Here is a 57671-nt window from a genome sequence, read left to right as displayed (position 1 = left end):
CATCGCCTTCGTTAGCGGTGGCGAAGTAGGTTTTGCCACCCGCAGTGAACGCGCCGATGGAGTCCGGCATGGACAGGCCCTTGACTGGGACTGTGCGCAGCTCAGCTTTGTCGTCCTTGTTGGAGGTGTCGAGCGGAGTCTTGCTGTGGTCAGCAACGTGGGCCGGGACAATTTTTTCGACGGTGGCGGACTCGATATCGACGATGGCAATAGCATTGGCCTCCTGCAAGGTCACGAATGCCTTGCCGTCCTGGGAGGAGATGTACTCAGGCTCGAAGTCGATGGAAGGCTTGGACTCGTGCGCGGACGGGCCAAAGACGCGTACGCCCTCCGGGAGATCCTGGCCGTCAAAGGCCTTAAAGTCAGCAACGCGGGCATCAGCCTCGGTCGGGGCTTCGACGCCCTCTGGCAGCTTGATAACGGACACGGAGCCCTCTGGATCCTTGACGTAGTCAGTGCCCTCAGCGTTGAGCTCGTTGGAGGGCTCACCCTCGTTGGCCACGAGGGCGTAGCCGCCATCGGCAGTGATATGAACGTTATCCGGAAGAGCGCCGACGGTCACGCGGCCCAACTCTGCGGACTCCAGGTTCTCAGCCGCGACGTTGAAGAACAGCGCTTCGCCTTCCTCGGTCTTATCGGCCTGCTGAACGGCGGCGACAGCCAGACCATCAGGGCGAACAGCAACAGAGTTGATCTCTTTGCCTTCGCCTGCGGAAATCGAGCCGATGCGGGTGAGGGTTGTCGGGTCGGAAGCATCAAGAACATCAATCTCACCGGCATGAGCATTGACGGTGAGGATGCGCTTGGTTGCTGGGTGGAAGGCCACGATTTCGGCAGCGGACTCCTTGTATACCCCCGACTCGTAAGTGCCAATCGGGGACACCTTGAGGCTGGCGTTGGCAACAGAGTGCTCGATCACGCTATCCACAATCTTGGCGGAAGCTGCTGGGACAGCCAGGCTGACGGTGGTAGCGGTTGCAACGCACAGGGCAAGGGCGCGGCGGGAGACAGAGCGAGACATAGTGGGAGGCTCCTTGTGATGAGACGGAAAGATTCCGAACTACGGTACGTGCCGCTGTGTACCGCTTTGAGGAACAGAACATGACGTCCGGGCAAGATCTGGGTGAACCTTCGGTGAACCGGTCGAACGTTAGGTAATGCACGCCGCGCGCAGAGCAGCGCGTAGAATGAGCCACCATGACACGCACCCCGGAAGACTTCGAGCCAGTCCACGCCTCGGATATCCAGCTGGCCCAATCACGCATTAGCTCGGAGATCGCCCCGACCCCTCTGCAATACTGCCCGCGTCTGTCCCAAGAAACCGGGTATGAGGTCTACCTCAAACGTGAGGACCTGCAGGACGTTCGCTCCTACAAGATTCGCGGAGCCATCTACGGAATGTCCAACCTTGGTGAGAAGCAGCGCGCGCAGGGCATCGTCACGGCGTCGGCAGGCAACCATGCCCAAGGCGTGGCTTACGCCTGCCGGACCATGGGGATCCAAGGCAAGATTTACGTCCCGGAACCCACTCCGAAGCAGAAGCGCGACCGCATCCTCGTTCATGGTGGGGACTTCGTGGAGCTCGTCGTCACTGGCGCTAACTTTGATGAGGCAGCAGCTGCAGCACACGCAGATGCCGCGGAGCGTGGTGCCTTTTTCATCGAGCCTTTTGACTCCCGCGATACCGTCACCGGCCAGGGCACGGTAGCAGCTGAGATCGTGGCGCAGCTATCATCTTTGGGCAAGTCCCTCGACACCGTCGTGGTACCCGTCGGCGGTGGCGGTCTGATCTCCGGCATCACGTCGTATCTAGCGGACATGGCCCCTCGCACGGCAGTGGTGGGGATTGAGCCGGCCGGGGCGGCGTCACTCAGCGCAGCCTTTGCAGCGGGCGAACCGGTGACGCTGGAAACCGTGGACCCATTTGTGGATGGTGCCGCTGTCAAACGCATAGGGGAGTTACCTTTTAAGGTTCTGGAAGCCAACCAGGGCCGCCTGCATTGGGATACCGTCTCCGAAGGTGCCGTGTGCACGGAGCAGCTCGCGCTGTACCAAAACGAGGGCATCATTGCCGAGCCCGCCGGCGCACTGAGCGTCACCGGCTTGCGCACGCTCAACCTGCAACCAGGATCAACGGTGGTCTGCGTGATTTCCGGCGGCAACAATGACGTGCTGCGCTACGCCGAAATCATGGAGCGCTCCCTGGTGCACCGCGGGCTCAAGCACTACTTCCTCGTGAACTTCCCACAGGAGCCGGGGCAGCTGCGCCACTTCCTGCAGGATGTCCTTGGTCCGGAGGATGACATCACGTTGTTCGAGTATCTCAAGCGCAATAACCGCGAGACTGGTGCTGCGCTCGTGGGCGTCGAGTTGGGAACCGCGGCAGGTATTGATGGTTTGTTGGAGCGCATGGAAGAATCGAAGCTGAACTGCCAGCAGCTGAAGCCAGGCACCCCCGAGTACGACTTCCTCGTCGCCTAATGCTGGAGAAATACCAACGTCCAGTCGCAGGGAAGACTGTCGAGCACGAGATTGAGATTAAGCGTTCTCGATTCATCACCCTTATCGGGCGGGTGACGGATGAGGACGAAGCGCGGGCGTTCATCGATTCCGCCCGGGACCGGTTCCCCGATGCCCGCCACCACTGTTCGGCGTACATCTATCACGTTGATGCGGCGAATCCGGTTGAGCGCTCCTCCGATGATGGCGAGCCCTCCGGCACCGCAGGAAAACCCATGCTTGATGTGCTGAAAGGCTCCGGTCTGCTCGATATTTGTGCGGTGGTGGTGCGCTATTTCGGCGGCATCAAGCTGGGTGCAGGAGGGCTTGTCCATGCGTATGGCGGTGCAGTAAGCGAGACCATGGAACAAGTAACGGCCGTCACTCGGGCCCTTCGCGAGCTGTACACTCTTGAGGTTTCTCACGCCGATGCTGGGCGCCTCGAGGCGGACCTACGCAACCGCGGGGTGGACATCGTCGACACTGCCTACGGCCAGGCGGTGATGTTTACCGTGTCCGTCGCACCCGGTGGGGAAGAAGAACTCACCGCCACCCTGGCTGCCCTGACCCAGGGGGAGGTGGCCCCGAACGAAGCGGGCACAGCCTGGGTGGAACTCAGCGGTTAACTCGTAGTGCTACGAGCCCGAGTCCACGCCGCATAGAGGGCAGAGGGATTGTAGAATAAGCGCCATGACTATGCAGCGACGCCCCAATAACCCTATTGAGAAGCGCAAGCAAGCCGTGCGTACCCACGCACGGAACGGCGCTATTGCCGTTGTGGGTGGCGTCGGCGGAGGTATCCTCCTGGGATTGACTGTGGGGAGTTTTTCCACGTGGATGGTGCTAGGTCTCGTCATCGCCGTGGTGGGTGGCGCCTATAACTGGCTAAAGATCCAGAAGATCGTCAACGAAAACCACAACCTTTAGGCCGCCCTATGGCTATTCAGCCAGACGGCCGCCCAGTTCGTATCGATGCCTGGGTCTGGTCTGTTCGCATGTTCAAGACCCGTTCCGAGGCTGCCACCGCAGTGCGCGCCGGGCACGTCAAACTCAACGGCAACGCCACCAAGCCAGCGCAGCAGGTCGTCCCTGGTGACCGCGTCCGCGTGTGGCGCAACCATCACGAGCATGACCTGGAAGTTCTTGCCACCGTGTCCAAGCGCGTGGGGGCTCCCGTCGCGCGCACCTGCTACATCGACCACGCCCCGCCACCTCCACCGAAGGAATTCCTTCCGTCAGTTCCGGTTCGCCCACGTGGCGCCGGACGCCCCACCAAGAAGGAACGCCGGCAGATGGATAAGTTCCGCGGTGGTTTCAGGTGACTACCTAGCGGGTGCTACGCAAAGCCTTAAGCCGGGCGTTCAAGCGGCGCTTGCGGTCGGAACGGTCGCCCGCTTCCGACGTAGCCTCAATGTGCTGGGGTCCGAACTTGTCGAGCAATAAATCGTCGATAAGCCTGACCTGCCCCGGGCGGAAACGGTAGCGCATAGCGTCGTGCACGTGGGCGATGGCGTCCTCATCCAGTAACTCCCTGAGTTGGCTCAAGCGGGTGATGCCATTGCTCTCTAGGAGTTCAGCGAGGAAGCGGTAGTGCTCTGAGCGGGAGCGTGGGAAACGATTGCCCAAGATGATGGCGAGCACGCCAGGCAACGTTTCCGCAGTGAGAACAATGTCCTTGTCAGTTTCGGTTCGCGGAGCCTTGAGCGCTGCGATTTCATCAAACTGTTGGTCGGCGAGCTCGATGAGACCAGCGGCGAGGGTAAAGAGGCGATCGACCTGTGGAGACGGCGGGTTCGGGCCTTGTTTATACCGGATATCGTGCTCAAACTCGGCCCACGCATGCTGCAGGACGGTGCGGATCTGAACCTCGAAGGTCCAGCCGACATAGGGCACAAGCTCTTCGAGGGCAGCGGTGCTATCTTCAGTGACTGTGAGGACTAGGTGGTGGGAACCATAACCAAAACCACCGGAAATACGGGTTTCCGCAGCCTTATCGACGGAACGCCTGACGTCAAACGTTTCCCCAAGGACAGCGAGAGCTTCGGGAATTACCGTGGAATGAAAAACATTGATGCGTACACCGAGGACATCATGGATGTCTTCCCACGGCGAGGGGTACATGAGTTCACCGTTCTCACGCTTTTTCTTAGCCTTGGCCTTGAGTGAGGGCCACTGTTTCACGCGGGTGGCTACGCGGTCGAAGATAATGCCGGCGTCGTTGAGCAGTTCTTCAATGGTGTATCGGAAGTCTTGTGCCGCGGTGGGGTGGGCATGAATCCAGGAGTGGTATTGGTTGCTTAGGCGAGACATGGGTGATTCAGCCATTGATATGAACACGACTCCTTTCGGCAACGGCGGGGAATTCAGTGGAGGTGCTTTATACCTCCAGTGGAAAGCCGTTAGCCAATACTAGTGGTTGTGGGCTGAGAGTGGGTCTATGGCGCGGGCGCAGTTCACACGCGCGGTCAGCGAGTTCAGTGGCCGCGTGATGAGAAACATCAACCAAGGCGTAGACCGTCTGGGAATCAGGAACCAGGTAGGTGATGCGCTGAGCTTGGGTCAGCCGCCGAAGGTGATTGTCCACAATAACGAACGTTTGTGGATGAGCGAGCCAGGCAGACATTGTGCAGTGTTGGGTGCGCACTTCCAGGCCGCCGTGCGCGCCGGGTAGGCTGTGCTCGGCCGGGCGGGTAAAGAAGCGCAGGCCCCGGTCGGTGAGTGCTCGGCGCTGCAAGTTCAGTGCGGCGGCATCCCATGCTTGGCGCACTGTAAGTCCCATGTCATCAAGTGCGCGCTGGCTCACTCGCTTAACTGTTGTGCCCGCGCCATGCTGTATGGCCATAGACAGTGTTCGAGAGAGCTGGATGCTGGCAGGGGAGTCACTGAAACCGTCATCACACAACTTCACGCCGTTGAGGTCCGCACTGGGGCACAAGGCGGGAAGGAGGTGGTCGACATGCAGGGACGTGGGCAGTGCAACGGTCATGGTGGGCTCCGATAAAGGTAGAACTAAGAATTTCTTACCCTTATTGGACTGGCGTTCACCGCCCTAGGTTCCCAACAGCCTTGAAAAATTTTTTCTGGGCGAGTTGTCCTCGTGCTAACGGTTTAGAAAGGAGGAGCTTCGTCCAGCTGGAGCTCTTCGAGCAGCGTGTCAGCGGGCCAGATCGCAATGTCTTGGCCTTTGGCTTGCAGTTCCTCCGCACGTTTTTCCTTGGAGGTCTTGGTGGCCCATTGTCCGGCCACAAGAATGGTGGTCTTTTTCGTTACGTTCTTGCCCACCTGGCCACCGCGTTCGGCAATCTTTGACCACAGCACCCCTTTGTCGAAGGGTTCGAAGTCACCGGTGAGAGTCACGTGCTGGCCGAACAGAGCGCCATCGGGATCGGCGTCGGGGTTTGGTTCTGGAATCGTGTCTGGGGTGGACACGGATTGCCAGGGTGCTGGGCCACGGCGGTCCTTAGGCTCGGAGCTCTTCTTCTTTTTGGCAGAAGCGGCTCCAGCCATGCGGGTGTTATCACGGAAATCAGTGCCTGCGCCCACATCGGCAGCGGACAGTGGTGCGGTGTTAGCGCGCAGGACGGGGATGATGGATTCTTCGCTCATGGTGCCTAGAGCGAACTCGCGGGTAGAGAACAGATCCTCAATAGAGCCGGAGTGGCCGAATAGGCGAGCAAGCGCACTGACAATTTCGCCAGCTGCGCGGGCGTCCGCGGTGGCCTCATGGTGGTGGAACTCGGTCGAACCGATGCATGAGGCAACGGTCGGTAGCTTGTGATTTGCCACGTCGATGATGCCGGTTCGGGACGCATCGCGTGCCAGAGCCAGGGAGCAGGCTAAGCGGATTTTTGGAATGGTGGCCTCGGCCTTTTTCAGTCCACTGCGCAGGGCAGTGGAATCGAACTGTGCGTTGTGGGCCACCAACGTGTCCGAGCCGAGGAATTCGAAAAGCTCGGCGGCAGCATCCGCGAAGGACGAGGCATCGGCCACGTCCTCGGCAGTGATGCCGTGGATACCCACGTTGACCTCATCGAAGTGTTCTAAGCCCGGAGGGGGCGTGCACAGCCACGTGCGAGATTCAGTTTCTTCACCGTCACGGAAGCGAACGGCTCCAATCTGGCATACCGATCCCCAGTTGTCGTTGGCCGTCTCCACGTCGACGGCAGTGAAATCCAATCCAGGAATTCTTGCACTGCTGGCGGGCGCCTCACCACGCAGTGCAGCCTCGACTGCACGTGTGAAAGCCTGCGCATCCTGACCAGGGGCGAAACGAATGATAGCGAGGTCAGTGTCTCCTGCATCACGTATCACGACCTGCCCAAAGCCCGTCGCCGTTGGTGCCGTGCACTCCACGCTCGTGGCATCCGCCAGCGACATTTCCTCGCGGGATGCAGCACCAAGTGACGCCGCAAGCTGCGAGCGGTGGAAAGTAAGGGCATCGGCGGTGACGTCGATGACGGCACCGTGGGCGGTGTAGGACACGAATTCCTTTCAGGATGTGGGTTTGACGGCATGCAGCGCCAGTTTAGCTCTCAGCAGAATCGTCAGAGCCAACAGTCTCCGCAGCCTCATCGGTTTCATCAAAGACGGGTGGCTCGGTTTGGCGCAGGATGAGCGTCGAGCGCGGCTGGACCATGATGGTTCCTTCGGCGTCGATAAGCTTCTCCTCGTCTGGGTAACCACCGGAGTCGGACGTGTCCACGATGAGACGCCAGCTGGCGCCCAAATCCTTGGTGGGAAGGGTGAACTCGATGTCTTCGTGGTGAGCATTGAAGATCATGATGAAAGAATCATCCGTGATGCGCTCGCCGCGAGCAGTGGTTTCCGTAATAGCATTGCCGTTGAGGTAGACCATGAGGGCCTTGCCAAACTCGAAGTCCCAGTCGCCCGGGGTCATAAGCTTGCCGGACGGCACGAGCCACGCAATATCACGATCCTTCACATCGGAACCGAAGGGGCCACCGGCCAGGAAGCGCTGGCGGCGGAAGACTGGGTGGTTCTTGCGGATATTGATCAGACGCTTGGTGAAGCCGTGCATGGCGGCATTCTTTTCCTGGTCCAGCATCGACCAGTCAATCCAGGAAATCTCGTTGTCCTGGCAGTACACGTTATTGTTGCCACCTTGCGTGCGGCCCAGCTCATCACCGTGGCACAGCATGGGGGTGCCTTGGGATAGGAGCAGGGTCGTAAGGAAGTTACGAATCTGACGGCGACGAAGCTGCTTGATCTCCTCGTCATCCGTGGGGCCCTCCACACCGTGGTTCCATGACCTGTTGTGGGACTCACCATCACGGTTGTCTTCCCCGTTCGCGTCATTGTGCTTCTCGTTATAGGTCACCAAGTCACGCAGAGTGAAGCCATCGTGCGCGGTGATGAAGTTGATAGACGCGGTGGGACGGCGACCATTGTTGGCGTAAAGATCCGAGGAACCAGTCAGGCGGGAGGCGAATTCACCCATGGTGGATGGCTCACCGCGCCAGAAATCGCGGACGGTGTCGCGGTACTTTCCGTTCCACTCGCTCCAGATCGGCGGGAAGTTACCAACCTGGTAACCATTGTGGCCGACATCCCACGGCTCAGCGATGAGCTTGACCTTGGAGACCACGGGATCTTGCTGAACCAAGTCGAAGAAGGTGGCCAGCTTGTCAACGTCATCAAGCTCACGCGCCAGGGTGGAGGCCAAGTCGAAGCGGAAACCGTCTACGCGCATCTCCTCCACCCAGTAGCGCAGGGAATCCATGATGAGCTGCAACGAGTGCGGGTGACGCACGTTGAGAGAGTTACCGGTGCCGGTGTAATCCATGTAGTGCTCGGGGTTGTCATCCACCAAGCGGTAATAGGCATGGTTGTCGATGCCGCGGAAGGCAATGGTGGGGCCCATGTGGTTACCCTCAGCAGTGTGGTTGTACACCACGTCAAGGATGACTTCGATGCCGGCCTCGTGGAAGGCGCGGACCATGGCCTTGAATTCTGCGACGACCTCACCGGGCTTCTTGGCGTAGGCATAGTCTGCGTGCGGGGCAAAGAAGCCGAATGTGTTGTACCCCCAGTAGTTGCGCAGGTCTAGTTGGCGCAGACGGTCATCCTGGAGGAATTGGTGAACCGGCAGAAGCTCTACCGCGGTGACACCGAGGTCTTTGAAGTAGTTGATGATGGCTGGGTGTGCCATGCCGGCGTAGGTTCCACGCAGTTCTTCGGGGACGTCTGGGTGGGACATCGTCATGCCCTTGACGTGGGCTTCGTAGATGATGGTCTCATTATCCGGGGTGTGCGGGCGGTTGTCGCCGTGCCACTCGAAGAAGGGATTGATGACCACCGAGAGCATGGTGTGGCCGAGCGAGTCCTCCTCGTTGCGGCCGGTGCCGGGCTCAGAGGCGTAGATATCGTAGGAGTACAGGGAGGCATCCCCGTCGAAGTCTCCGTCGAATGCGCGGGCGTAGGGGTCCACGAGGAGCTTGGAGGGGTCACAGCGCAGACCGCGCTCAGGCTCGTAGGGTCCGTGGACGCGGTACCCATAGCGCTGGCCGGGGGTGACATTGGGGAGGTAAGCGTGCCAGACGTGCGCGGTGATCTCGGTGAGTTCAACGCGCTCCTCGGTGCCATCTTGATCGATGAGGCACAGCTCGACCTTTTCTGCTGCTTCGGAAAAGATTGCAAAGTTGGTTCCGGCTCCATCGAAGGTGGAACCGAGGGGTGATGGGGAGCCAGGCCACACCTGGCGAGAATGTAGCGCTTCAGCACGGGTGTCAGTCATGGCGTTCAGCTTAGTCATATTTGACGAAAGGGATCGTCACGCGCGGGGAACACAGCGAACTCACAGGGCGCGTAAACCAGCGATGACGAGTTCCGTGGCGCGCACGGCAGCATCATCGGTGAGTGACTCTGTGGAAGCGCCACCGAGCTGGGCGTGGGACTGTTCCATGAACGAGGCGCCGAGGACATAATGAATCAACGTGCGTGCGGCGACGCCGATGCTTTCCGACGCCCCCTCCGGCACCTCCTTCTGCAGGGCTTCGCAAAAAAGCTCCTCAAGGTCGGCGCGTGTGGTTGACTCCGGAAAGGCGGCTCCGGCGATCGCTACTTCGGCGCCGTCCCGCCATCGCGAGAGTTCGCGGTGGAGGGAGCTTGCTAAATCGACCGGGGTATCGCCGGTAACCGGTGAGAGGATTTCCGCGGCCATGGCAGCGATAAGGGCCTGCTTGTTGGCCACATGCCAATACAAGGCGCCGGGAGCAACGCCGAGGGTCGTGGCGACGCGGCGCATGGTGACGTCGGCAAGCCCATAGCTAGTTAAGAGCTCTAGGGCCGTGGATACGATAGCGTCGCGAGAAAGGTGCACAAAGGTCTACTTTACGGGTCGGGCGGAGATGGTGGGGCAATAAAGAGTAGTGAGACTCACAGGAAGCTTCAAGGTGTGGGTCATGATTTCTTCAACGACGCCTTGTTAGGGTTGTGTGAAATGCACAAGAGCATGCGTTATGTCCGCTACGCATCGAGCGCAGTGGACGTGGCGAAATCTGTCGCTCTCTTTATAGAAATTTAGGAGTTAACCCTTGTCTTTTTTGACCCCTGCCAAGAAGTCCCTCGTTGCAGTTGCACTCGTTGCGCCGCTGACCCTGGCTGCCTGCGGTGGTGACGGCGAGGACGTTGCGGAGACCGCCTCCTCCGCGGTCAAGACCACCACGACCACCAAGTCCAAGGAGGAGACCTCCGAGGAAAAGGATAAGGACAAGGAGTCCGAGAAGAAGGACGAGGGCGCGGAGAAGAAGGACGGCGAAGAGCAGGCCCCGAAGCCGGAAGGCGAAGAGGCGCCGGCTGAGGGTGAAGGCGCTGAACAGACTCTTGCTAACCCGTTCGAGAACGGTGTGGACCCCTTCCAGAGCATGCCGAAGGTCGATCCGATCCAGGGCCAGGCCGCAAGCCAGGAAGACATCGACGGAATCAACGGCCTCGTTCGCGGTATGTACGACCAGCAGACCATGCGTAGCTTCGTGAAGTACCTGCCGGATCACACCTGTGAAGCAGTGCGTAATGACCCGAACTCCGGCCTGAGCGAGTTGGACTACAACCAGATTCCGGATGTTCCGATGAACCAGCTCAAGGACATGATGGCAACAGCCGGTGCTGACACCTCCCAGATGGAAGGCTTCGATTGGAACCAGACTGGCGTTGAGTCCATCAACGACGTCGTGGTCGATGGTGACTCTGCGTCCGCAACCGTGAACGTCAACACCAGCAAGGGCTTGGATAGCTCCACCATGCGTTTCAAGCGTGAGAACGGTAACTGGACCTTCTGCAACTAAGCGCAGCTCGTGTCTGTACTGCGTACTCCGCACCTTCGTATACCCCGCGCCATCGGCTTTGGCGCGGGGTTGCTCGCGTTGGCGCTCCTTCTTTTCTCTGGGGTTGGGGCTGTGTGGGGTCTGTGGCGGCCCACGCTGGAGGGGCATCGAGTGGAGGGCGGTGGGTATGCGCTGACTAACTCCGCGAACGTGCAGTTTCTATCCTTTGTCACATTCGTCATGATTACCGGCCTTCTTGGGGTGGTGATCGGCACGGTGGCTTATCTTCGAGGGGAGCGCTTTCGGGGTGTTGGGGTGCTTGTGTGGTCAGGCGTGGTGTGCTTGGCGGGTGCGGCGGCCTTTTATGTCTTCGGCGGGGCTACTGCCACGGCCGTGCCGGAGAACCCCGGAGAGTTTGTCGAGTTTGTGCCGAAATTTTCTCCTGCCATTGGATGGCTCGTGGCCCCGTTTATGTCCATGTTTGCCTACTGGTCTGCTGTTTTTATTAATCCTGATAGTGGTTATGGGATGACGACTGGCAATGATCCGAGCAATAAAACACAGAAAAGTCTAGAATCCGCAGATTAAATGAGGAAAGATGGGTGTTAAATCTGCCGAAGGCCAGCTTCTCTATCTCTAGGAGTCACCTCTATGGACTTCGTTCTCGCTTTAGGCGAAAACCCTGACTATCCTCTCTGGCTGCGTGCGAGCCACCTCATCAACTTCATCTTGATGGGTATGTTGCTTCGTTCCGGCTGGGAGATGCTATCTTCCATGCCACGTCTGTGGTGGCGCAATGACTGTGCGCCTGGTACCGAGTGGTTGAAGTTCACTAAGCGTGAGCTCCCGAAGGAGGAGGGCGTGTACACCTCCCTCATGGATGAGCTCTCAGCCTCACCATTGCTGACATTACCGGGACGTGAAAACATCGGTCTGGGACGCCACTGGCATGGTGTGTCGGTCATGCTCTGGGTGCTCAACGGACTCGTTTATGTCACGTTGCTCTTCGCCACCGGCTTGTGGCGGCGCATCGTTCCGACTTCCTGGGACATCATCCCCGAGGCGTGGGATAGCTTGCTTACCTACATGAGTCTGCAAACACCGGCTCTTGAGCATTTCGATCCCTACGATGCCTTGCAGCAATTGGCCTACTTTGGAGTCATTTTCATCCTTGCACCATTCATGATGCTGACGGGTGTGGCCATGGCTCCAGCGGTGCGCGTCCGCTTCCCGTGGTACGTCAAGTTGTGGGGCGGCCACCAAGGTGCACGTTCCCTGCACTTCATCGGCATGGTCTTCATGTGTGTGTTCATCATCATCCACGTCTTCCTAGTGTTCTTCGTCCACCGCGAATACAACATGGTGCATATGGTCTTCGGTGATGTCACTCCGGAGCGCTATGCCCAAGCCTTCACCACAATCGTCATCACCATCGGTCTTGTCATCGCCTTCTGGATTGGCCTGTCCTACTGGTCCTTGGCGGACCGCGCACGTGCGCACCGCCTTACTACAGGAATTTCGGAGATTGGTCGCAAGCTCTTCCTCAACTGGATGCGTCCCCAGGGTGCCAGCAAGAGCGCGTACACGGACAAGGACATCTCTGAGTTTCACTGGACCAACGGCTTGCCGCCGACCCCGGAAGAGTCGCAGGAATGGACTGCCTTCCACGACAACGATTGGGCTGGCTACGAAATTACTGTTGCGGATGACGTGACTGGTGCCTCTCGCGTGGTGACACTAGAGGAACTCCGCGCACTGCCACAGCGCTCGTACATTGCAACCCACACCTGCATGCAGGGCTGGTCGGCGACCTCCCGGTGGGAAGGTCCTGCCATCAGGGATGTTCTGGCCTTGCTGGGGCCGAAGCCCGACGGTGCGAACTATGTGATGGTGGAATCTTATGGCCTGGCCCAAAAGATGTATGACAACCGTCCGCGTGAGCCCTTCTACGCTTGTTTTGACATCGAGACGGCTTCGGAAGAGCAGTCAATTCTGGCGATTACACGAAATGACAAGCCGCTCGAGGTTCATCTTGGTGCTCCCGTCCGTGCCCGTGTGGAATCCAATCATGGCTATAAGGCCGTGAAATGGGTAAGCAAAGTCGCGTGGATTCGTGACTACGCTGACTATGGAGACGGCCGTGGCGGTACTCGTGAGGACTCGGCATTGCAGGCCTTCAATGGCCGTATTTAAGTAGGGGCGTACACTCTCCTCCATGTCGATTGTTTCCAGTTATTTTCAGGTCAGCGGCGTCAAAGACGATAATGATGTTCGTAAGGCGCTGCAGGCTTTATATGACATCTTTGCGGAAAATGGGCTTGGTCAGGCGACCTTCGAGATTACCGATTCGGATCACGCGCAGCTTGTGGTGAAGCACAAAGAGAACGTGGAACCGTCCATCGACGTGATGAATAAGGCGTTGGCGAAAGCGGGCGAGTACCGCATCATCGCTTAACGCCGAAGGGGGCAAGAGGCGTCTAGCAACCTAAGGCCAGACGACGGGGGAGGAGCCCATGGCATCGTGGGAAATGTCATCGATGCCGTGGAGTACATGTTTGATGCCGCGGCCGAGGGCGGTGACCAGTTGGGCGTCGGAAAGCCCAGCTCCTGTCATGACGGCGTAATCCACCCGGATCTGCAGGCCATCCATGTTGGAGTGGCAAAATGCGGACGCCGAATGGTTGGCCCGGTTCCAGTCATTGCAGATGAGGAACATCTTGGAAAACTCGCCGCCGGGAAGGTTTGGATCCCAGTGGCCCTTAATGATGAGGCTAGGTCCAGAATCTATGGCAAAGGCGAAGAGAACATCGTTGATCCACGCGTAGATGGCGTCCCCGGAATCCGATTGAAAGCGTGTGATTCCGAGCGAGGGCAGCATTTCCTCTAGACGGGAAATATCGACGGTGGACACTGGGCCATCGAGCTCGGAAGGCTCATCCGGCGCCGCGGGACGGGGAAGCATCAGTGCAGGAAAACGCGTTGCGAGCTCCTCGAGACACGCCCCTGCATTGAACAGCGCCGGCAGGACGGATGCAGCGAGCTGTGCTGTGGTGGGTGCTTGGTGGACGACGAGGAAAGAATGACCCCACACTTCGACCTCGGTGGGGGTGGTGTAATTGAGCACCAAATGGGGTGACAGGCAGTCGTGATTCCAGTCGTTGACGAACTCGCTGAGCTCAGGGATTTCACCAAACCCAAGGGCCCCATTATGAGTGGTGTAGAGGCGCAAGATGGGCTCACCGTCGGTGTCCATGTACACGCGAGTTTCCCCTAAAGGGGAGTGGGGAAAGAGGAGCTCGTCGGCGTTGACGCGGATGCAATCCAGCTCTTCGCAGTGTGCGAGCTTCTCCATTCGAGTGAGTAGCTCGGAGTGGTCCTGGCCGTCGTGCTCGTCGGCGTCGTTACTCATGTCGCCGCCTCTCTTCACCAGTGGTGGTGCGTCAATGTATTAGTAGTGACACATTCTATAACCTGCACCTTGGGGCCCGCTGGCTTTTGGCACGGGTATAGTAAAGGGAAGGTATAGAAACCACTGCATATTATAAAAAGGGGCTGCGCCATGCTAAGAACCATTGACCTGCGTGGAGAGAAACTCACTACCTCCCGCCTGCGCCGAGTCCTGCCGCGTGGAGGCACGGATGTGTCCTCCGTGATGGACACAGTGATCCCCATGGTGGAGTCAGTACGCGATGGTGGCGCGGCCGCAGCCCTCGATTTTGGTGAGCGTTTTGATGGTGTGCGCCCAGAAGCTGTGCGTGTGCGCACCGAAGAGCTCGAGAAGGCCGCAGCCGAACTCGATCCTCACGTGCGAGCCGCAATCGAGGAATCCATTAACCGTGTGCGCGCCGTGCATGCGGATCAGAAGCCTTCCCCGCACACCACAACCCTGGCTCCTGGCGCTACGGTCACAGAGGTGTTCCAGCCGATTGAGCGTGTGGGGCTCTACGTGCCCGGCGGTAAGGCGGTTTATCCTTCCTCGGTCATCATGAACGTCATCCCGGCTCAGGAAGCAGGCGCTGAAGCCATGGTTGTGGCCTCCCCACCACAGAAGGACTTCGGTGGCCTGCCACACCCGACGGTTCTGGCGACCTGCCACATGCTGGGCGTGGACGAGGTCTGGGCGGTTGGTGGTGGCCAAGCTATCGCGCTGTTGGCCTATGGTGACGATGAGCCAGCTACGGGAGAGGCAGCGCTTGAACCAGTCGATATTATTACCGGCCCAGGCAACGTATTCGTGGCTGCAGCTAAGCGGGCGGTACGGGGAGTAGTAGGGATCGACGCTGAGGCAGGACCGACCGAAATCGCCATTTTGGCTGATGAAACGGCGAACCCCGTCTACGTTGCCTATGACCTCATTTCCCAAGCGGAGCACGACCCAATGGCAGCATCCGTCCTCATTACTGACTCCGAAGAGCTAGCGGAGGCCGTGGGCGCAGAAGTAGCTCGGCGTTACACTGCGACGGCGAATGCCGAGCGGGCTGCCGCGGCGTTGCGCGGCGAGCAGTCCGGCATCGTGCTTGTCAGTGACCTTGAGGCGGGCATCGCCGTGGCTGATGCGTATGCCGCCGAGCACGTGGAGATTCATACCGCGAGCGCCCGTGAGGTGGCGGAGCGCATCCGGCATGCAGGCGCCATCTTTGTGGGTGACTACTCGCCGGTACCGCTGGGTGATTACACGGCAGGCTCCAACCACGTCTTGCCAACCTCCGGCACAGCGCGATTCAGCGCGGGGTTGTCCACCCACACTTTCCTGCGCCCAGTCAATCTTGTGGAATATGACCGTGCAGCACTGGGGGAGGTGGCCGAGAAGGTCATTGCCTTCGCCACAGCCGAGGAACTTCCAGCACACGGCGAGGCAATTGCCGCCCGCTTCGATGCCCCGAACACACCCGAGAACTAGCGAGAGCTAGCGACACCTGAGGAGGCCAACACCATGGCTGAGTTGAAGGATCTTCCCCTGCGCGAAGAACTGCGTGGATCTAGCGCCTACGGCGCGCCGCAGCTGACAGTGACGAATCAGCTCAACACCAACGAAAACCCCTATCCGCCGTCGGAGGCTTTGGTCCGAGACATGGTCATGGCCGTCGAAAAGCACGCAGCCCAGCTCAACCGCTACCCCGAACGTGACGCCGTGGAGCTGCGCACCGCGCTGGCGGGCTACGTGAGCGGGCAGACCGGCGTGACCGTTAGCGTGGACAATGTGTGGGCCGCTAACGGTTCGAATGAGGTGCTGCAGCAGTTGCTGCAGGCCTTCGGCGGTCCTGGTCGCAGCGCCCTCGGTTTCACTCCCAGTTACTCCATGCACCCGATTCTTTGCGCCGGCACGCAGACGGAATTCATCTCTTGCCCGCGTACCGAGGATTTCCGGATTGATGAAGAGGCGGCCTTGGAGGCCGTTGAGAAGCACCGCCCTGATGTTATCTTTATCACCACCCCGAATAACCCCACCGGTGATGTTACGCCCATCGAGGTGGTGGAGAAGATTATCCAGGCAGCGCCCGGAATCGTCATCGTGGACGAAGCCTACATGGAGTTTTCTCCCTCGCCTTCGGCCACCACTCTCCTGGAGAACTACCCCACGAAGCTCGTGGTCTCCCGCACCATGTCGAAGGCCTTCGACTTCGCCGGTGGACGCCTAGGGTATTTCGTTGCTGACCCCGCTTTCGTCGAGGCCGTGATGCTCGTGCGTTTGCCGTACCACCTCTCAGTGCTCTCCCAGATTGCGGCCATCGTGGCGATCAAACACAAAGAAGAAACATTGAGCACCGTGGCCACACTATCGGCGGAACGCGATCGCGTCGTGGCCCGCCTCAAGGAGCTCGGCTACTACGTAGTACCGAGCGAATCCAACTTCGTATCCTTTGGGCGCTTTTCCGACCAACACGCAGTGTGGCAAGGATTCCTTGACCGCGATGTTCTCATCCGTGACAACGGCGTCCCGGGACTATTGCGCGCCACCATTGGCCTGCCGCAGGAAAATGACGCCTTCCTTTCGGCCGCAGCGGACCTGGCAGATACAGTAGAGATGGTTGAGAAATAACACCATGAACACGATGTGAAGGAGGAGCGTGAGACTATGAGTACCGACGTAGTTGAGAGCCAAGAGCGCGGTCACCGTATTGGTCGCGCTGAGCGCGCCACAGGGGAGACAAGAATCTCCGTCGAAATCAATCTCGACGGTACTGGGAAGGCGGATATTTCCACAGGTCTGCCGTTCTTCGATCACATGCTCACCGCCGTGTCTACTCACGGCGCCTTCGACCTCACTGTTCACGCTGAAGGCGACATTGAGATCGACGCGCACCACACTGTCGAAGACACGGCCATTGTCCTCGGCCGCGCATTTCTTGAAGCCCTGGGGGACAAGTCCGGCATCCGCCGCTTTGGTTCCCAGCTTCTGCCTATGGATGAGACCCTCGTTGAGGCTGTCGTGGACATTTCTGGCCGCCCCTACTTCGTCATGAACGGCGAGCCCGAGAGCTTGGAATGGCAGATCATCGGCGGGCATTATGCCACGGTGATTAACCGGCACTTCTTCGAGACCTTCGCTATCCATTCTGCGACGACCCTGCATGTCAATGTTCGCTACGGGCGCGATCCGCACCACATCACGGAGGCGGAGTACAAGGCGGTGGCCCGTGCTCTGCGCCAGGCTACCGAACGTGATCCGCGGGTCAGCGGCGTTCCATCGACGAAGGGAGCGCTCTAACCTATTATGAACATCTTTGTTCTTTTCTTGTTTCTCGTCGCTGGGTTGCTTATCGGCGGTGCATGGTCGGCCTACCAGAATGACTCCAAACTCATGACTGTGGTTGCGGGCGTCTTGGCAGCGATAACGATCGCGGCCGCAGTGGCATGGCTGCTGGATATTTTCTCGGAAGGGGTGTCGGCGAAATGACTGGATCGACTCCTACGAGCGTATGGAAGGTTGCCGGCTTTAAAGAGACCATGATCGCGGTGGTCTCCGCGTTCGGTGCCTGGTCAGTGCTGCTGCCCGTTGTGCCCTTGGCGGTGCTTGATGCCGGCGGTTCGGCGACATTGGCTGGCGCTACCACGGGTGTCTTTATGTTGGCTACCGTCCTCACCCAGATGATGACCCCGATGCTGTTGCGTATCTTTGGCTACCGTCCTGTGATGGCGGCCTCAGCTTTGCTCCTGGGAGTGCCAGCGTTGGGGCACATGCTTGGTGACGCCGCTCCCATTGCCCTTGGCTTTTCTGCCCTACGCGGTATTGGCTTTGGTGCTCTGACTGTGGGCGAAAACGCCTTGATCGCGGAAATTACACCGCGACGCCTTCTGGGTAAGGCCACAGGCATTTTCGGATTGTTTATCGGTGCAGCACAAATGGCCTTCTTGCCGGTTGGTCTCGCAGTTGCAGCGGCCTTCAACTACAACATCGTCTACCTGCTGGCGGCGGGACTTGGTCTGCTGGGATTCTTCACCTGCATCCTCGTCCCCAAGATCAAGGCAGCCCCCGTCGGAACCCCGGATCCGTCGGATACCACCCCGCGTGCGCCGATGTGGAAACTCGTGTTGGTTCCGGCGCTGGCGCTGACCAGCTTCTCCGTGAGCTACGGTGTGGCCTCAAACTTCATCTCCCCAGCAGTGCGTGAGCTAGATCCAGAGCGCGGCGCCGTCCTTGGTGGCCTCATGCTGTCCGTTATCGGCGGTGCGGCCATGATCTTCCGCTATGTGGCGGGTGTCGTGGCGGACCGAGCCGGAAGGCCGGGAACGCTCATGATTCCGGCGCAGATTTTCTCTGTCTTTGGTGTGGGACTTATCGCGGTGGTGCTGTGGCAGGAGTGGTCGGTCTGGCTGCTCGTATTCGGAACCACGATTTATGGCGCAGGCTTCGGCGTTGTTCAGAATGAGGCGTTGCTGTCGATGTTCGACCGACTGCCTCGTGAGCGCCTTTCAGAAGGCTCTGCCGTGTGGAATATCTTCTACGACGGTGGCACCGGTCTTGGTTCCACGGCCCTCGGTGCGGTGGTGGCGATGTCCGGTTATGACGGGGCCTTTGCCACGGGTTCCGCCATTATCGCGGTGGGTCTTCTCATGACCTTGGCGGATAGCGCACTGGGCAAGACGCGCGTGAGTGAAATCAATGACATCAAAACCCGACTCCGGATGATTAGGTGGCCGAGGAGGCCTGGAAAGGAACAACGATGAGTTCCCGGAACGTCGCCGTCCTCGATTATGGGGCGGGTAATCTGCGCTCTGCCGTCCGCGCGCTTGAGCGCGTCGGTGCAGAGGTCACCGTCACAGCAGACTCCAAGCGTGCGGTTGAGGCGGATGGTTTGCTCGTGCCCGGTGTGGGCGCCTTCGCCGCCTGCATGAAGGGGCTGCGTGACGCCCAGGGCCCGCGCATCATCGGTCAGCGACTTGCCGGTGGACGTCCGGTTCTTGGCATCTGTGTGGGTATGCAGGTGCTCTTTGAATCCGGCACCGAACATGGCATTCACACAGAGGGCTGCGGGGAATGGCCGGGCGATGTGAGCAAGCTGTACGCTGACGTCTTGCCTCACATGGGATGGAACACCGTGGAAATCCCTCAGGGCAGCGATATGTTCGACGGTATCGGCCCGGAGGATCGCTTCTACTTCGTCCATTCCTACGCTGCCCGTAGCTGGGAGCTGCAGACCGAAATCACCGAGCCACCAAAAGTTGCGTGGTCAGAGTACGGCGGGGACCGCTTTGTGGCCGCGGTGGACAATGGTGCGCTGTGGGCTACGCAGTTCCATCCGGAGAAGTCCGGGGATGCGGGCTCGCAGCTGTTAAAGAACTGGATCGGAACGCTTTAAAGAGCTCGTCCGGAAGGTAGACTACCCACCATGAGCTTTACACTGTTGCCCGCGGTTGACGTTGTTGATGGCCAGGCCGTGCGCCTAGATCAAGGCGAAGCCGGAACCGAAAAGTCCTACGGATCCCCGTGCGAGGCCGCCCTCAAGTGGCAAGCCCAAGGCGCGCAGTGGCTGCATGCAGTGGACTTGGACGCTGCCTTTGGCCGCGGTTCCAACCACGAATTACTGGCAGAGATCACCACGAGTGTGGACCTTGAGGTGGAGCTCACCGGTGGAATCAGGGATGATGAGTCCCTCGCCCGAGCACTGGCCACAGGGGCACGTCGAGTCAACATTGGCACTGCAGCCCTGGAGCAGCCTGAGTGGATAGCTAAGGTGCTGGCTGAACACGGAGATCGTATCGCGGTGGACTTGGCCGTACGGCTCGTTGACGGTGAATGGCGCACCCGTGGCCATGGCTGGGTCTCCGATGGTGGGGACCTCTGGGAGGTTCTCGAGCGCCTCGATTCCGCTGGATGCACTCGTTTCGTAGTCACCGACGTGTCCAAGGACGGTACGCTGCAGGGCCCGAACATCGAGCTCCTGCGCGACGTGGCTGCAGCCACCGATGCTGCAGTGACTGCCTCGGGCGGTATTTCGAGTCTGGATGATCTGCGCGAGCTGGCACTCTACGAGAATGAAGGCATCGATTCTGCCATCATCGGCAAGGCGCTGTATGAAGAGCGCTTCACGTTGGAAGAAGCACTTGCCGCCGTTGCAGAGGTCACTCCGCTGCCGGCTGAGGAGTACATCGATCCTATTGAGGAGGCCTAAGCGTATGGCAGCCATGTCAGGACTTTCTGCCTCAGATCCTCGCGAACTTGTTGCTTTTGCGGAAGCTGCCGTGGACCAGGTCGATGACCTCTTCCGCGCTGGTTTGGGAGCGGCCCCTGCCCGTTTTAAGGGGGAGGGTGACTTTGCCACCGAAGTCGACCTGCAGATTGAGCAGCAGCTGCGGGTGACGCTGAGCCAACTTACCGGCATACCTGTCTTTGGCGAGGAGTCCGGTGGCAGCCTCGAGGACACCGTGTGGGTCGTTGACCCAGTCGATGGCACCGCTAACTACTCCGCGGGTAATCCATGCTGCGGAATCTTGGTCACTCTCCTTCATGAGGCGAAGCCGGTTGTTGCGGTGGCGGACTTCCCGCTCTTGGGCCGCCGCGTCGTGGCCGCAGAAGGAATGCCGCTGCGCACCAGCGGTGGTCCCTCCACCGGGTTTGGTGGCGGAGAAGGCGCTCTCGGCTTTGATGAAGCCCGTGGCCATATTGGCTGCTCGTCGCACCTGCCCACGGCACTGTTCAACGATCTTCGTGAGACTGGCTTGCGCCCGCGCATGACCGGCTCGGTGGGCCTAGATAATGCTTTCGTGGCGCAAGGAGTCTTTGATGGCGCGGTGAATTTCTCACCGCACCCGTGGGATAACGCTGCAGGTGCGCTCATGATCAAGGCAGCTGGAGGACGCGTCAGTGATCCCGAAGGCAACGAGTGGACGGCGACCTCGAAAGGTTTTGTGGGCGGCACCCCACAGGTCCATGCCACCATGTTGGATGCCATTGCTCGCAACCCGCGAGGCCAGCGCTAGAGCGCTTTCTATTATCCCGTTTACCTTCAAACCCCCATCCCTTGAGGAGGACAATCACCATGGCGCTTGCCGTGCGCGTGATCCCGTGCCTAGACGTTGACAATGGCCGTGTGGTCAAGGGCGTCAATTTTGAAAACCTGCGTGATGCCGGTGACCCAGTGGAGCTTGCCGCCCGCTATGACCAGCTGGGAGCAGACGAGTTGACCTTTTTGGACGTATCCGCATCTAAGGATGGTCGCGGCACCATGCTTGATGTCGTGCGGCGTACTGCGGATCAGGTATTCATCCCGCTCACGGTGGGAGGAGGAGTGCGGTCGGTTGAGGATGTACGCGAGCTCCTCCGCGCTGGCGCGGACAAGGTTTCTGTGAACTCGTCTGCACTTGCTCGCCCTGAACTGCTGCGTGAACTTGCTGATGTTTTTGGCTCGCAGTGCATTGTGCTTTCTGTCGATGCGCGCCGTTCGCCTGAATATCCCAGCGGTTTTGAAGTCACCACGCATGGCGGCACCAAGCCTGCTGGTCTTGATGCGGTGGAGTGGGCTCGCCGCGGCGAGGAGCTGGGCGTGGGTGAAATCTTGCTCAATTCTATGGATGGTGATGGCACCAAGGAGGGCTTCGACATCGAGCTCCTCCAGGCGGTTCGTGCAGCGGTATCCGTCCCCATCATCGCCTCGGGTGGTGCCGGTGAGGCCGAGCACTTCCCGCCGGCCGTTGAGGCTGGGGCGGATGCCGTTCTAGCAGCGAGTATCTTCCACTTCGGTGAGATCGACATCGCTGAGGTTAAGCAGGCGCTGGCGGCTTCGGGGTATGAGGTGCGCCTGTGAGCACAGCGGGAAACACAACAGGTCGCACTGTTGAAGACTATGAACTGGCAGGAGACATCGCCCAGCAGCTCAAGCGCAACGAGGCCGGACTTGTTCCCGCCATTGTGCAGTCGGAGCGCGGCGAGGTACTCATGATGGCGTGGATGGATGACCACGCGTTGGCGTACACGCTGGCTACGCGTCGTGGTACCTACTATTCGCGTTCCCGCCAGGAGTATTGGATCAAAGGCTTGACGTCCGGGCATACCCAAGAGGTGCTCGGCGCCCGCCTGGATTGTGACGGAGACACTATCTTGCTCACCGTGCGCCAAGAGGGCGGTGCCTGCCACACGGGGGATCGCACGTGCTTCGATGCGCATAATCTCTTGGCTAAGGCGGGGGAAACAACCGAAGAGGCAAAGACTGTAACCAAGGCTGGGGAGATAACTCATGGCTAGACGCATCGGACTGGTTCTTATGTTCGTGGGAACCATTGCGCTGTGGTTGTCCTCGCGCATGACCTGGGTTAAAGCCGCTGTGGAAGACGATAAGGCTGGCTCGAGCGTCATGGAGCTGTCCGGTTCGCTGTGGTCACTCGAGCTCATAGCGTTGACTGTGGTCATTCTTGCTGGCAGTGTGGCTGCCCTGGCGCTGCGTCGTACCGCTCGACGCATCGTCGCCATTCTGAGTGCAGTGGCGGCAGCTGGCGCGGCGTGGCGCCCTATCGCGTTGCTGACTGCGGGGCCTGAAGTTGAACGCGCCCAGGAACTGTTGCAGGGCGGCACGAACGATACCTCGGTGGGAGCCACGAGCATTTCTGACTGGGCTGTGGTCCTTGCCGCGGACGCGGCGTCGGCAGGCCCAGTTCTTGCGCTCATCGGCGCAGCTTTGGCGCTGTTTGGCGCGGTTATGGTGGCCAGCAATCCCGGCGCAGACAAGCCGCGCACGTCGAAGTATGAGACTCCAGCTGTGCGCCAGGAGCGTCTCCAGGACGATTTGGAGACATCCCAGGATTCGGGCCGTGTGATGTGGGATGCTCTCGACGCAGATATTGATCCCACAGATTCCACGCCGCGTGAATGACAGGTCGGGTGTACCGGATTTCCGGTTAGGGGCGTGGGCGCGCTAGCCTAAGTGTGATCTCAATCGCCCCGGTTCGTCTTTGAGTCTCCTCACGGAGGGAGGTGCTGATGCCTACCCCGATCGCTGTCGATCACCTCGTCGCCGGCGTGCTTGCCGACGTCTCCGCGCGCGAGGCCCGCGTCCCCTTCAAGGAAGTCAAAGCGCGCTCCCGTGATATGGATGCCCCGCGCGATGCAGCCCGGGCCCTGCTGCGCCCAGGGTGCTCAATCATCACCGAAATCAAACGTGCCGTGCCTTATGCCGGTGAGATCGCGAACCTCGAAAGCCCACAGTCGGTTGCGACGCTAGCTCATGACCTTGAAGCGGCGGGGGTCCACGTCATGGCCTGCCAGACGGATCGGCGCCGCTTTCACGGTTCGCTTGAAGATATGCGCGTGGCCCGCGATGCCGTGGACATACCCATTGTGTGCCGCGACATCATTGTGGATCCGTATCAAATTCACGAGGCACGCTGCTACGGCGCCGATGCGATCCCGTTGCAGGTGGAGCTTCTCGAGCAAGCCCGTCTTGAGTCTCTTCTGGACCGCGTTGAGTCCTTAGGGATGACCGCCATTCTTGAGGTACGCACGAGCGCTGAAGTGGATCGTGTCATCAAAGCTGGTGGCTCTGTCGTGGCGATCAATGCGTGGTCTTTGGCCTCCGATGCTATTAATCGGGAGGCCTTTTCTACTATCTCGCCCGGTCTTCCGGAGTCCATTACCCGCATTGCCGTCGGCGGCGTCAACGGACCCCGCAATGTTTTGTCTTATGCCTCCCACGGCGCAGACGCTATCTTGGTCGGCGAGTCCATCATGGCGGCTCAGGATCCCATGGCCTTGGCGCGCTCGCTGGTGGCGGCCGGGCAACACCCGGCTTGTCCCTCCCGAAAAAGCTAGTCACAGACGCAGTATCGAGCGCGGTAGGAAACCCCCGTGCCGCTGAAGCGTTGTAGAGACAGCACTTTTCAGGCACACTATCTCCCGTGCAAATTTACAACCTCGCCAACATTCCGTCCCCGCCGCAGGGCGTGTGGCACCTGGGCCCGATCCCTATTCGCGCTTACGCCATGTGCATCATCCTCGGCATTCTCGTGGCCATGTGGATGACGCTGCGCCGCTATACCGCGCGTGGTGGCAACCCGGACGTGGTCTGGGACGCTGCCATAGTGGTCATTCCTGCTGGTATTATCGGCGGACGCCTCTACCACGTAATGACGGATTATGATAAGTACTTCTGCTCTACGTGTGACCCCATCGACGCTCTGAAGATCACCAACGGTGGCCTGGGTATTTGGGGAGCCGTGGCGCTGGGCGCAGTGGCGTTGTGGGGCATGTTCAAGATCAAGCGCATTCCGCTGGGCCCCTTCGCGGATGCCGTCGCTCCCGGCCTCATCTTGGCCCAAGCCATTGGGCGCTTGGGCAACTGGTTCAACCAAGAGCTCTACGGCCGCGAGACAAGCGTGCCGTGGGCGCTCGATATCTACTATCGCGTCAATGAAAACGGCGAGTACGCGCCGATCAGCGGCCGGTCCACCGGCGAGGTTATGACTTCAGTGCACCCGACTTTCCTCTACGAGCTTGTGTGGAACGTCATTATCTGTATCTTCCTGCTCTGGGCTCACAAAGCTTGGAAGTTGGGGCATGGTCGCGTGTTCGCGCTCTACGTTGCCGGTTACACGGCGGGCCGCTTTATTGTGGAGAATATGCGTGCGGATGAGGCCACGCACGTCTTTGGCCTGCGCATCAACATCATTGTGTCCGTTGTCTGTTTCATTATCGCTCTCATCGTGTTTTTCCGATTGCCCCGAGGACAGGAGACTCCTGATGAGGTTGATCCAACTCACGCTCAGGGCGATGATACGCCCGGCGGGAGTCATGGTTCCGCCGCGTACCCGGCCATCTAGGTCCGCGGAAGCGGTGGTGCAGTAGTAGGGATCACAGAACTTTTCTGGTGGCGACGGCACGGGAGGTGGGGCGGCTCCACACAGTGCTCCATAAGTCCGATTGTGCCCGGTCACGTCCGTATGAGACTGCGGGTACTGGCGAAATATGGGTTTCGCCGTGAAGAAGGGACTCTGGGTGGCGTGGGATGTGAGCAGCGTTCACAGTGGCCGAGACACACCAACGGGGGTAGTTTGGGAATCGTTAGAGAATCCCCGATGCGAATAAGGCACTCCATGTTGGATAGAAGAACCAAAATCGTTTGTACGTTGGGTCCCGCCGTGGCAAGCAAGGAGGGAATCCTTGGCTTGGTGAATGCGGGCATGAACGTCGCGCGCCTTAACATGTCCCACGGCGAGCATGCAGACCACGAAGCAAATTACCGCTGGGTCCGCGAGGCCACTGATGAAAGTGGCAAAGCTGTTGGCGTCCTCGCTGACCTCCAGGGCCCCAAGATCCGTTTGGGTCGATTTATTAATGGCGAGGAAATGTGGGCGGAAGGTGAAACTGTCCGCATCACCGTGGAGGATGTTGAGGGAACCCACGACCGCGTATCCACGACTTATAAGAACCTGGCACAGGATGCGAAGCCGGGAGACCGCCTGCTGATTGATGACGGCAAGGTTGCCGTCGTATGTCGGGAAGTAGACGGCAACGACGTTGTCTGCGAGGTCACCGAAGGTGGTCCCGTGTCTAACAACAAGGGCGTTTCCCTGCCAGGCATGGATATTTCCGTGCCGGCTCTGTCGGAAAAGGACATCGCGGACCTTCGTTTCGCGCTGAACCTTGGTGTGGACATGATTGCTCTGTCCTTCGTCCGCTCCCCAGCAGACGTGGACAAGGTCCACGAGATTATGGATGAGGAAGGCCGCCGCGTTCCGGTCATTGCCAAGTTGGAAAAGCCCGAGGCTGTCGACGCCCTTGAATCCATCGTGCTGGCATTCGACGCCATTATGATTGCTCGCGGTGACCTTGGTGTTGAGGTGCCGCTGGAGCAGGTTCCGCTCTTCCAGAAGCGCGCTATCCAGATTGCGCGTGAGAACGCCAAGCCGGTCATCGTGGCCACCCAGATGTTGGATTCCATGATCTCCAACCTGCGTCCGACTCGTGCGGAGGCGTCCGACGTTGCTAACGCCGTGCTCGATGGCGCTGACGCCGTCATGCTCTCCGGTGAGACCTCCGTGGGTATCGACCCACAGAACGTCGTGCGCACCATGTCCAAGATCGTCACGAACGCTGAGGAAGGCGGCAAGGTTCCGCCGCTGACCCACGTGCCACGAACCAAGCGCGGTGTGGTGTCTTACTCCGCACGCGACATTGCTGAGCGTCTTAACGCTAAAGCAATCGTGGCCTTCACCACCTCCGGTGACACCGCGAAGCGCGTGGCTCGTCTGCACTCCTCGCTGCCGCTGCTGGCGTTTACCCCGCACCCGGCGGTACGTTCGCAGCTGGCCCTGACTTGGGGCGCAGAGACCTTCTTGAGCTCCGAGGTGAAGTCCACCGATGACATGATGGAAGCCATCGATCAGTCTCTGCTGGGGATGGACAAGTACAAGGAAGGCGACATGATCGTCGTCATCGCTGGTACTCCTCCGGGAATCTCCGGCAATACCAACATGATCCAGGTTCACCAGCTGGGTCAGACTCTCCGCGAGCAGTAAGCACACTTTCTTACGCAGCAGAGAAAAGCACCACCGTCGCGCCCTAGAACTGGGACGACGGTGGTGCTTTTATATGTCCACCCGGGAGCCATCAGTGGGATTGCTGTGTTTGTAGCATCCTTGATGTTCCGGGTGGTGGTGCAGAACTAGAGGCTGGCGATAGGGGTCGGTGCCAGCTTCCATACCTCGTTGGCGTAGTCCGCGATGGTGCGGTCAGAGGAGAAACGACCGGAGTAACAGATGTTCAGCCAGGCCTTCTTGGCCCACGCCATCTCGTCCGCGTCGTAGTCTGCGGCCATACGGTCACGGGTCTCGCGGTAGTCGGCGAAGTCACCGAGGACGTAGTACGTGTCCTGGGCATGCTCACCGAAGCCATCGAGGAGCGAGGAGCGAAGGTCACCGAACATGCCGTTGTTCTCGGGGCCCAGGGTGCCGTCGATAAGCGCATCCAACACGCGCGACAGGCCCGGTACTGAGTTGTAGAGCTCGCCAGGGTTGTACTCGGCGCGCAGCTGCGGGATGTCCTCGTTGCGGGCACCGAAAATGTAGGCGTTTTCTTCTCCCACGGCTTCGACGATCTCCACGTTGGCGCCGTCCATGGTGCCCAGCGTCAGTGCACCGTTCATCATGAACTTCATGTTGGAGGTGCCGGATGCTTCCTTACCGGCCACGGAAATCTGCTCGGAGACATCGGCAGCCGGGATAATGTGCTCGGCAGGGGAGACATTGTAGTTCTCCACGAAGACAACATTGAGGATGTCCTTAGTCGCCGGGTCATTGTTGACTAGGTCACCGATGGTGTTGATGAGCTTAATGATGGCTTTTGCGCGTACATAACCCGGAGCTGCCTTGGCGCCAAAAATGAAGGTGCGCTTCGGCACGGTCTCGCCATCGATCTTGATGCGGAAGTAGAGGTCCAGGATGTACAGGGCGTTCATGAGCTGGCGCTTGTACTCGTGGAGGCGCTTAATCTGAACATCGAAAATGGAATCCGGATCCACGGTGGAACCTTGGTGGTCTTCAATCCAGGCGGCGAAGTCCTGCTTGTTCGCGCGCTTGACGTTGATGAGCTGGCGCAGAACCTTTTCATCCTCTGCTAGCGGGGCGAGCTTAGCCAGTTCTGTGAGGTCAGTGACCCAGGCATCGGAGCCTGCCTGTTCAGTGAGCAGGTTCGCCAGACGCGGGTTGCACATGCGCAGCCAGCGGCGAGGGGTAACACCGTTGGTCTTGTTGTTGAACTTTTCGGGCCACAGTTCGTGCCACTCGGAAAGCGTGTCAGCCTTAATGATTTCGGTGTGCAGGGCTGCAACACCGTTGATGGAGTAGGCCGCGTAGCAGGCAATCCATGCCATGTGAACGTGGCCGTTCGACACGGGCGCCATGTAATCAATGCGGCCCTGGTCCAGGCCGCGCTCGGCCATGTCAAGGCGGAAACGGCGGTCGATCTCCTCCACGAGCTCCCAAATGCGCCAGAAGAGCTTCTGGAAGATGGATACTTCCCAGCTCTCCAGAGCCTCTGCCAGAACGGTGTGGTTGGTGTAGGCGAAGGTCTCAGTAACGACCTTCCAGGCCTCATCCCAGCCCATGCCGTGTTCATCAAGAAGCAGGCGCAGCAGCTCCGGGATAGCGAGAACCGGGTGGGTGTCATTGAGCTGAATGCAGTTGAATTTGGCAAATCCAGTGAGGTCCTCGCCGTGGTGCTCGATGTAATTGTCGATCATCTGCTGCAGCGAAGCGGAGACGAAGAAGTACTGCTGACGAACGCGCAGAACCTTGCCCTCGTAGGTGGTGTCATTGGGGTAGAGCACGCGGCAAATGTCCATCACGCGCTCGCGTTCAACGATGGCCTCGGTGAAACGCTGGGAGTTGAAGGCATCATAGTCGAACTCGTTGATCGGCTCGGACTTCCACAGGCGCAGGGTGCCGACGTTATCGGTGCCGTAGCCGGTAATCGGCATGTCATAGGGAATTGCACGCACGTCCATGTCATCGAAGTGGATGCGGCGCTGCTCGGACGCGCGGCGGATGATGAAGTCGTAGCCATTCTCCATCCATGCGTCCGGCTCTTCGCGCTGGTAGCCATTCTCGAAAGACTGACGGAACAGGCCGTAGCGATACAGCAGACCGTAGCCGGTCACCGGGTAGTCCTGGGTGACGGCGGAGTCGAGGAAGCAGGCTGCCAAGCGGCCGAGACCACCGTTGCCAAGGGCTGCGTCGTGTTCAGCTTCGAGGACATCAGCCAGCTCGTGGCCGGCTGCCTTCGAGGCGGCGCGGGCCTCATCAACGAGGCCCACGTTTGTCAGGTTGTTGAGCAGCGCACGGCCCTGCAGAAACTCAGCGGAGAAATAGTGCTGCTGGCGGGCGGCGGCGTAGGCGCTTCGGGTAGCTTCCCAGTTATCGGCAATCTGCTCCATCACTGCGGACGATAGGCCGGACCAGAATTTACGGTTGGTAGCGGTCGGCGGCGTCACGCCGGCGGCGGCGCGGACGTGCCCGGGAACCGTTGTCTGAAATTCGGAGTGCTGGCTCATGGGTTTCCTTAAAGTTTCGCTCAAAAATGCGGAAAAAGATCACTTTCAAGCTTAACTAGTTCCGATTGGGCGCGCAGACCTCCAGCGCGTGTTGCTGCGGTCCATCTTTCAGGTGGCTTTATCGAGCAAGGAAAGAGAGCACTGCGGCCGCAGCGGCGCGGGTTGCGGACTCCATGGTCGGGGCGTAGTCCGGCAGAAAGGTGGACTGGTGGTTGACTGGAGGGTTGTCTAGGAGCTCGTCCGGGGTAGAGCCGACAAACCAGAAGTAGTAGGGCACGCCCCAGGCCTGGGGGAGGTAGCAGAAATCCTCTGAGACCGTGGCTGGTTGGGCGGTGACGGAGAGCTCGCCAAAGACCTCATCAAAGGACTTGCGCACCGTCTCGTGGGCGCCAGGATCATTATCGGTGACTTCGCCATGGGCGTAGTACTCGAAGGTTGGCTCAGCCGGGCAGCCGGAGGCTTCGCATTCGGCACGCACCATGCGCTCGAGGGAGGCGTAGACACGTTCGGCCAACTCCGGCTTGTAGTAGCGGGTGTTGAGAACTAGCTCGGCGCTGCCGGGGATGATGTTGTTTTTATCGCCGGCATGCAGCTCGCCGACGGAAATGACGAAGAAGTCGTGGGGCGGCACTTCGCGTCCGACGATGGCTTGGAGGCGCGTGACCACCATGGCGGCGACATAGGACGGATCGACGGACTCGTGGGGCATTGAAGCATGGGCAGAGCGACCGGTGATGTGGATCCGCAGGGAATCACAGCCGGCGAGGATAGGGCCGGCGGTGGACTGCACCTGGCCGGCCGGGCCAGGCATGACGTGCTGGCCTAGGCACACATCCGGCGTGGGCACACGCTCGGTGAGTCCATCCGCAATCATGTACTTCGCGCCCATGGAAGATTCCTCGGCCGGTTGGAACAGGGCTAGGAAGGTGCCCTGCCAGGCGTCGCGGTGGACGTCGAGAAGCGCACAGGCTCCCAACAGTGCCGTGGTGTGGACGTCGTGGCCGCACGCATGCATCGTGCCATTGGTGGCAGCGAAGTCCACGCCGGTTTCCTCCGTCACGGGCAGTGCATCAAAGTCGGCGCGCATAAGTGCAGTCGGCCCCACACCATTGCGGAAAATGGCGACAATACCGTGGCCACCAATGCCGGTCACAACCTCACAATCACAATCGTCCAACTTCTCCAGAATGCGTCCCGCGGTGCGCTCTTCTTCGTGGGACAGCTCCGGGTGGGCATGGAGATCCTCGTAGAAGGCGCGCTGCCATGAAAGGTCAACGGCGCTGGAGCTGAAAAGTGTCGCGAGTGTGGGATCTGCCATAATTACTGTCCTTTAAGTTAGGGTAGGGTTGCCTTCATGCCAATGATTCAGTTTGATGTTCTGGTGCCGGATGACCAAGCCGAGCGCGTTGCCGAGATCTTCACCACTGCCACCCAGAAACTGGTGGATAACAACTCGCTGACCGCAGCCGAGGTTACCCGTGTGCCTTCCCCACCGTGTGTGGAGGGCCTGGAGGAGCAGCTGCGCCAGACCTACCGTGACGAGCACGAGGACCGCGATCTTGAGGGTGCGAATGTGCACCGCTACGAGATTGCGGTGGAGGGGGTCACGGGGTCAGTGAACCAGCTGACAATGGTCCTTGCGCGTCTGCTGACTCCGCATTCGGTGCTGCCCAAGGATCACGTCTTGCTTGAAGATGAGGCTGCGCACGAGCGCCCAGCTATCTTCCCATGGTCGGTGCAGGTTAACCCTTAGTGCTCTGAATAAATTCCGTCACGAGTCTCTCAGTGGCGGCACTGATCTGCGCAGCGACTTCACTGTGGCTGTCACTGTCCAATTCTTGAAGTAGGGCTCCCTCTGGGGGCGCAACCGTGGCGGAGCCCGTAATGACGCCGAGGGTGGGGGAGCCCGCAGTTCCCTCCGCCGTTAACTCCGCCAGAGTGCCCACCACTTTGCCGGTAAGGGATTGCTCATCGAAGCAGCCTTCACCGGTGATGAGCAGATCGGTCTCGGTCAGACGCGCGGGGAGTCCAAGTTTATCGGCCACGTAGTGCCCGCCCGGCACGATCGAGCAGTGCTCATCCGTGCCCCACAATGTCCGTGAGAGCCAGCTCAGCGCGATGGGGATGCCGCCGGCAGCGCCCATGAATTCTGCGTGCGCATCCGTCCCAGTTACCTCGCACAGTTGCAGCATTGCGCCGGCAAGGAGGGCTACCTGCTCGCCCTCGGCGCCCTTTTGTGGGCCATACATGGTGGCTGCCTGAATGGGGACTGCGCGGGTATCCGCCACCAAGGTGTAATCCAGTAGGGCGGCTTTCATATTGAGTTGTGCCGTGTCGATGGTGTCCAGGTTCACCAGCGGGGCGCCGCCCTTGGGGAGCGCATAGCCGCGAGAGTCGTGTGCGGCGGCTCCCAGTGCTGCGAGGATTCCCAGGCCCCCGTCAATGCTGGCGCTTCCGCCGAGGCCCAGCACGATGTGCGTGGCACCGCGTGCCTCCGCATCGGCGATGAGCACTCCGGTGCCGTAGGAATCTGCGTGGAGTGGGTCGAGAGCGTCGGCCACGGCTGGAAGGCCGGTAGCCGCAGCAACATCGATAAAAGCTTCCTCACCCACCAGTTGATAGCTTGCCTCCGTCAAGCGCCCCACTGCATCGGTGGTGGGCAGCGTGATGGTCTGGCCTGGGGTGCCGTGGCGCGCGACGGCGGCGCTAGCAAGGACTTCTGCAGTACCTTCACCGCCATCCGCCATGGGAAGCGTCGTCACAGTGGCCTCGGCGGCGATGTCGCAGGCTGTCAACGCGCGGCGGGCGCCAAGGGCCATCGCCGCAGCAGCTTCTGAGGCGGAGGCGGTGCCTTTGAAAGAGTCGGGGGCAACGAGAATGTGCATACCCACGAGTATATGAGCCCTAGTGTGACGAACTTTTTTCAGGTCGCTGACCTGCGCGTGAAGGATGTCTCGGCATTTTCGTGTTGCAATTTAGGTCGAATGATAGAAAACTAACGGCTGTTCATTAGATGAAGTGCTAACCGTTCAGGTCGGCACCCTATGGAAGGATTGCCATGTCCATTGATCAGCAAATCTCTGACTATTACAGCAAGCTCCTCAAGCGCAACGCGGGCGAACCCGAGTTTCACCAGGCGCTTGCTGAAGTCCTTGATTCCCTCAAGATCGTCCTCAATAAGGACCCACACTACGCTGACTACGGTCTGGTTGAGCGCCTGTGCGAACCGGAGCGCCAGCTTATCTTCCGTGTCCCGTGGGTCGATGACAATGGCGAAATCCAGGTCAACCGCGGCTTCCGCGTCCAGTTCAACTCTGCTCTTGGCCCCTACAAGGGCGGCCTGCGCTTCCACCCCAGTGTCAACCTGGGCATCATTAAGTTCCTCGGTTTCGAGCAGATCTTTAAGAACTCTCTGACCGGCCTGCCCATCGGCGGCGGTAAGGGCGGCTCGGACTTTGACCCGAAAGGCAAATCAGACGCTGAGGTCATGCGCTTCTGCCAGTCCTTCATGACGGAATTGCACAATCACATCGGCGAGTACCGCGATGTTCCGGCAGGTGACATTGGCGTTGGTGGCCGCGAAATTGGCTACCTCTTTGGCCAGTATCGCCGCTTGGAGAATAAGCACGAGTCCGGCGTCTTGACGGGTAAAGGCTTGACCTGGGGTGGCTCGCTCGTGCGCACTGAGGCTACCGGCTACGGTCTGGTCTACCTCACCGCAGAGATGATGAAGGCTCATGGCGAATCCTTCGACGGCGCCAAGGTTATCGTGTCCGGTTCGGGCAACGTGGCCATTTACGCTGCGGAGAAGGTTCAGCAACTTGGCGGAACGGTTGTGGCTATGTCGGATTCCTCCGGCTACATCACCACCCCGAATGGTGTGGACCTGGAGCTGCTCAAGGACATTAAGGAAGTGCGTCGTGAGCGTATCTCCACCTATGCGGGGGAAGCCGGCCAGGGCGTGGAGTTCCACGAGGGCGGCAATGTCTGGGAGGTTCAGGCCGATGTTGCGCTGCCGTGTGCTACCCAAAACGAACTCGATGGTGATGACGCTAAATTGCTGGTGGACAACAAGGTGCGTTACGTTGCCGAGGGTGCGAATATGCCGTGCACTCCGGAGGCGGTTCACTACTTCCTGGAGGAGAAGATCGCCTTCGCGCCGGGCAAGGCTGCCAACGCCGGTGGTGTGGCCACCTCCGCGTTGGAGATGCAGCAGAACGCATCCCGTGACTCGTGGACCTTCGAGTACACCGATAAGCGTCTCCACGAGATCATGTCGAGCATCTTCCGCAACATTGACAAGACCGCGAAGGAGTACGGTCTTGAAGGTGACTACGTGGCGGGTGCCAACATTGCTGGATTCAAGAAGGTAGCGGACGCCATGCTGGCACAGGGTGTTATCTAGCCCTTCTTGTAGCCCTTCTTGTTTGGCTGCCTCCCCAGGGTGCGACGTTGCGCTGGGGAGGTTTTCGCTGTCAACACCCGCGTGGGATACAACGCGCTGCGTAACGGCTTGGTTAGGCTGGTGCCATGTACCGCGTTTTTGAGTCCCTCGATGAACTTGTTCGCAACTTGGAACAGGCCTATGCCGTTCCCATGACTTCTAATTGCATGGTTCCGCGTCACGAGATGCTTGCGCTTCTCGACGACCTTCGTAACGCCCTTCCCGTTGAAATGGATGACGCCCAGGACGTCTTGGATAAGCAGGACGAAATCCTTCACGGCGCAGAGGAGCGCGCAGACCAGATCATTTCCGAGGCTAACGCTGAGGCCGATGACACCGTCACGCGTGCGCGTGAGGACTCAGACGCCATGCTTGCTGACGCTCAACATCGCGCCACCACCATGGTTGCCCAGGCTGAAGATGAAGCGACCACGTTGGTCGACAACGCCCGCGCCGATGCAGAACGCACGCGTGCCCAGGCGGATGAGGAATATCAGCGCGCGGTTGCTGCCGGTCAGGCAGAGCAGGAGCGCCTTGTCTCCGAGTCTGAGGTTGTGCGCCGCGCTGATGACGAGGCACACCGCATCGTGGAGTCTGCGCACTCTGAGTCCAACCGTCTGCGCACTGAGTGCGATGGGTTTGTTGATGACAAACTGGGAGAGTTCGAGACCACGCTCTCTGACCTCTTGCGCACGGTTAACAATGATCGTTCCGCCCTGCGCCGCGGCGCCGGAGTGCGTTCCCGCGGTGAATCTCGTGCTGAGGGACGTGAGCTGCGAGGCGAAGCACGTGCTGATGCTCGTTCCGAGTCCCGAGGCGAAAATTGGGAACGCGAGTCGCGTCCACGCCGCGCACCGCGCGCGCCCCGTGACTACTAAACTTTCGGTGTGAAAACCGCGGCCCGGCCCTGTTGGGCCGAGCCCTTGTCACTATTATCGGGTTCTCTCACGACGCCGTTCGGCCCCGCAGCAGTGCCGCTTAAGCAGCGGAAGGGGAGATGCGGCGCGAGGTTTCGAAGGCTTTGGCGGCTTCACGGGCGGCCTCAGCGCGGTGGATCCGATCGGCCTCAGCAGCAGGTATTGTGCTCAAGGATGCGGCGGTCCCCGCAGCGACCACACCCCGGAGGGCGTAGAGCACCCACATACTTCCGAAGCCCAGTCCCGACGCGAGGGGATCGGAGGTAGGCACCCACGGTGCGCCGGCACGGGCGAGCATGAGATCAACCCCACCAACGCTGAGCATCATCACACCGATCACGAGGAAAGCGGCGGAAAAGGATTCTCGTGCGCCCCAGACGATAAAGGCCGCGAACAAGGAAAACAATGCCGAGGAGATGATGACGATAGAGCTAAAGTGCAAGGGCAAGAGCGCTACTGCGCCCACCATGATGCCGGCGAGAACGCCAATGGGTGCCACGTGGTGGAGGAGTAGCCCGTCGCGGCCGAAGACGCTCGGTCGGCGCCGGGTCACGGTGCGACGGCAAACGACACCGATGGTGACCAAGGCCAGGGCTGGGACGAGACACTGTAGCGGGTACATCGCTGCGAGGTCACGTGCCGTGGACGCTAGGGCAGTCGTGTCAGTGGCGGTGTAGCTCATGTCACTCAACGGTAGGGGCAGAGCAGCGCGTTAGCGAGTCCTATAGACAACTCTTTACATGTCTGTGTCCCAACATTCAGACTCCTGCCAGTCTCGGGCGCTTGCTGGCAGCATTGCCAGGCAGCTTAGGAGTGGGGGATACGAGCACACAGGGTAAGCTGGGTGGCGCTATGAATTCACCATTGAAGTTCGACGTGACGGAATTGCTGCGCAGCCAAGGCTCCGAGGCTCTGCCCGAGCACCGCGTTCAGACGGGCCCAGCCCCAGAACGCATCGGCGTGGAAATGATCGCTATCCCGCAAGGCAACGAGCTAACAGTAGACGCTACTCTGACGCCGCTGGGCTCGGGCGTGCTGGTGGATGCTGACGTTACCGGAACGCTGAGCGGCGAATGCGCGCGCTGCCTGGAGGAGCTTCACCCAGAGCTGGACCTACACGTCTCGCAGGTTTTCGCTGCCGACGAGACCTTCATCAGCGGGGACGAGGAGGAGGATGAGGATCAAGGCTCCGGTGATGAGGTGCCAGAGATCAAGGACGGAGTCTTAGACCTTCTGCAGACCGTCATCGATGAGGCTGGGCTCACTCTGCCTTTTGCCCCGACGTGTGAGGGGGGTTGCGAAGCCGCGACTCCGGAAGGCGTGACCACCGGAGTCTCCGGAGAGGAAGAGCGCGTGGATCCGCGCTGGTCTGGGCTGGAGAAGTTCCTATGAGCAAGAAAAAGAAGCTCACCGGTGAGGAAGCACGTGCAGCTGCCTATGCAGAGGTTGACCACACCCCGTTGCTCAAGGCATTGGGCGTGGACATCGACGATGAGCACCTGTGCCTTGCGCTAACGCACCGTTCCTTTGCCAACGAGAATGGTCACCTGCCCAATAACGAGCGCCTCGAGTTTCTGGGGGATGCCGTGCTGGGACTGTCCATCGCGGCGAAGCTGTACGAGCGCTACCCGTCGCGCCCTGAATCGGATATTTCTAAAATGCGCGCCTCCATCGTCTCGCGCTACGGCCTGTCTGATGTAGCCCGCGAGATTGATTTGGGCAAGCATATTCTGCTGGGCAAGGGCGAACAGACCACCGGTGGTCGCGACAAGGATTCCATCCTCGCTGATACCACCGAGGCCATCTTGGGAGCGATTTATCGCCAGCATGGCTTCGAGGTGGCACGCGGGGTTATCCTGCACCTCTTTGCGGCCAAGGTCGAAAATGCCGTGGTCTCTGGCCGTCACATGGACTGGAAGACCACGTTGCAGGAACTGTGTGCGGAGCTCAAGGCTGCGATGCCGGTGTATTCGGCGACCTCAACCGGTCCCGAGCATGATCAGACCTTTAACGCCGTGGCCACCGTCGCTGGTCTGACTGTGGGACGCGGCACGGGGCACAACAAGAAGCTGGCGGAGCAGCAGGCGGCTGAGGAAGCCTGCCAGGCGCTGCGTGAAACTCCGCTGTTGGTTCAAGGAACCGCAGCTAAAGAGAGCTAGATGCCCGAGCTTCCTGAAGTCGAATCCGTCCGCCGCGGACTTGAGCCATATCTTGCTGGGCGCAGTTTCGCCTCGGTGGAGGTTCTCCATCCACGAGCGAATCGTGGGCAGGAAGAGCCCCTCGCCGCGCTCCTACAGGATCGGAGGATTGCCGCTGTGGCGCGCCGCGGCAAGTTCATGTGGCTCGAGTTCGCCGATGAGGACCGAGCGGATCCGGCCCGCGATGTGCTGTTCATTCACTTGGGTATGTCTGGTCAAGTACGCATCGGCACGGTGGATTCCCCACACGTACGTATCGCTGCTGTGCTTGATGACGCCACCCCCATCAACTTCGTCGACCAGCGCACCTTCGGTTACTGGCGTCTCGCTCCGTGGTTGAGTATGGCGCACATTGCGTCCGATCCGCTCGAGCCTGGCTTTGACGTGACCTCTGCCGCGCGTCGCATCCGCGCCAAGAAGACCGCGGTGAAGGTGGCGCTCCTCGACCAAACAGTGGTGAGCGGAGTGGGCAACATTTACGCCGACGAGGCCCTGTGGGCGGCGGGTATTTCCCCATTAAAGAAGGCAAACACCCTGCGGCAACAGGATGCGGTGGCCCTCGTGGAGGCCGCCGCGAATGTTATGCGTGCGGCGCTTGAGGTCGGCGGCACGAGCTTTGATGCCCTTTATGTCAATGTCAACGGAGAATCCGGATACTTTGACCGTTCTCTGCATGTCTATGGGCGGGGCGGCGAACCTTGTGATCGCTGCGGAACCGAGCTGGTCAAGACAGTGCTGGGCGGGCGTGGCACCCATTATTGCCCATCCTGTCAGCGCAGGGGAGCGCGCAAGTAGGTTCATGGTGGCCATACCCATTAAGATTATGGCCCATGCAAGAAGTTTTCAGCACTGTGATTGGTGCCATTAATAACAGCCTCTGGTCTTATGTCCTGCCGTGGCTGCTCATCGCTGCTGGCCTGTTCTTCGGCATCCGTACCGCCGTGGTGCAGGTGCGAATGCTTCCGGACATGTTCAAGGCGGTCGTCGAGAAGCCCAAAGGCGTCGGTGTGGATGCGGATGCTGACTATGGCGGTATCTCAGCCTTCAAAGCTTTTACGATTTCTGCGGCATCTCGTGTGGGCACCGGCAATGTGGCTGGTGTGGCTGTAGCCATTTCCGTGGGTGGCCCCGGTTCGGTGTTCTGGATGTGGCTCATCGCCATCCTCGGTGGCGCCACCGCGTTCGTGGAGTCCACCCTGGCGCAGCTGTGGAAGGTGCGTGAAGGTGATGCCTACCGCGGCGGCCCCGCTTATTACATGTCCCGTGGCCTGGGATGGACACCGCTGGCCACCATCTTCTCCGTGGCCATTGCCATTACCTTCGGCTGGTTCTACAACGCTTTCCAGACCAACGCCATCTCTGATTCCCTCGCAACTTCCTTTGGCCAGGACTCCACCGTCTTCAAAGCGGGTGTAGGTGTTGCCATCGTCCTCGTGTCAGGTGCCATCATCATTGGTGGTGTGCAGCGCATCGCCACCATGACCCAGTTTATTGTCCCGTTCATGGCGGGTGCGTACCTCATTGTTGGTTTCATCGTCGTGGCTCTGAACTATGACAAGGTTCCGGACATGATCGCCTCCATCATCGGCTCGGCCTTTGGCTTCCGTGAGGCCGCCGGCGCCACCTTGGGCTTGGCCATGCTTAAGGGTATTCAGCGAGGCTTGTTCTCCAACGAGGCCGGGGAGGGCTCGGCCCCGAATGCTGCCGCAACGGCCACCGTATCCCACCCCGTCAAGCAGGGTCTGGTTCAGACCCTCGGTGTCTACTTCGACACCCTCGTGGTTTGCTCCATCACGGCTTTCATCATCCTGTTGGGCACTGATTTCGAGACCTTTGGCTCGGATGCCATCGAGGGCGTGACGCTGACTCAGAACGCTCTGGCAGGAACAGTAGGCGAGTGGGGCATCCACTTCGTGACCTTCATTCTCTTCTTCCTCGCTTTCTCCTCCATTTTGGGCAACTATTACCTTGCCGAATCCAACGTGGAGTACCTCTCGGAAAAGAAGTGGGTGCTCTGGGGCTTCCGCATCATCGTGCTGGCGTTTGTTTTCTATGGCGCTGTCGCTCCGCTGGGCACCATCTTTGACCTTGCCGATACGGGCGCAGCCATCATGGTTCTTCTCAACATCTGCGCCATCGTTCCGCTCTCGGGCGTGGCAATCAAGCTGCTTAAGAACTATAACGAGCAGCGCCGCACGGGCGTTGACCCGGTATTTCACCGTGATATGCTGCCGGAATTGAAGGGCGTCGAATGCTGGGATGGTTCTGACCCGGTAACCCGCCGTAGCCTGGAAGACCGTCGCGAACTTCGCCACCAGCGCGACCTTGGTGACCACACGAACTTGAGGGAGTACTAAATGGCAGAGCAGCGCTTGACTGCATTCGTTCACGGCTCGGTCCAAGGCGTGGGCTTTCGCTGGTGGACGCGCTCCCGCGCCCTTGAGTTAGGCTTGGCCGGTCATGCAACGAATATGAAGGACGGCCGCGTCCAAGTGGTCGCTGAAGGCTCGCGCGCTGACTGCGAACGCCTGCTGGAGCTCCTGCGTGAAGAACCGTCCACCACCCGCCGCCCGGGCGTGGTCGACACCGTGGTGGAGCAGTGGGCTGAACCACGCGGCGAGACCGGGTTCATCGAGCGCTAAACTAGTCCGAATGCACCTCAAATCGCTCACGCTGAAAGGCTTTAAGTCCTTTGCGTCCGCGACGAACCTGAAGTTCGAGCCCGGCATTTGCGCCGTCGTGGGTCCGAACGGCTCCGGTAAGTCCAATGTCGTTGATGCCCTGGCCTGGGTCATGGGTGAGGGCAGCGCGAAAACCTTGCGTGGCGGCAAGATGCAGGACGTCATCTTCGCCGGAGCCGGCGACCGCAAGGCCTTAGGCCGCGCCGAGGTTACCCTCACCATCGATAACTCCGATGGAGCCTTGCCCATTGAATACTCGGAAGTATCCGTCACGCGCCGCATGTTCCGCGATGGTGCGAGCGAATATGAGATCAACGGCGCCAAAGCGCGCCTCATGGACATCCAGGAGCTGCTCTCCGATTCCGGTATCGGTCGTGAGATGCACATTATCGTCGGCCAGGGAAAGCTTGCGGAAATCCTGGAATCCCGCCCGGAAGATCGTCGCGCCTACATCGAAGAAGCAGCGGGTGTGCTCAAGCACCGCCGCCGTAAAGAAAAGGCACAGCGCAAGCTCACCGGTATGCAGGCAAACCTTGACCGCCTGCAGGATCTCACCGATGAGCTAGGTAAGCAGCTCAAACCGTTGGCGCGGCAGGCGGAGGCTGCGAAGCGAGCCGCTACGGTGCAGGCCGACCTTCGTGATGCCCGCCTGCGCCTAGCGGGTGACCGCGTGGTGCGCGTGCGCGCTACCTTCGAGGATGCCGAACGCCGCGCCGCGGTCCTGGCTGAGCAGGTCGAGGAGGTCACGGCTCAGCTCGAAGAAGCGACCGAGAACCAGCTCGAGATCGACGCCGAACTGGGGGATGTCTCTCCGCGTGCGGAGGCCGCCCAGAAATTGTGGTTCGATTTGTCGACTCTCTCCGAGCGCATCTCCGCCACGCAACGCATTGCCGCGGAGCGTGCCAGCAACGTGGGTGCGCAGGTGGCATATGCCGGCCAGGACCCGGATGAGCTGGAGGCGAAGGCTCAGGTCGCCGACGATACCCATGCTGAGCTCCTTGCCGCTGCGGAGGAGGCGGCGGAGCGCCTCGAATCGATTCGTGAAGAGGTGGCCGAGCGCCGTGAGGCCTTCGAAGAGGCTGATAAGGAACACATGGCGCAGTTGCGCGCCATCGCTGACCGCCGCGAGGGGGTTGTTCGCCTCATTGCTGCCGAAGAAAAAGTGGCAGGCCAAGTGTTGGCCGCGGAGGCGGAGCTAGGCCGTCAGGAAGAGACCCTGACCAGCACCAAGGCCCGCACGCGGGGCGCTCAAGCAGAAGCCGATGAGGTTGCTGACAAACTCAGTACCCTGGCGTCGGAGCGCGAGCCCCTCGAGGAAGCGCATGTGCGTGCGGCCAGCGAGTCCGATGCTGCGGATAAGCGCCTTGAGCAACTGCGTGATGCCCAGCGTGAGCGCGAGCGTGCCGTGTACTCGCTACGCGCCCGCATCGATACCCTCGGACAGACTACTCCTGAGGCGCTCGACTTGGGCGAGGGTTTCTCGCCGCTAGCGGATTTCATCTCCACACGGTACGAGACTGCCGTTGCTGCGGCCTTGGGATCTTTTGCTGAGGCGCAGGCGGGTGCGGTGAGCGAGGACATCGTGGCTAACGTGGCGGAGGCAAGCCGCACGCCGCTTGTCGACGTCTCCATGGCCGACCCCAGCACAAGCTGGCGCCTCGACGCGGATTTGCCGCAGGGGGCCGAGTGGTTGCTGGATCACCTGGTCCTCGTTCCGGAGGTGTCGACGGCGCTGACGCGTTTGCTGTCCGACGTCGTCCTCGTCAAGGACTTCGCCGCTGCCCGGGCCGTCGTTGCGGAGGATCCGCGTCTGCGTGCGGTGACGCCGGAAGGCCTGCTCGTGGGTGAGGGCTGGGTTGAAGCCGGCACTGGTAGCGCCTCAACCGTGGAGGTCAGCGCCCAGATTGCTGAGGCCGAGGCCCAGCTTGAGTCAGCGACCCATGAGCTTGAGGAACTCTCCGGAACCCTGGAAGGCGCGAAGCTCGCCGCAGACGATGCCCGCGTGGCCGCCGCCAGCGCCAAAGCGGCTCTGCGCGAGCACGACCATGAGGTGGAGGCCTGGAAGCGCGACCACCAGCGCCTGCTTAAACAATACGAAGCCAACAAGGCTGAGCACGAGAAAGCCGCAGCCCACGCCACCGACATCGAGATCCAGCTGGTGCGCCTACGCGAAGAGTTGGACGAGGCCCGCGACCGCCTCTCCCGCGTCGACGCCGATGAACAGGCCGACGAGCCCTCCTCCGTCGAGCGCGATGAGGCCTCACGTGCCCTTGAGCAGGTCAAGGCTATGGAGGTCGAGGCCCAACTGGCCGCCCGCAGTGCCGAGGAAAAGGTCGGCCAAGCGGCGGGTAGGGGAGAAGCACTGCGCCGCCAAGCGCAGCATGAGCGTCAAGCCAAAGCCCGCCATGATCAGGCGATGGCACGCCGCCAAGCGCAGGCCCGACTGGCGGGGGCTGTGGACAAGCACGCCCAAGACCTCGGCGCACGTGTCACCCATGCCTTGGAGCGTGCCGCGGAGGAACGTGATGAACTTGTGACCCAGCGTGGAGTACTGCAGGGCCGTGCCCAGACGGCGAAACAGGCGGTCTCTGCCACCCGCCAGCAGCTGGATCGGCTGACGGATTCCGCACACAACTCGGAGATTGCCCGCAGCCAGGCGCAGGTTCGTGTCGATGAGGCCGAAGCCAAGATCGTGGAGCAGCTCGGCATCGCGATTCCGGATCTTTTGAAGGATTACACCCCGGGCGAGGATTTCGACCGCTCGGAGGAAACGGCTCGTCTCAAACAAGCAGAGAAGGACCTCAACTCCTTGGGTAAAGTCAACCCCTTGGCACTGGAGGAGTACAAGGCGTTGGAGGAGCGCTATACCTTCCTGTCGACACAGCTTGATGATGTTATCCAAGCCCGCAAGGACCTCACCGGTGTCATCGAGGACGTTGACGCGCAGATTCTGCAGCTGTTTACTGACGCCTGGCATGACGTGGAAGCGGAGTTTCCCAAGGTTTTCCAGACTCTCTTCCCAGGTGGTGAGGGCCGCCTCATTCTTACGGAGCCCGATGACATGCTGGCCACCGGCATCGAGGTGGAGGCCCGCCCGCCAGGCAAGAAGGTCAAGCGTCTGACCTTGCTCTCGGGTGGTGAGAAGTCCTTGACCGCACTGGCCATGCTGGTGGCCATCTTCCGTGCGCGCCCCTCACCGTTCTATGTCATGGATGAGGTGGAGGCCGCGCTTGACGATGTCAACCTCCGCCGCCTCATCGCCCTCTTCGAAGAACTGCGCAAGGACTCGCAGCTCATCGTCATTACCCACCAGAAGCCGACAATGGATGTGGCGAACGTTCTTTATGGCGTCACCATGCGCGGCGACGGCGTCACGCGCGTCATTTCACAGCGCATGAGTCGCGCCGGTGAGGCTCCCGGCACGGCCCAGGCCGCTGAGGACGCCACGCGCCTGGGCGTTGATGCCCCGCGTTAACCTCGGTTTCCGGGCTCGTGGTGCCTGTCACGGGTAAGCCTGGCACTATAGAGGGCATGAATACTTACCTGTGGATTGCGTTAGCAGTCATCGTTCTAGTCCTGCTAGTCATCGTGCTCGTTGTGCTGGGCAAGAAGCGAGGCGAGTCGAAGAAGGTTTCTTTTGACAAGCCCGTTGAGGAGCCGAAGGAGCTTACTCAGCAGCAGAAGTCTGGAAATTACCAGGCCAAGTCTGGCTTTAACTTTGCCCCTGCCGGAGGCGGCGCTGCCAAGCAGCCTGCTACTGCCCCCAAGGCTAGCCAGCCGCAGAAGCCGGAGAAGCCGCAGAAACCGGAGCAGCGTGATGCTACGCAGCTGGCTAACGATCAGCTCACCGGTACCGAGAAGACCCCGAAGACCGCGCCTACCACGCCAGCTGAATCTGCTGCGCCGGTCGCCGCTGAGCCAACCACACCTGTAAAGCCAGCGGAGTCCGAGACTGCTCCGAAGTCGGAGCCTGCCAAGAAATCTGCGCCAGTGGCTGAGCCCACTGAGGAGGAGGACTCCACCGCGGGTGCTGTCGCTTCGGGTGCTGCAACCGCTGCGGCCGCAGGTGCCACGGCTCCGGGTGTCGTTGCCGCCGAGATGGAGGAGCGCGAAGCTAACGCGCCCGAGGCTGATGCCGAGGCAGACACGACCGCAGATGAGCCAGTACTTGACGAGCCTGTCGCAGAGTCCCCAGCTACGGAACCGGTCGTGGAGGAACCCCGCGAAGAGACTCCCGCTGCCGAGACCGCGGAGGAACCGGCTGTTCCGGCAGTCGAGGAAGCCGCAGTTGAGGAAGCTGCAGTAGAGGAAGAGCCGGCGGCTGAGGCAGACGCAGAGGCTGAAGAGGCAGCCGCAGCGGCGGAGGCCCAGGCGGCGTCGGCAAGCGCGGCGCTTGAGGCTGAGCCCGACGAGCTCGAGGTCTCCGAGGACGCCGAGGTAGTTCAGGCCCCGGCACAACCGCAGGACGACATTGCGCCGGCAGCTGGCCGTCTGGGCAAGTTGCGTGGCCGCCTCTCGCGTTCGCAGAACGCCATCGGCCAAGGTCTTATGGGAATTCTCTCCGCTGGTGACTTGGACGATGATGCCTGGGAGGACATCGAAGACACCCTCATCATGGCGGATCTGGGAACCAAGGCAACGATGCAGGTCACTGACTCCCTGCGCGAGAAGATTGCCGAGCGCGGTGTGAGCTCCGAGGACGAAGCACGCGCCATGCTGCGTGAAGCTCTCATCGAGGTCGGCCACCCGGAGATGGATCGCTCCATCAAGGCCATGCCGAACGAGGGCAAGCCGGCGGTCATCATGGTCGTCGGTGTTAACGGCACCGGTAAGACAACAACGACCGGCAAGTTGGCTCGTGTACTTGTGTCGATGGGCCACAACGTGCTGCTCGGCGCTGCCGATACTTTCCGTGCTGCCGCCGCAGACCAGCTGGAGACCTGGGGCCGCCGCGTAGGTGCCACTACCGTACGCGGCAAGGAAGGCGCAGACCCAGCCTCCGTCGCGTTCGATGCCGTGGCAGCTGGTGTGGACCAAGGTGTGGACGTAGTCCTCGTCGATACTGCTGGCCGTCTGCACACCTCCGTTGACCTCATGGACCAGCTGGGTAAGGTCAAGCGCGTCGTGGAGAAGAAGACCGAAGTCGATGAGGTTCTTCTCGTGCTCGACGCCACCGTGGGGCAGAACGGTCTGACCCAGGCGCGTATCTTCCGCGACGTCGTGGACATCACCGGCGTTGTCCTCACCAAGCTTGACGGAACCGCCAAGGGCGGCATTGTCTTCCAGGTTCAGGAAGAACTTGGTGTGCCGGTGAAGCTCGTGGGCCTCGGCGAGGGCGCCGACGACCTCGCCCCGTTCGAAATTGAGGGATTTGTTGACGCCCTGCTGGGCGAAAAATAGAAAAAGATTCAGGCGGATTTTCTGCCTAATCTATTCCTCTATCTCTTCAGTAACCGTAGTGCTTTCGTGCGGAGGTGCTACGGTCTTTTTTGATCATAAAGAATGTGCTTAGGGGGAGGTCACAATGGTAGTCTGGGACAGTCCTGTCTATGTGAGGCTGAATTAACAGCCCTAACAACGGTTCGTGAGGCTACTCTTTCGTGACACTCTTGTATGTCCTAATCCTCGCAGCTGTCGCAGTGGCGCTTGCACCAGTAGCTGTCAAAGTTGCTGATCGCGCAGCCGGCTACCCGTTAGCCGGCATTTTTATTATCGCAGCGGCACTGTTAGCGAGAGAATTTCCTGCCCTTGCCCGCGGCGAAGAACTGTCCTACTCCGTGACCTGGGTTCGCGATGTCGTCGCGCCTGGTGTTGACGTCAACCTCGCCTTCCGTGGCGATGCACTGGGTATTTTCTTCGCCATGCTGGCACTCGTCATTGGCGCGGTGGTGTTTAGCTATTCCGCAGCCTATCTGCCCAAAGGCAAAGGAAACGTCAGTTTCTACGTGCTGATGACGGCGTTCACGCTGTCTATCTTGCTGCTGGTGCTGGCTAACGACGTCGTCGTGCTCTTCCTTGCCTGGGAGCTTGTCTCGCTGGCGTCCTTCATGCTCATTGCGCGCAGCGGCAAATCGGGCGAGGCGGGTTCGCAGCGCACGCTGATTCTCACCTTTGTCGGTGGCCTGACGCTGCTGTCCGGTGTGGCTATTGCTGCAACGGCAGCGGGGACCACGAACCTTGAGGACATCCTCGCCTCGGATGTGTGGGCAGAGCGCCCTGGCCTGACCACTGGTGTGGCCGTGCTCATCGCGCTTTCGGCCTTCACCAAGTCGGCACAGTTCCCGTTCCATTTCTGGCTGCCCGAGGCCATGGCTGCGGCCACGCCGGTATCGGCCTTCCTGCATGCGGCGGCCGTCGTCAAGGCTGGTGTCTACCTGCTCATTCGCTTCTCTACCATCTTCCATGACGTGGCTGCCTGGAACTGGCTGCTCATCGTCGCCGGTATGGGAACCGCCGTCATGTCGGCTGTGTTCGCCGTACAGAAGACCGACCTCAAGAAGCTCACGGCGTATTCCACGGTGTCTCACCTGGGGTGGATTGTGGCCACTATTGGTGTGGGCACTCCCTTTGCCATTGCCGCGGCACTGGTTCACACCTTGGCGCACGCCCTGTTTAAGTCCTCCATCTTCATGCTCATCGGCGTGATTGATCACGAGGCTGGCTCCCGTGACATCCGCCGTCTTGGCGTGCTGTGGAACAAGATGCCATGGACCTTTGGCTCCATGCTCATTGGCGCTGCCTCCATGGCAGCGGTGCCGCCGCTCTTCGGCTTCGTGTCCAAGGAAGGTATGCTCACCGCCTTCGAGGACGCACCCATTGGATCGGTGGGCCAGATTGTCTTGCTGATTGTCGCCGGTATCGGTGCCTTCTTTACGTTCACCTACTCGGCCAAAATTGTCTTTGGTGCCTTCTTCGACGGTCCCCGTGACATGTCCACGACCCACGAGGCGCCGGTTCGCCTATGGTTGCCGGCGGCCTTGCCCGGTGTCATGTCCGTGCCTGTCGTTTTCTTCATGGGAGTTCTGGACGGCCCGCTCGATGACGTCGTTGCGGCCGTCAGCATGGAAGCACACACGCATCTGGCACTGTGGCACGGTCTGAACGTTCCTTTCGTGATTTCGGTTCTCGTGCTTATCGCCGGCATCGTAGGCGTTCTTTTCCGCAAGCCGCTGTGGACTGGGATGGAGGAGCGCGAGTTCCTGCCACGCACCGGTAACGATGTCCTCAAGTGGATTCAGGATGTGTGCACCAAGTTCGGTCGCTTTGTTGGCCGCATGTCTGACACACACAACCCGACGCTCTTCATCCTGCCGATCGTCTTCCTCATCATCTTGCTGACAGGCGCCACGCTGGTATCCGACGGCATCGACGGAGTAGCCCTTAACCCGCGCGTTGAGGGGCTTGATAATCCGTGGGATCTGCTCCCGCTGGGCATCGTCGCCCTGTCCATGTTTGGGCTGGTGCGTACGAAGAATCGCCTGACGGGTGCGGTCATGATTGGTACTGCCGGTACCGGTGTGACCCTGCAGATGTTCCTGCTGGGTGCTCCCGACGTCGCTTTGACCCAGTTCACGGTCGAAGCACTGTCCGTCATCGTCATGATGATGGTGCTCCGCTACCTGCCGGAGAAATTCCACCAAGTGTCCCACAAGGGCCGCCAGACGGGTGCCATCGTTATCTCGGTGCTGGCGGGTGCCGCGGCTTTCCTAGGCGTGTGGGCACTGATGGGCCGCCACGAGCGCTCCGACTTGGCCATGTGGTACCTCAACAACGCTCCGGACATTACTGGTGGCGACAACGTGGTGGCCACCATCATCGTTGAGTTCCGTGCACTCGATACGTTGGGTGAGCTGTCCGTGCTTGGTATGGCTGCCGTCGTTATCGCTGCGGTGACCTCGACGCTGCCGCGCTTCCCATTCACCTCGGGTACCCGCCCAGCACCGTTTGGCCAGTCACAGCTGAACTCCGTGCCGCTGCGCAAGGGCATCGCGGTGACCATTCCGATTCTGGTGGTCCTGTCGGTGATTGTTTTCTACCGCGGTCACCAGGCCACCGGTGGTGGCTTCCCGGCAGCTCTCATCATGGGTGCGGCAATCGGTCTGACGTACCTCTCCCGCGGTACGGATGAGATTGTCTTTGGTCGCATGACCCCGATTCATCTCACCGGCATCGGCATTATCGTTGCTCTGACGGCGGGCTTCATCGGCTACATCCCGACCTCCCACAACGATGGTGGCTTCCTTACCGCTATCCACGGCCACGCCCTGGGACAGCATTGGACCACCTCACTCATTTTCGACCTCGGTATTTACCTCGCTGTTCTGGGCATGCTCAGCATGGCCATCAACGCCTTGGGTGGCTACCTCCGCCCAGGTACCGAGCGCGACTACCTGCCGTGGGTCCACGATGATGATTCGGCGCTGCCGAACACGCCGCGCGTGGTGCTTGACGACGTCGACGATCCCTACCCCGAATCCATCAACCCGTCCTCCGACCCGGAGGCACTGCTGAACGACGCCCAGGCGCGCCAGCGTGTGTCCTCGCCTCACTTCACTCCGGATGAAGAGGAGAAGAATTCATGATCCTCGCACTGACCATCGCGCTGCTTATTGGCAGTGCCGTCTACCTCATTCAACAGCGCAGCCTTGTCCACATTGTGTTGGGCATGATGGCCTTTGGCCACGGCGCCAACCTCATGTTGTTGGCGACAGGTGTGTACTCCTACCGCGGGGAATCTTTCCCATCGCAGGTTCCGATGGACCAGATGGCAGATCCGCTTCCACAGGCTTTCGTCCTGACCGCGGTTGTTATTTCTATGGCGACCTCGACCATCCTGTTGACTTTGGCGGCCATGGGCGCCAATGACGACACGGACGTGGTCGAGCCAGTGGACGATAACACCATTGACCATGCCTTCTCCACGTTGGGCCGTGACACGCAGAATCGTGACATTCTGGAGCGCTCGGCTAACAAGATGGATCGTTTGAAGGAACTCGAACACGGGGAGGACAACTAGATGTATGACACTGTAAGCGCCCTCCTCCCGCTCTTCCCGGCGGTTCCCCTCGTATCGGCGGCGCTGGCGCTCCTTGCTCCGTGGCACCGCGTGCGTGATGCCATCATGCTCATCGTTCCGGGCGTGGGAATTTTCGCTTCCTTTGCGCTGCTGCTCTACACCATGAACAACGGCGTGGTGGCGCACAGCGTGGGTAACTACGTGGGCAACGCGGGTATCGCCTTCGCGGCAGATACCTTCTCGGCACTGATGCTCATCACGACGATGATCGTCGCCTTCGGGGCCAACTGGTTTGCCATCGTGGGTGGTGAGACCAAGTCTCGCTACTATCCGTCGCTGACGCTCATCTTGATTACCGGTGTGTGCGGCGCCCTGTTGACCGCTGATCTCTTTAACTTCTTCGTGTTCATTGAGGTCATGCTGCTGCCGTCCTATGGCCTTATCACCATGTCCGGAACGTGGTCGCGCTTGGCAGCAGGCCGCGCTTTCGTGCTGGTGAACCTGTTTGCGTCGACGCTGCTCGTCGTCGGTGTGGGCTACATCTATTCGGTGACGGGTGTAGTCAACCTTGGCGCGCTCAAGGGCGCGGCGGCTGGCAACGGCCCAGTGACCGTGGCGGCCGGCATCATTGTCATTGCTATTGCAGCCAAGGCTGGTGTCTTCCCCGTCCAGTCCTGGCTGCCACGCACCTACCCAGGCACGTCGGCTGCCGTCATGGGCCTCTTCTCCGGTCTGCACACCAAGGTGGCGGTGTACATGCTCTACCGCCTGTGGGTTCAGCTGTTCGATATGGATGAGCGCTGGGGCACCCTCATTATTGTGGTCATGATCATTTCGATGATTGTCGGCTCCTTCGGCGGTCTGGCAGAGAACTCCATCCGCCGTGTCCTGGGCTACCAGATGCTCAACGGCATGCCCTTCATTCTCGTGATGATGGCTTTCACCACGCACGACGCGCAGCGTGCCCTCGCCGCCGGTATTCTCTATACGATTCACCACATGCTGACGGTGGGTTCGCTCATCCTGGCCTCGGGTGCCATCGAGGAGACCTACGGCACGGGCCGTCTCAACAAGCTGTCCGGCTTGGCGCGGCGAGATCCCATCATCGCCTGGATTTTTGCCGCCGGTGCCTTCTCCGTTGTCGGATTCCCACCGTTCTCCGGCATGTGGGGCAAGGTTCTCATCGTGGCCGAGATTGCCCGCACTGGCGGGGGATGGGCATGGACCGTCATCGCGGTCATCATCATTGCGTCCTTCGCCGCATTCCTCGCCATGCTTCGCGTCTGGCGCCGTGTCTTCTGGGGCAAGGACCTGCCGAAGGAGAAAGTGCCCAAGGAGCTGGTTATCCGCAAGAAACTCATGGCGCCCTCGGCGGCCCTTATCCTGGGTTCGCTGACCATGTTCCTTCTGTCGGGTCCTCTCATCGAGGTCACCATGGGGGCTTCGGCGGACCTGCTGGACACGGAGGCCTATTCCCACGCAGTGCTGGGTGATGAACCCGTAGCCCTACCCGATATCGACTCCATCCAGGAGGGCCGTTAAATGAAGACCGCCGTGAACTCAGTAATTTACGCGTTCTGGTTGATCAAGGAAATCTTCGTGGCTGGCTTCTCGCTCGCCATGGAGTCCTTTAAACCAAAGAACAACTATCACCCCGTCGTCGTGCGCTATCCGCTGCGCGTGACGAGTGCCTGGGAGATCTTCTGGTTTACCTCCTCGATTACCGCCACGCCGGGGACCCTCTCCCTGGGACTCCGCGAGCCGGTCAGGGAAGGCCTGCCGCGCATCGTCCTTGTCCAAGCCGTGATGGGTGATGATCCCGCTAGCATCGTGGCGGACCTTGCCGATATGGAAGAGCGCCTTGCCCCACATGTGAAAGGCACTGACTATGGCGTGCCGGGACAAGGTCCCACGACGGAACTGGCTCCGACCTTCTACGAGTACACCCTCGATACCTTGGGCCGTCACATGCGTGCCCCGGACATTGCACAGACGGATGACACCCCGCTGGCCGCCGACGAGGTTGAAAAATATTCCGTGTGGCCGCTGCGCCACGCCGTGCCAACCAAGGCCCGAAAGGATGACAAGAAATGATTGATTTTGCCTCGTGGAGCGCCTTCAATTGGGTCGTCTTCGTGTGCGTTTTCATCATGGGAGCCTGCGTGTGCGCAGCCCTCGGGTTGGCGTTGCGTTCCCGCGATGAGCTCACACGCACCGTGATGAGCGATATGGTCTTTTACGGCATGATGTGCATGTACTTTGCCTGGGCCATGACGAACCACGCATCCATTGTGTACGACATCGCCATGTTGGCGGGCATCGCCGCCGGCGTGCTGCCAACGTTGTCGATGGCTCGCATCATTTCGAAGGGCAGGAGGTAGATCATGACCATTGCCGAAATCATCGCCAGCATTTTGCTGATTCTTGCGACGATTCTCGTCATCGCAACGGTTGTCGCACTGTGGCGCGCCCCTGACGCCCTCACCCGAGTCAATTTGCTTGGGCCGACCGTGGGGCTGGCTGTACCTCTGCTGCTCGTGGCCAAACTCGTCGTGGATTTCGCAGAAAACGGGTTCTCCCTGTGGTCGCTCGTCCGCGTCCTTATTGCCTGCTTTGGCGTGTGGATCATCGGTTCGGTCGGCTCGTTCTACATGGGGCGCTCCATCTACGGCGTAACCGTCACCGACGTGAAATACGCCAAGCGCATGCACCAGCGCGCAGATACCGTCGAGGGCACCGACGAGGACGTGTAGACAGGATAGGATTAACCTCATGAAGCTCATCACTGCCATCGTCAAGCCGTTTACTCTGCCGGATATCCGCGAGGCCTTGGAACAACATAATGTCCACGGACTCACAGTCACTGAGACTCAGGGCTTTGGCCAGCAGCGCGGCCACAGCGAGGTCTACCGCGGCGCTGAGTACGCAACCGACTTCGTGCCCAAGGTCAAACTGGAAATCGTCACCTCCGACGAGCAGGTGGAGGAGATCTTGGCCGCGGTGGTGGACGCTGCTTACACCGGAAAAATCGGCGATGGCAAGATCTGGATCACACCGGTCGAGGACGTGATCCGCGTTCGCACCGGCGAGCGCGGCGACGCCGCCCTTTAAGCGCTTGCTTACTGCCGCCGAGCTGCGCGAGGAGGCCTGCGCGGCGGCCGATCGTCTCACGCAGTCTCTGGTTGTGCCGCCCGGCTGTGCCCTCGCCGCTACGGGCTCCTTTGCCCGCCGCGCCATGACCCCTTTTTCTGATCTCGATCTCATCCTCCTGCACCCCGAAGGAACAACGCTGTCCGAGGATGTGGTGTCGGAGGTCTGGTATCCCATCTGGGATGCCAAGTATCGCCTGGATTATGCGGTGCGCACTCCGAGTGAATTCGCCGCTATCGCCGGATCGGACCCAGCCGCGGGCTTTGCCCAGCTCGATCTATCGTACGTTGCGGGCGATAAGCAGCTGGTTGATTCCACCCGTGCGCAGGTCTATGCCACCTGGCGCCGTCTCCTCCAGGGCAATTTCGATGACTTCGTCGATATCGCGATTGCCCGCTGGCGCCGCTCTGGAACCCTTGCCACGATGACCCATCCGGATATTAAAAATGGGCGCGGGGGCCTGCGCGATATCCAGTTCATTCGTGCGCTGGCCTTGGGAAACCTTGCGGACGCCCCACGGCTTGAGAAGGAGCGAGCATTGCTTCTCGACGTCCGCACGCTCCTCCACGTCACCGCGTGCCGCCACCGCGATGTCCTGGATCCAGAGTTTGCTGCGGAGATAGCCCACGAGCTTGGCTTTGCCGACCGCTATGAGCTGTCGTCGGCGGTGGTCACAGCCGCAGCGGCGGTGGATAAGGCGATGGAGCGGGCGTTGGCGACGGCTCGCGGGCTTGTGGCCAAACGCAGCGCCACGCGTTCCCGGAAACCATTGGATATCGGCGTTGTCGATGTGGACGGCGAGATTCATCTGGCGCGGACGGCGGATCTGACCGAGCCCTGGCTACTACTGCGTGTGGCCGCTGCCGCGGCGCGTTCCGGCCGAACGGTTGCCCCCAAAGTGTGGGAACAATTGCGCGAGGTGCCCGATCTTCCGGATCGCTGGACGGCTGCGGCTACCGACTCCTTCTTCGCCCTTCTGTCCTCACCGGTCCACACACCACGCCTTATTCAGGAGATGGAGACTCATGGCCTGTGGGAGCGCATCGTCCCGGAGTGGTCACACATCCGTGGACTCTTGCCGCGCGAGCGCACTCATGCGCACACCGTGGATTATCACTCAATCCTCACGGTCGCGCGGTGCGCTAACGCCCGCACGTCCGTGGCACGGCCAGATTTATTGCTGTTGGCGGGGCTCTACCATGACATCGGCAAGGGCTATGGGCGCCCGCACGAGCTGGTGGGAGCGGAGATGGTTGCCCGGGCGGCAGCGAAGATGCGCCTTGACCTAGCGGATCGATCTCGCGTGCAGACCGTCGTCGCCGAACACACGACGCTCGCTCGGATCGTGTCGCGCACGGACCCGCTTTCCGACGCCGCCCGAGACGAACTCCTGGAAGCAGTTCGATACGACTACCTCACCCTCGCCCTTCTCGTTGTTCTGGCTAAAGCTGATGCGGAATCGACCGGACCCGGCGTGTGGAACCGGCGTCTTGACCGCGGCATTGATGCAGTCAGTGGCCGTGCCTTTGCACAGCTGAATGGTCTGCGCCCCACGAAGCCGTTGGTGTCGGTTGACCGTGAGATAGGGCTGCGTCACAACCCCGACAAGGACACGTTCACCGTGGTGTGGCGCGGCAGTTACCAACGTGAAGCCGTGCGTCCCCTGGCGCTCATCGCTGCCTTGGGCTGGTTCATTGTTTCTTCGCGTCTCGTCCGCACCGGCGAGGGCTACGCTGGCGAATTCGACGTCCGCGCCTTGCACGGCACCATTGACATGGAAACGGCGGAGGAACACCTTATCCAGTCCTATAAATCCGGAACCTACACAGTGCTGCCGCCCTTTGTGCCGGGGCCTGCGACGGCCATGTGGACCGGGGGAATCTTCGAGATCCGCATCGACGACTACACCGGAACATTGGGGCATGTGCTGGCACTGCTGCCGGACTGCGAGTGGCTCTCAACGAGTACCCCGGGTGCGACGATGGTGCTCCATGCTCTCCCACACGGAGAGATTCCCCGCGCGGCGCTGGTCCGGAATGTGACCCAAGCACTGGTCAACGGCTAAGCTGGGGGAGTTAAAAATTATCGACGATAGTTGAGGGAGCACTCCGACGTGTTTGAGTCTTTGTCTGACCGCTTGCAATCAGCCCTGTCAGGCCTGCGCGGCAAGGGCAAGCTGACCGAAGCGGACATCAATGCCACCGCGCGCGAGATCCGCCTTGCGCTGCTCGAAGCCGATGTCTCGCTCACCGTCGTGCGCGGCTTCATCAAGCGCATCAAGGAACGTGCCGCCGGCGCAGAGGTGTCCGAGGCACTCAACCCGGCGCAGCAGGTCGTCAAGATTGTCAACGAGGAACTCATTGAGATCCTCGGTGGTGAAACCCGCCGCCTCAACCTGGCGAAGAACCCGCCGACCGTCATCATGCTTGCGGGTCTCCAGGGTGCTGGTAAAACCACCCTCGCCGGTAAGCTCTCGAAGCACCTTGCTTCCAAGGGGCATGCCCCGATGCTCGTCGCCTGTGACCTCCAACGCCCAGGCGCCGTGCAGCAGCTGCAGATCGTCGGTGAGCGCGCCGGCGTCGACGTCTTCGCTCCGGACCCGGGCACCTCTCTGGACTCCCTCGAACACGAGATGGGTACCTCGCATGGTGATCCGGTGGACGTCGCCAAGCGCGGCATCGAAGAGGCCAAGCGCACGCAACACGACATCGTCATCATCGATACCGCCGGCCGCCTCGGCATCGACGAAACCTTGATGACGCAGGCGCGCAATATTCGTGACGCCGTCAACCCCGACGAAGTCCTCTTCGTCATCGACTCCATGATTGGTCAGGACGCCGTCCAGACCGCCGAGGCCTTCCGTGACGGCGTGGACTTCACCGGTGTCGTCCTCACCAAGCTGGACGGTGATGCCCGTGGTGGTGCAGCGCTGTCCATCCGTGAGGTCACGGGCAAGCCCATCATGTTTGCCTCCACGGGTGAAAAGCTCGAGGATTTCGATGTCTTCCACCCGGAGCGCATGTCCTCGCGCATCCTGGGCATGGGTGACCTCCTGACACTCATTGAGCAGGCGGAGTCCAAGCTGGATCAGTCCAAGGCGGAAGAAGCCGCCAAGAAGATGGGCTCGGGCGACATGACGCTCAATGACTTCTTGGACATGATGCTCATGGTTCGTAACCTGGGCCCAATGGGCAACCTGCTCAAGATGATGCCGGGCGGCAACAAGATGAATCAGATTGCCGATATGGTCGATGAGAAGCAGCTCGACCGCATTCAAGCCATCATTCGTGGTATGACCCCACAGGAGCGCGAAGACCCGAAGATTCTCAACGCTTCGCGTCGCAAGCGTATCGCTAACGGTTCCGGTGTCTCCGTCTCCGACGTCAACCAGCTCATCGAGCGCTTTACTGAAGCCAAGAAGATGATGGGCCAGATGGCGGGCCGCTTTGGCATGCCGGGCATGGGCGGTGGCCGCTCGGCAACAAAGAAGAAGCCCAAGGGGCGCAAGGGCAAGAACGGCAAGCGCAAGCCGCCGAAGCGTCGCGGCGGCGGTGGCGGTATGCCGGGAATGCCGGGCATGGGTGGCGGCATGCCGTCCATGGAGGAGCTGCAGAAGCAGATGGGCGGCGGCGGAATGCCGGGTCTTGGCGATATGAAGATGCCGAAGGGCATGGAGAATATCGACCTCAACAACCTTGACTTCGGTCAAGGAAAAAAGAAATAGCGTCCGAACGATAGCGGCCCGTGGAGAGAAACTCCACGGGCCGTGTGCGTATGCGGGCTTGACTTAAATTGCCTGGCCCGCCGGATACATCGGGTAGGGGACTGGCCGCGGCGGGGTCGGGGCAGGTGGCGCCGCGGTGGTGGTGTCGGCCGCAGCGGCCTGCGTGGGCATCTCCGGGGCCTCCTGCTGAACCGTTTCACCGTTGAGAATGGGCGTGATGATGTCCCGGATGAGCGGAATCATGGAATCGGCGAAGGCCTTAGTGAAGTGGTGCATATCGCGGTAGACCATCACGTTGCCGATGACAACGGGGCAGTCGCCAGCGTCATTGCAGAACCACTTGGAGGTGTCAACAGCCAGCATGTTTTTGTACTGGGAGAGAACTGCAGCGCCGGGGTCGTAGCTCTCGTAGACCTCTTCGAAGCGCATGCCACAGCCCAGGGAGTCCTTCGTCGCGACGTAGCATTCGTCAAATTCGCGGCCATTGCCTTCATCGTCAAAGCCCCACGGATTGTCGCGGAAACCTACGAAGGGAATCTCGTGCTTGGCCAGCTCATCCCAGAAGGCTTTGTATCCTGGAGGGACGGCGTCAGGGCCGTGGCCGAACGGCTGTCCGGGGCGGGTGGAGGTGGAAACCACCAACGCGGGGTCGGCATCGATCAAGCGCTGGACGACGTGCTTGCTCCACTCGGCGCATTCAGGCTTCACATCGACCTCATCGCCCAACACGATTGGGCAACCTACACGGGTCAAGGGAACGAGCTTAAAACCCATTTCGCGGCCCAAGTAGTCAAGGGCGGAGGAATACTGCTCGGCGTGCGAGCCACCGACCAGGTACACCTCGACATCAGAGTCCATATCGCCGAAGACGCACGGCGTTGTGCCGTCCCTGCGTGTCTCGAAGAAGAAGTCGGTGGGCTGGTCTTCTGGGATGAAGCACCAGTTATCCGCCACTGGTGGGGTGATGCCACGCGCCAGAATGGGATCGGGTTTGACCGCTACGTTGTCTGGGGGCGTGATGTTGAGGGGGAAAGTGGTCGCTCCTGGGTAGAGTGCTGGGTTCAAAACCTCAGCGTCGGCCTCGTCCAAGGTGCGGGCCCACAAGGGTTGAATAGCAATGAGCGCGATGGTGCAGGCAGCTACGACAACGCCACCGACGGCGCGTGTGGCACCAGTAGTGGTGCGCAGATCAGCAAGGCCGCGGCGGACCGGGAGGTCGTCGGCAAGCGGGCGTTTGCGGTGCTGACGCAGGGGCTTCTCGACGAATCGGTGCGTCAAATCCGCCAAACCCAGCGATACCGCAATGATGATGACACCCAGCCACCACGGTGGCGTGTCGAAACCGAGTGCTACCGTGGAGATGATGAGCAGAGGCCAGTGCCACAGGTACAGCGGGTAAGCGATGTCACCGAGCCAGCGTGATGGCCGCGAGGTGAGTACGCGGGAGAAGGAACCACCGGAGCCGATGATGATGAGCACCGCGCCGCCGATTGGCAGCAAAGATAGTGGTCCGGGGAATGCTAGCGTGTCAGAAATGACGAGGCCCGTACCGGCAAGAGCGGCTAGGCCGACGGCGGTGGCAAGGTTCGACAGGTGTTGCGGCATCCGCAGCCGCGAGCCATAAATCACGAGGACGGCGCCAAGTGTCAGCTCCCATGCACGGGACCACGTGGAGTAGTAGTTCGCCGGGGTACCGAACAGTCCGTCGCGGCTGGCGTAAGCGAAGGACGCTACCGTTGCCACGATGAGGATGGGGCCCGCGATGGAGTTCACGGTGGGGAAGCGTTGCGGAGTGAGGCCGGACGGCTTTGGGCGCACACGCATGAACGCTGCAAGGACGAGGGCAAAGAGGATACCGATGAGGTAAAACTGGCCCTGCACCGCCATGGACCACATGTGCTGAAGCGGAGATGTGGTTGCTGATGCCGCAGCATAATCCGCGTCCTGGCGGGTGAGCTCCCAGTTCTGGTAGTAGAACACCGTTGCCGTGATCTGCTTGGTCAACTCAGTATTCATGAGCTCAGGAGCGAAAAGCCGTACCAGGATATAGCTTGCGCCGATAACGAGCACTAGCGCCGGCACGAGGCGGCGAATGGTACGCCAGATGGGCCACCACGGATTGAGCGAGGCATTGGGGCGGGCGGCGTAGCGCAGCTGGGAACCGAGGAAGAAGTAACCGGACAGCAGCAGGAAGACGTCCACGCCACCGGAAACGCGTCCGACGAAAACGTGGTAAATCACGACCAAAGCGATCGCGATGCCACGCAGGCCGTCAAGGTCG

General features: G+C 60.4%; 53 protein-coding genes (2 of these 53 cut by a window edge). 41 read left to right on the top strand and 12 right to left on the bottom strand.

Annotated features, from left to right (window positions below; all coding sequences use genetic code 11):
- On the bottom strand, positions 1-1021 hold the 5' portion of the coding sequence (locus tag HMPREF3149_RS01275) for a choice-of-anchor I family protein (protein ID WP_070535949.1). It extends 1016 nt beyond the left edge of the window; 1021 of the gene's 2037 nt are visible here — the first part of the coding sequence; its start codon is at positions 1019-1021; its stop codon lies beyond the left edge, outside the window.
- Positions 1022-1197: 176 nt separating this feature from the next.
- On the opposite strand from HMPREF3149_RS01275, the gene ilvA reads away from it, so the two are divergent.
- The 4 genes from ilvA (at position 1198) to HMPREF3149_RS01255 (ending at position 3821) form a co-directional block, all read left to right on the top strand.
- Complete coding sequence (gene ilvA, locus HMPREF3149_RS01270) at positions 1198-2481, top strand: threonine ammonia-lyase IlvA (RefSeq protein WP_070535946.1); 1284 nt, start codon at positions 1198-1200, stop codon at positions 2479-2481.
- A complete protein-coding gene (locus tag HMPREF3149_RS01265) occupies positions 2481-3125 on the top strand; it encodes a YigZ family protein (RefSeq protein WP_070535943.1) in 645 nt (214 codons plus the stop codon). The genes ilvA and HMPREF3149_RS01265 overlap by 1 nt, the downstream gene beginning before the upstream one ends.
- Positions 3126-3189: 64 nt before the next feature.
- Complete coding sequence (locus HMPREF3149_RS01260; protein WP_042531492.1) at positions 3190-3426, top strand: hypothetical protein; 237 nt, start codon at positions 3190-3192, stop codon at positions 3424-3426.
- An 8-nt stretch (positions 3427-3434) separates the two neighbouring features.
- Positions 3435-3821, top strand: coding sequence for an RNA-binding S4 domain-containing protein (locus HMPREF3149_RS01255; RefSeq protein WP_042531490.1), 387 nt, complete (start codon positions 3435-3437; stop codon positions 3819-3821).
- A gap of 4 nt (positions 3822-3825) precedes the next feature.
- On the opposite strand, the gene HMPREF3149_RS01250 is transcribed toward HMPREF3149_RS01255, so the two are convergent.
- The 5 genes from HMPREF3149_RS01250 to HMPREF3149_RS01230 form a co-directional block, all read right to left on the bottom strand.
- Entirely contained in the window at positions 3826-4824 is a 999-nt protein-coding gene (locus tag HMPREF3149_RS01250) for a GTP pyrophosphokinase (RefSeq protein ID WP_070535940.1), read from the bottom strand.
- A 52-nt stretch (positions 4825-4876) separates the two neighbouring features.
- Positions 4877-5485 carry a hypothetical protein gene (locus tag HMPREF3149_RS01245; protein ID WP_070535937.1) on the bottom strand — a complete coding sequence of 203 codons (609 nt, stop codon included), beginning with the start codon at positions 5483-5485 and terminating at the stop codon, positions 4877-4879.
- A gap of 122 nt (positions 5486-5607) precedes the next feature.
- Complete coding sequence (locus tag HMPREF3149_RS01240) at positions 5608-6981, bottom strand: exonuclease domain-containing protein (RefSeq protein ID WP_070535934.1); 1374 nt, start codon at positions 6979-6981, stop codon at positions 5608-5610.
- A 43-nt stretch (positions 6982-7024) separates the two neighbouring features.
- Positions 7025-9253 carry a glycogen debranching protein GlgX gene (gene glgX, locus HMPREF3149_RS01235; protein WP_070535932.1) on the bottom strand — a complete coding sequence of 743 codons (2229 nt, stop codon included), beginning with the start codon at positions 9251-9253 and terminating at the stop codon, positions 7025-7027.
- A 60-nt stretch (positions 9254-9313) separates the two neighbouring features.
- Positions 9314-9838, bottom strand: a complete 525-nt coding sequence (locus tag HMPREF3149_RS01230) for a TetR family transcriptional regulator (protein WP_042531481.1) — start codon at positions 9836-9838, stop codon at positions 9314-9316.
- Positions 9839-10052: 214 nt separating this feature from the next.
- Here HMPREF3149_RS01230 and HMPREF3149_RS01220 point away from each other — a divergent pair, with 214 nt between their 5' ends.
- The 4 genes from HMPREF3149_RS01220 (at position 10053) to HMPREF3149_RS01205 (ending at position 13236) form a co-directional block, all read left to right on the top strand.
- Entirely contained in the window at positions 10053-10802 is a 750-nt protein-coding gene (locus tag HMPREF3149_RS01220) for a hypothetical protein (protein WP_070535926.1), read from the top strand.
- Between the two features lie 9 nt (positions 10803-10811).
- A complete protein-coding gene (locus HMPREF3149_RS01215; protein ID WP_246819908.1) occupies positions 10812-11369 on the top strand; it encodes a hypothetical protein in 558 nt (185 codons plus the stop codon).
- A 63-nt stretch (positions 11370-11432) separates the two neighbouring features.
- A complete protein-coding gene (locus tag HMPREF3149_RS01210) occupies positions 11433-12974 on the top strand; it encodes a molybdopterin-dependent oxidoreductase (RefSeq protein WP_070535923.1) in 1542 nt (513 codons plus the stop codon).
- A gap of 22 nt (positions 12975-12996) precedes the next feature.
- Positions 12997-13236, top strand: coding sequence for a hypothetical protein (locus HMPREF3149_RS01205; RefSeq protein ID WP_042531477.1), 240 nt, complete (start codon positions 12997-12999; stop codon positions 13234-13236).
- Between the two features lie 30 nt (positions 13237-13266).
- Here the strand turns inward: HMPREF3149_RS01205 and HMPREF3149_RS01200 are convergent, their stop codons facing one another.
- On the bottom strand, positions 13267-14190 hold the full coding sequence (locus HMPREF3149_RS01200) for a YbjN domain-containing protein (protein WP_042531476.1): 924 nt from the start codon (positions 14188-14190) through the stop codon (positions 13267-13269).
- A gap of 150 nt (positions 14191-14340) precedes the next feature.
- Here HMPREF3149_RS01200 and hisD point away from each other — a divergent pair, with 150 nt between their 5' ends.
- From hisD to pyk, 14 genes are all read left to right on the top strand, one after another.
- Positions 14341-15681, top strand: coding sequence for a histidinol dehydrogenase (hisD, locus tag HMPREF3149_RS01195; RefSeq protein ID WP_070535920.1), 1341 nt, complete (start codon positions 14341-14343; stop codon positions 15679-15681).
- Positions 15682-15714: 33 nt separating this feature from the next.
- Complete coding sequence (locus tag HMPREF3149_RS01190) at positions 15715-16821, top strand: histidinol-phosphate transaminase (protein ID WP_070535917.1); 1107 nt, start codon at positions 15715-15717, stop codon at positions 16819-16821.
- A gap of 36 nt (positions 16822-16857) precedes the next feature.
- The gene (gene hisB / locus HMPREF3149_RS01185; protein WP_070535915.1) at positions 16858-17490 is read left to right on the top strand and encodes an imidazoleglycerol-phosphate dehydratase HisB; all 633 of its coding nucleotides are present in this window, start codon (positions 16858-16860) and stop codon (positions 17488-17490) included.
- 6 nt (positions 17491-17496) lie between these two features.
- Positions 17497-17679, top strand: coding sequence for a hypothetical protein (locus tag HMPREF3149_RS01180; protein ID WP_070535912.1), 183 nt, complete (start codon positions 17497-17499; stop codon positions 17677-17679).
- The gene (locus HMPREF3149_RS01175) at positions 17676-18950 is read left to right on the top strand and encodes an MFS transporter (RefSeq protein WP_070535909.1); all 1275 of its coding nucleotides are present in this window, start codon (positions 17676-17678) and stop codon (positions 18948-18950) included. The genes HMPREF3149_RS01180 and HMPREF3149_RS01175 overlap by 4 nt, the downstream gene beginning before the upstream one ends.
- A complete protein-coding gene (gene hisH, locus HMPREF3149_RS01170) occupies positions 18947-19582 on the top strand; it encodes an imidazole glycerol phosphate synthase subunit HisH (protein ID WP_070535906.1) in 636 nt (211 codons plus the stop codon). Before HMPREF3149_RS01175 ends, hisH begins: the two co-directional genes overlap by 4 nt.
- Before the next feature lie 30 nt (positions 19583-19612).
- The gene (gene priA, locus HMPREF3149_RS01165; RefSeq protein ID WP_042531462.1) at positions 19613-20395 is read left to right on the top strand and encodes a bifunctional 1-(5-phosphoribosyl)-5-((5-phosphoribosylamino)methylideneamino)imidazole-4-carboxamide isomerase/phosphoribosylanthranilate isomerase PriA; all 783 of its coding nucleotides are present in this window, start codon (positions 19613-19615) and stop codon (positions 20393-20395) included.
- A 4-nt stretch (positions 20396-20399) separates the two neighbouring features.
- Positions 20400-21203, top strand: a complete 804-nt coding sequence (locus tag HMPREF3149_RS01160) for an inositol monophosphatase family protein (protein ID WP_070535903.1) — start codon at positions 20400-20402, stop codon at positions 21201-21203.
- Between the two features lie 59 nt (positions 21204-21262).
- A complete protein-coding gene (gene hisF, locus HMPREF3149_RS01155; protein ID WP_042531458.1) occupies positions 21263-22027 on the top strand; it encodes an imidazole glycerol phosphate synthase subunit HisF in 765 nt (254 codons plus the stop codon).
- Positions 22028-22071: 44 nt separating this feature from the next.
- A complete protein-coding gene (hisI, locus tag HMPREF3149_RS01150) occupies positions 22072-22464 on the top strand; it encodes a phosphoribosyl-AMP cyclohydrolase (protein WP_210385390.1) in 393 nt (130 codons plus the stop codon).
- The gene (locus HMPREF3149_RS01145; protein ID WP_070535901.1) at positions 22457-23089 is read left to right on the top strand and encodes a TIGR02234 family membrane protein; all 633 of its coding nucleotides are present in this window, start codon (positions 22457-22459) and stop codon (positions 23087-23089) included. Before hisI ends, HMPREF3149_RS01145 begins: the two co-directional genes overlap by 8 nt.
- Before the next feature lie 107 nt (positions 23090-23196).
- Positions 23197-24024: an indole-3-glycerol phosphate synthase TrpC gene (locus tag HMPREF3149_RS01140; RefSeq protein ID WP_070535898.1), complete on the top strand. Its 828-nt coding sequence runs from the start codon at positions 23197-23199 to the stop codon at positions 24022-24024.
- Between the two features lie 86 nt (positions 24025-24110).
- Positions 24111-25031: a prolipoprotein diacylglyceryl transferase gene (gene lgt / locus HMPREF3149_RS01135; RefSeq protein ID WP_042531451.1), complete on the top strand. Its 921-nt coding sequence runs from the start codon at positions 24111-24113 to the stop codon at positions 25029-25031.
- A gap of 276 nt (positions 25032-25307) precedes the next feature.
- The gene (pyk, locus tag HMPREF3149_RS01130) at positions 25308-26729 is read left to right on the top strand and encodes a pyruvate kinase (RefSeq protein WP_070536086.1); all 1422 of its coding nucleotides are present in this window, start codon (positions 25308-25310) and stop codon (positions 26727-26729) included.
- Between the two features lie 146 nt (positions 26730-26875).
- Here pyk and HMPREF3149_RS01125 read toward each other — a convergent pair whose 3' ends face one another.
- On the bottom strand, positions 26876-29260 hold the full coding sequence (locus HMPREF3149_RS01125) for a glycogen/starch/alpha-glucan phosphorylase (protein ID WP_070535895.1): 2385 nt from the start codon (positions 29258-29260) through the stop codon (positions 26876-26878).
- Between the two features lie 118 nt (positions 29261-29378).
- A complete protein-coding gene (locus tag HMPREF3149_RS01120; RefSeq protein WP_070535892.1) occupies positions 29379-30578 on the bottom strand; it encodes an amidohydrolase in 1200 nt (399 codons plus the stop codon).
- Positions 30579-30614: 36 nt separating this feature from the next.
- Here HMPREF3149_RS01120 and HMPREF3149_RS01115 point away from each other — a divergent pair, with 36 nt between their 5' ends.
- Entirely contained in the window at positions 30615-31013 is a 399-nt protein-coding gene (locus HMPREF3149_RS01115; protein ID WP_070535889.1) for a hypothetical protein, read from the top strand.
- On the opposite strand, the gene HMPREF3149_RS01110 is transcribed toward HMPREF3149_RS01115, so the two are convergent.
- Positions 31003-32145, bottom strand: coding sequence for a glycerate kinase (locus HMPREF3149_RS01110; protein WP_070535887.1), 1143 nt, complete (start codon positions 32143-32145; stop codon positions 31003-31005). The two genes, HMPREF3149_RS01115 and HMPREF3149_RS01110, sit on opposite strands and share 11 nt — an antisense overlap.
- A gap of 173 nt (positions 32146-32318) precedes the next feature.
- Here HMPREF3149_RS01110 and gdhA point away from each other — a divergent pair, with 173 nt between their 5' ends.
- Together gdhA and HMPREF3149_RS01100 are read left to right on the top strand one after the other, a co-directional pair.
- A complete protein-coding gene (gene gdhA / locus HMPREF3149_RS01105; protein ID WP_070535884.1) occupies positions 32319-33665 on the top strand; it encodes an NADP-specific glutamate dehydrogenase in 1347 nt (448 codons plus the stop codon).
- A gap of 125 nt (positions 33666-33790) precedes the next feature.
- Positions 33791-34582: a flotillin family protein gene (locus HMPREF3149_RS01100; RefSeq protein ID WP_070535881.1), complete on the top strand. Its 792-nt coding sequence runs from the start codon at positions 33791-33793 to the stop codon at positions 34580-34582.
- Between the two features lie 100 nt (positions 34583-34682).
- Here HMPREF3149_RS01100 and HMPREF3149_RS01095 read toward each other — a convergent pair whose 3' ends face one another.
- A complete protein-coding gene (locus HMPREF3149_RS01095) occupies positions 34683-35303 on the bottom strand; it encodes a hypothetical protein (protein WP_070535878.1) in 621 nt (206 codons plus the stop codon).
- Positions 35304-35473: 170 nt separating this feature from the next.
- Between HMPREF3149_RS01095 and HMPREF3149_RS01090 the strand changes: the two genes are divergently transcribed.
- The 16 genes from HMPREF3149_RS01090 to ffh all read left to right on the top strand — a co-directional run bounded on the left by HMPREF3149_RS01090 (position 35474) and on the right by ffh (position 55390).
- Positions 35474-36013 (top strand): YceD family protein, encoded by a 540-nt coding sequence (locus HMPREF3149_RS01090; RefSeq protein WP_070535876.1) that lies wholly within the window; start codon positions 35474-35476, stop codon positions 36011-36013.
- Complete coding sequence (gene rnc / locus HMPREF3149_RS01085; RefSeq protein WP_042531437.1) at positions 36010-36780, top strand: ribonuclease III; 771 nt, start codon at positions 36010-36012, stop codon at positions 36778-36780. The genes HMPREF3149_RS01090 and rnc overlap by 4 nt, the downstream gene beginning before the upstream one ends.
- Positions 36781-37614: a bifunctional DNA-formamidopyrimidine glycosylase/DNA-(apurinic or apyrimidinic site) lyase gene (mutM, locus tag HMPREF3149_RS01080; protein ID WP_070535873.1), complete on the top strand. Its 834-nt coding sequence runs from the start codon at positions 36781-36783 to the stop codon at positions 37612-37614.
- A 35-nt stretch (positions 37615-37649) separates the two neighbouring features.
- Complete coding sequence (locus HMPREF3149_RS01075) at positions 37650-39176, top strand: alanine/glycine:cation symporter family protein (RefSeq protein ID WP_070535870.1); 1527 nt, start codon at positions 37650-37652, stop codon at positions 39174-39176.
- Positions 39177-39461 carry an acylphosphatase gene (locus tag HMPREF3149_RS01070; protein ID WP_042531431.1) on the top strand — a complete coding sequence of 95 codons (285 nt, stop codon included), beginning with the start codon at positions 39177-39179 and terminating at the stop codon, positions 39459-39461.
- 10 nt (positions 39462-39471) lie between these two features.
- Complete coding sequence (smc, locus tag HMPREF3149_RS01065; RefSeq protein WP_070535867.1) at positions 39472-42975, top strand: chromosome segregation protein SMC; 3504 nt, start codon at positions 39472-39474, stop codon at positions 42973-42975.
- A 56-nt stretch (positions 42976-43031) separates the two neighbouring features.
- Positions 43032-44900 (top strand): signal recognition particle-docking protein FtsY, encoded by a 1869-nt coding sequence (gene ftsY / locus HMPREF3149_RS01060; protein WP_070535864.1) that lies wholly within the window; start codon positions 43032-43034, stop codon positions 44898-44900.
- A gap of 200 nt (positions 44901-45100) precedes the next feature.
- Positions 45101-48082 carry a DUF4040 family protein gene (locus tag HMPREF3149_RS01055; protein WP_070535861.1) on the top strand — a complete coding sequence of 994 codons (2982 nt, stop codon included), beginning with the start codon at positions 45101-45103 and terminating at the stop codon, positions 48080-48082.
- The gene (locus HMPREF3149_RS01050) at positions 48079-48516 is read left to right on the top strand and encodes a sodium:proton antiporter (protein WP_042531423.1); all 438 of its coding nucleotides are present in this window, start codon (positions 48079-48081) and stop codon (positions 48514-48516) included. Before HMPREF3149_RS01055 ends, HMPREF3149_RS01050 begins: the two co-directional genes overlap by 4 nt.
- Positions 48517-50058, top strand: coding sequence for a monovalent cation/H+ antiporter subunit D family protein (locus HMPREF3149_RS01045; RefSeq protein WP_070535858.1), 1542 nt, complete (start codon positions 48517-48519; stop codon positions 50056-50058).
- Entirely contained in the window at positions 50059-50610 is a 552-nt protein-coding gene (locus HMPREF3149_RS01040) for a monovalent cation/H+ antiporter subunit E (RefSeq protein WP_042531419.1), read from the top strand.
- The gene (locus tag HMPREF3149_RS01035; protein ID WP_070535855.1) at positions 50607-50897 is read left to right on the top strand and encodes a cation:proton antiporter; all 291 of its coding nucleotides are present in this window, start codon (positions 50607-50609) and stop codon (positions 50895-50897) included. The genes HMPREF3149_RS01040 and HMPREF3149_RS01035 overlap by 4 nt, the downstream gene beginning before the upstream one ends.
- 3 nt (positions 50898-50900) lie before the next feature.
- Positions 50901-51269, top strand: coding sequence for a Na+/H+ antiporter subunit G (locus tag HMPREF3149_RS01030; RefSeq protein WP_070535852.1), 369 nt, complete (start codon positions 50901-50903; stop codon positions 51267-51269).
- Between the two features lie 19 nt (positions 51270-51288).
- A complete protein-coding gene (locus HMPREF3149_RS01025; protein ID WP_042531414.1) occupies positions 51289-51627 on the top strand; it encodes a P-II family nitrogen regulator in 339 nt (112 codons plus the stop codon).
- Positions 51628-51631: 4 nt separating this feature from the next.
- Positions 51632-53731: a [protein-PII] uridylyltransferase gene (locus HMPREF3149_RS01020; RefSeq protein ID WP_070535849.1), complete on the top strand. Its 2100-nt coding sequence runs from the start codon at positions 51632-51634 to the stop codon at positions 53729-53731.
- A gap of 48 nt (positions 53732-53779) precedes the next feature.
- Entirely contained in the window at positions 53780-55390 is a 1611-nt protein-coding gene (ffh, locus tag HMPREF3149_RS01015; RefSeq protein WP_070535846.1) for a signal recognition particle protein, read from the top strand.
- A gap of 63 nt (positions 55391-55453) precedes the next feature.
- Here ffh and HMPREF3149_RS01010 read toward each other — a convergent pair whose 3' ends face one another.
- Positions 55454-57671 carry the 3' portion of an acyltransferase family protein gene (locus HMPREF3149_RS01010; RefSeq protein ID WP_042531410.1) on the bottom strand. It continues 38 nt past the right edge of the window, so only the last 2218 of its 2256 coding nucleotides appear in the window; its start codon lies beyond the right edge, outside the window; it ends in the stop codon at positions 55454-55456.

The sequence above is a fragment of the Corynebacterium sp. HMSC05E07 genome (assembly GCF_001807225.1).
Classification (GTDB): domain Bacteria; phylum Actinomycetota; class Actinomycetes; order Mycobacteriales; family Mycobacteriaceae; genus Corynebacterium; species Corynebacterium singulare.
The sequence above is the reverse complement of the archived record's forward strand: the minus strand, read 5'-3'. Positions and strand labels throughout refer to the sequence as shown.

Excerpts from the sequence above, each read along its gene's own strand:
- hisF (WP_042531458.1), top strand. The coding sequence starts at position 21,263 with ATGGCGCTTGCCGTGCGCGTGATCCCGTGCCTAGACGTTGACAATGGC.
- mutM (WP_070535873.1), top strand. The coding sequence starts at position 36,781 with ATGCCCGAGCTTCCTGAAGTCGAATCCGTCCGCCGCGGACTTGAGCCA.
- HMPREF3149_RS01030 (WP_070535852.1), top strand. The coding sequence starts at position 50,901 with ATGACCATTGCCGAAATCATCGCCAGCATTTTGCTGATTCTTGCGACG.
- hisD (WP_070535920.1), top strand. The coding sequence starts at position 14,341 with ATGCTAAGAACCATTGACCTGCGTGGAGAGAAACTCACTACCTCCCGC.
- HMPREF3149_RS01245 (WP_070535937.1), bottom strand. The coding sequence starts at position 5,485 with ATGACCGTTGCACTGCCCACGTCCCTGCATGTCGACCACCTCCTTCCC.
- HMPREF3149_RS01120 (WP_070535892.1), bottom strand. The coding sequence starts at position 30,578 with ATGGCAGATCCCACACTCGCGACACTTTTCAGCTCCAGCGCCGTTGAC.
- ftsY (WP_070535864.1), top strand. The coding sequence starts at position 43,032 with ATGAATACTTACCTGTGGATTGCGTTAGCAGTCATCGTTCTAGTCCTG.
- HMPREF3149_RS01190 (WP_070535917.1), top strand. The coding sequence starts at position 15,715 with ATGGCTGAGTTGAAGGATCTTCCCCTGCGCGAAGAACTGCGTGGATCT.
- HMPREF3149_RS01050 (WP_042531423.1), top strand. The coding sequence starts at position 48,079 with ATGATCCTCGCACTGACCATCGCGCTGCTTATTGGCAGTGCCGTCTAC.
- hisB (WP_070535915.1), top strand. The coding sequence starts at position 16,858 with ATGAGTACCGACGTAGTTGAGAGCCAAGAGCGCGGTCACCGTATTGGT.
- HMPREF3149_RS01205 (WP_042531477.1), top strand. The coding sequence starts at position 12,997 with ATGTCGATTGTTTCCAGTTATTTTCAGGTCAGCGGCGTCAAAGACGAT.
- HMPREF3149_RS01250 (WP_070535940.1), bottom strand. The coding sequence starts at position 4,824 with ATGGCTGAATCACCCATGTCTCGCCTAAGCAACCAATACCACTCCTGG.
- HMPREF3149_RS01115 (WP_070535889.1), top strand. The coding sequence starts at position 30,615 with ATGCCAATGATTCAGTTTGATGTTCTGGTGCCGGATGACCAAGCCGAG.
- HMPREF3149_RS01160 (WP_070535903.1), top strand. The coding sequence starts at position 20,400 with ATGGCAGCCATGTCAGGACTTTCTGCCTCAGATCCTCGCGAACTTGTT.
- HMPREF3149_RS01040 (WP_042531419.1), top strand. The coding sequence starts at position 50,059 with ATGAAGACCGCCGTGAACTCAGTAATTTACGCGTTCTGGTTGATCAAG.
- HMPREF3149_RS01035 (WP_070535855.1), top strand. The coding sequence starts at position 50,607 with ATGATTGATTTTGCCTCGTGGAGCGCCTTCAATTGGGTCGTCTTCGTG.
- HMPREF3149_RS01255 (WP_042531490.1), top strand. The coding sequence starts at position 3,435 with ATGGCTATTCAGCCAGACGGCCGCCCAGTTCGTATCGATGCCTGGGTC.
- HMPREF3149_RS01045 (WP_070535858.1), top strand. The coding sequence starts at position 48,517 with ATGTATGACACTGTAAGCGCCCTCCTCCCGCTCTTCCCGGCGGTTCCC.
- ilvA (WP_070535946.1), top strand. The coding sequence starts at position 1,198 with ATGACACGCACCCCGGAAGACTTCGAGCCAGTCCACGCCTCGGATATC.
- HMPREF3149_RS01125 (WP_070535895.1), bottom strand. The coding sequence starts at position 29,260 with ATGAGCCAGCACTCCGAATTTCAGACAACGGTTCCCGGGCACGTCCGC.
- HMPREF3149_RS01260 (WP_042531492.1), top strand. The coding sequence starts at position 3,190 with ATGACTATGCAGCGACGCCCCAATAACCCTATTGAGAAGCGCAAGCAA.
- rnc (WP_042531437.1), top strand. The coding sequence starts at position 36,010 with ATGAGCAAGAAAAAGAAGCTCACCGGTGAGGAAGCACGTGCAGCTGCC.
- HMPREF3149_RS01100 (WP_070535881.1), top strand. The coding sequence starts at position 33,791 with ATGTACCGCGTTTTTGAGTCCCTCGATGAACTTGTTCGCAACTTGGAA.
- HMPREF3149_RS01145 (WP_070535901.1), top strand. The coding sequence starts at position 22,457 with ATGGCTAGACGCATCGGACTGGTTCTTATGTTCGTGGGAACCATTGCG.
- HMPREF3149_RS01075 (WP_070535870.1), top strand. The coding sequence starts at position 37,650 with ATGCAAGAAGTTTTCAGCACTGTGATTGGTGCCATTAATAACAGCCTC.
- HMPREF3149_RS01200 (WP_042531476.1), bottom strand. The coding sequence starts at position 14,190 with ATGAGTAACGACGCCGACGAGCACGACGGCCAGGACCACTCCGAGCTA.
- HMPREF3149_RS01110 (WP_070535887.1), bottom strand. The coding sequence starts at position 32,145 with ATGCACATTCTCGTTGCCCCCGACTCTTTCAAAGGCACCGCCTCCGCC.
- HMPREF3149_RS01210 (WP_070535923.1), top strand. The coding sequence starts at position 11,433 with ATGGACTTCGTTCTCGCTTTAGGCGAAAACCCTGACTATCCTCTCTGG.
- smc (WP_070535867.1), top strand. The coding sequence starts at position 39,472 with ATGCACCTCAAATCGCTCACGCTGAAAGGCTTTAAGTCCTTTGCGTCC.
- HMPREF3149_RS01025 (WP_042531414.1), top strand. The coding sequence starts at position 51,289 with ATGAAGCTCATCACTGCCATCGTCAAGCCGTTTACTCTGCCGGATATC.
- HMPREF3149_RS01175 (WP_070535909.1), top strand. The coding sequence starts at position 17,676 with ATGACTGGATCGACTCCTACGAGCGTATGGAAGGTTGCCGGCTTTAAA.
- gdhA (WP_070535884.1), top strand. The coding sequence starts at position 32,319 with ATGTCCATTGATCAGCAAATCTCTGACTATTACAGCAAGCTCCTCAAG.
- priA (WP_042531462.1), top strand. The coding sequence starts at position 19,613 with ATGAGCTTTACACTGTTGCCCGCGGTTGACGTTGTTGATGGCCAGGCC.
- HMPREF3149_RS01180 (WP_070535912.1), top strand. The coding sequence starts at position 17,497 with ATGAACATCTTTGTTCTTTTCTTGTTTCTCGTCGCTGGGTTGCTTATC.
- HMPREF3149_RS01265 (WP_070535943.1), top strand. The coding sequence starts at position 2,481 with ATGCTGGAGAAATACCAACGTCCAGTCGCAGGGAAGACTGTCGAGCAC.
- HMPREF3149_RS01070 (WP_042531431.1), top strand. The coding sequence starts at position 39,177 with ATGGCAGAGCAGCGCTTGACTGCATTCGTTCACGGCTCGGTCCAAGGC.
- HMPREF3149_RS01095 (WP_070535878.1), bottom strand. The coding sequence starts at position 35,303 with ATGAGCTACACCGCCACTGACACGACTGCCCTAGCGTCCACGGCACGT.
- HMPREF3149_RS01140 (WP_070535898.1), top strand. The coding sequence starts at position 23,197 with ATGCCTACCCCGATCGCTGTCGATCACCTCGTCGCCGGCGTGCTTGCC.
- HMPREF3149_RS01090 (WP_070535876.1), top strand. The coding sequence starts at position 35,474 with ATGAATTCACCATTGAAGTTCGACGTGACGGAATTGCTGCGCAGCCAA.
- glgX (WP_070535932.1), bottom strand. The coding sequence starts at position 9,253 with ATGACTGACACCCGTGCTGAAGCGCTACATTCTCGCCAGGTGTGGCCT.
- hisH (WP_070535906.1), top strand. The coding sequence starts at position 18,947 with ATGAGTTCCCGGAACGTCGCCGTCCTCGATTATGGGGCGGGTAATCTG.